At 56.7% G+C, this 57,671-nt stretch carries 50 protein-coding genes and 1 pseudogene (2 of these 51 cut by a window edge); 22 read left to right on the top strand and 29 right to left on the bottom strand.

Features of this window, described 5'->3' with window-relative positions:
* Window positions 1-209 carry the 3' end of a phosphoserine phosphatase SerB gene (gene serB / locus AAFM46_RS07800; RefSeq protein WP_343320270.1) on the top strand. The gene continues 721 nt to the left of window position 1, outside the view, so only the last 209 of its 930 coding nucleotides appear in the window; its start codon lies beyond the left edge, outside the window; the stop codon is at window positions 207-209.
* A gap of 203 nt (window positions 210-412) precedes the next feature.
* Here the strand turns inward: serB and AAFM46_RS07795 are convergent, their stop codons facing one another.
* Both AAFM46_RS07795 and AAFM46_RS07790 read right to left on the bottom strand, forming a co-directional pair.
* Window positions 413-1,153, bottom strand: a complete 741-nt coding sequence (locus AAFM46_RS07795; RefSeq protein WP_283526867.1) for an SDR family oxidoreductase — start codon at window positions 1,151-1,153, stop codon at window positions 413-415.
* A 210-nt stretch (window positions 1,154-1,363) separates the two neighbouring features.
* Window positions 1,364-2,098, bottom strand: coding sequence for a beta-ketoacyl-ACP reductase (locus tag AAFM46_RS07790; RefSeq protein ID WP_343320269.1), 735 nt, complete (start codon window positions 2,096-2,098; stop codon window positions 1,364-1,366).
* Window positions 2,099-2,318: 220 nt separating this feature from the next.
* Here AAFM46_RS07790 and AAFM46_RS07785 point away from each other — a divergent pair, with 220 nt between their 5' ends.
* From AAFM46_RS07785 to AAFM46_RS07770, 4 genes are all read left to right on the top strand, one after another.
* The gene (locus tag AAFM46_RS07785) at window positions 2,319-2,795 is read left to right on the top strand and encodes a DUF3099 domain-containing protein (RefSeq protein WP_343320267.1); all 477 of its coding nucleotides are present in this window, start codon (window positions 2,319-2,321) and stop codon (window positions 2,793-2,795) included.
* Complete coding sequence (locus tag AAFM46_RS07780; RefSeq protein WP_343320266.1) at window positions 2,792-3,046, top strand: hypothetical protein; 255 nt, start codon at window positions 2,792-2,794, stop codon at window positions 3,044-3,046. The genes AAFM46_RS07785 and AAFM46_RS07780 overlap by 4 nt, the downstream gene beginning before the upstream one ends.
* Before the next feature lie 3 nt (window positions 3,047-3,049).
* Window positions 3,050-3,943, top strand: coding sequence for an SURF1 family protein (locus AAFM46_RS07775; protein WP_343320264.1), 894 nt, complete (start codon window positions 3,050-3,052; stop codon window positions 3,941-3,943).
* A 63-nt stretch (window positions 3,944-4,006) separates the two neighbouring features.
* Window positions 4,007-4,519, top strand: a complete 513-nt coding sequence (locus tag AAFM46_RS07770; protein WP_343320263.1) for a YbaK/EbsC family protein — start codon at window positions 4,007-4,009, stop codon at window positions 4,517-4,519.
* A gap of 37 nt (window positions 4,520-4,556) precedes the next feature.
* Here AAFM46_RS07770 and AAFM46_RS07765 read toward each other — a convergent pair whose 3' ends face one another.
* The gene (locus tag AAFM46_RS07765) at window positions 4,557-6,155 is read right to left on the bottom strand and encodes an ABC-F family ATP-binding cassette domain-containing protein (RefSeq protein WP_343320262.1); all 1,599 of its coding nucleotides are present in this window, start codon (window positions 6,153-6,155) and stop codon (window positions 4,557-4,559) included.
* Window positions 6,156-6,305: 150 nt separating this feature from the next.
* On the opposite strand from AAFM46_RS07765, the gene AAFM46_RS07760 reads away from it, so the two are divergent.
* The 3 genes from AAFM46_RS07760 to AAFM46_RS07750 are packed head-to-tail and all read left to right on the top strand — an operon-like array spanning window position 6,306 to window position 8,316.
* Window positions 6,306-6,956 (top strand): biotin transporter BioY, encoded by a 651-nt coding sequence (locus AAFM46_RS07760; RefSeq protein WP_283526850.1) that lies wholly within the window; start codon window positions 6,306-6,308, stop codon window positions 6,954-6,956.
* 47 nt (window positions 6,957-7,003) lie between these two features.
* On the top strand, window positions 7,004-7,672 hold the full coding sequence (locus AAFM46_RS07755; protein WP_343320411.1) for an ABC transporter ATP-binding protein: 669 nt from the start codon (window positions 7,004-7,006) through the stop codon (window positions 7,670-7,672).
* Window positions 7,672-8,316, top strand: a complete 645-nt coding sequence (locus tag AAFM46_RS07750) for an energy-coupling factor transporter transmembrane protein EcfT (protein WP_343320260.1) — start codon at window positions 7,672-7,674, stop codon at window positions 8,314-8,316. The genes AAFM46_RS07755 and AAFM46_RS07750 overlap by 1 nt, the downstream gene beginning before the upstream one ends.
* Before the next feature lie 154 nt (window positions 8,317-8,470).
* Here AAFM46_RS07750 and AAFM46_RS07745 read toward each other — a convergent pair whose 3' ends face one another.
* Both AAFM46_RS07745 and AAFM46_RS07740 read right to left on the bottom strand, forming a co-directional pair.
* A complete protein-coding gene (locus AAFM46_RS07745) occupies window positions 8,471-9,709 on the bottom strand; it encodes a thiolase family protein (RefSeq protein ID WP_283526846.1) in 1,239 nt (412 codons plus the stop codon).
* A complete protein-coding gene (locus AAFM46_RS07740) occupies window positions 9,690-11,417 on the bottom strand; it encodes an AMP-binding protein (protein WP_343320258.1) in 1,728 nt (575 codons plus the stop codon). The genes AAFM46_RS07745 and AAFM46_RS07740 overlap by 20 nt, the downstream gene beginning before the upstream one ends.
* 136 nt (window positions 11,418-11,553) lie before the next feature.
* Here AAFM46_RS07740 and AAFM46_RS07735 point away from each other — a divergent pair, with 136 nt between their 5' ends.
* Complete coding sequence (locus AAFM46_RS07735) at window positions 11,554-12,489, top strand: neutral zinc metallopeptidase (protein WP_343320257.1); 936 nt, start codon at window positions 11,554-11,556, stop codon at window positions 12,487-12,489.
* Window positions 12,490-12,581: 92 nt separating this feature from the next.
* On the opposite strand, the gene AAFM46_RS07730 is transcribed toward AAFM46_RS07735, so the two are convergent.
* The 6 genes from AAFM46_RS07730 to AAFM46_RS07705 are packed head-to-tail and all read right to left on the bottom strand — an operon-like array spanning window position 12,582 to window position 17,815.
* A complete protein-coding gene (locus AAFM46_RS07730) occupies window positions 12,582-12,932 on the bottom strand; it encodes a metal-sulfur cluster assembly factor (RefSeq protein ID WP_283526840.1) in 351 nt (116 codons plus the stop codon).
* A gap of 35 nt (window positions 12,933-12,967) precedes the next feature.
* Window positions 12,968-13,735, bottom strand: a complete 768-nt coding sequence (gene sufC, locus AAFM46_RS07725) for a Fe-S cluster assembly ATPase SufC (protein ID WP_343320255.1) — start codon at window positions 13,733-13,735, stop codon at window positions 12,968-12,970.
* A 41-nt stretch (window positions 13,736-13,776) separates the two neighbouring features.
* Window positions 13,777-14,133, bottom strand: a complete 357-nt coding sequence (locus AAFM46_RS07720) for a non-heme iron oxygenase ferredoxin subunit (RefSeq protein ID WP_343320254.1) — start codon at window positions 14,131-14,133, stop codon at window positions 13,777-13,779.
* On the bottom strand, window positions 14,130-15,446 hold the full coding sequence (gene sufD / locus AAFM46_RS07715) for a Fe-S cluster assembly protein SufD (protein ID WP_283526834.1): 1,317 nt from the start codon (window positions 15,444-15,446) through the stop codon (window positions 14,130-14,132). The genes AAFM46_RS07720 and sufD overlap by 4 nt, the downstream gene beginning before the upstream one ends.
* Window positions 15,447-16,922, bottom strand: coding sequence for a Fe-S cluster assembly protein SufB (sufB, locus tag AAFM46_RS07710; protein WP_283526832.1), 1,476 nt, complete (start codon window positions 16,920-16,922; stop codon window positions 15,447-15,449).
* Entirely contained in the window at window positions 16,922-17,815 is an 894-nt protein-coding gene (locus AAFM46_RS07705) for a helix-turn-helix domain-containing protein (RefSeq protein WP_343320252.1), read from the bottom strand. The genes sufB and AAFM46_RS07705 overlap by 1 nt, the downstream gene beginning before the upstream one ends.
* A 146-nt stretch (window positions 17,816-17,961) precedes the next feature.
* Here AAFM46_RS07705 and AAFM46_RS07700 point away from each other — a divergent pair.
* The 4 genes and pseudogenes from AAFM46_RS07700 to AAFM46_RS07685 all read left to right on the top strand — a co-directional run.
* Window positions 17,962-18,900: pseudogene (locus AAFM46_RS07700) on the top strand (ABC transporter ATP-binding protein); the annotation flags it as partial.
* 167 nt (window positions 18,901-19,067) lie between these two features.
* Window positions 19,068-19,838, top strand: coding sequence for an ABC transporter permease (locus AAFM46_RS07695; RefSeq protein ID WP_283526828.1), 771 nt, complete (start codon window positions 19,068-19,070; stop codon window positions 19,836-19,838).
* A 14-nt stretch (window positions 19,839-19,852) separates the two neighbouring features.
* Entirely contained in the window at window positions 19,853-20,830 is a 978-nt protein-coding gene (locus AAFM46_RS07690; RefSeq protein ID WP_343320251.1) for a COX15/CtaA family protein, read from the top strand.
* A 450-nt stretch (window positions 20,831-21,280) separates the two neighbouring features.
* Window positions 21,281-22,327 (top strand): IS110 family transposase, encoded by a 1,047-nt coding sequence (locus AAFM46_RS07685; protein WP_343320249.1) that lies wholly within the window; start codon window positions 21,281-21,283, stop codon window positions 22,325-22,327.
* Between the two features lie 252 nt (window positions 22,328-22,579).
* Here AAFM46_RS07685 and AAFM46_RS07680 read toward each other — a convergent pair whose 3' ends face one another.
* The gene (locus tag AAFM46_RS07680) at window positions 22,580-23,539 is read right to left on the bottom strand and encodes a heme o synthase (protein WP_343320248.1); all 960 of its coding nucleotides are present in this window, start codon (window positions 23,537-23,539) and stop codon (window positions 22,580-22,582) included.
* Between the two features lie 413 nt (window positions 23,540-23,952).
* On the opposite strand from AAFM46_RS07680, the gene tkt reads away from it, so the two are divergent.
* The 6 genes from tkt (at window position 23,953) to pgl (ending at window position 32,394) form a co-directional block, all read left to right on the top strand.
* The gene (gene tkt / locus AAFM46_RS07675; RefSeq protein ID WP_343320246.1) at window positions 23,953-26,079 is read left to right on the top strand and encodes a transketolase; all 2,127 of its coding nucleotides are present in this window, start codon (window positions 23,953-23,955) and stop codon (window positions 26,077-26,079) included.
* Window positions 26,080-26,328: 249 nt separating this feature from the next.
* On the top strand, window positions 26,329-27,450 hold the full coding sequence (tal, locus tag AAFM46_RS07670) for a transaldolase (protein ID WP_283526819.1): 1,122 nt from the start codon (window positions 26,329-26,331) through the stop codon (window positions 27,448-27,450).
* Between the two features lie 4 nt (window positions 27,451-27,454).
* Window positions 27,455-29,092 carry a glucose-6-phosphate isomerase gene (locus tag AAFM46_RS07665; protein ID WP_343320244.1) on the top strand — a complete coding sequence of 546 codons (1,638 nt, stop codon included), beginning with the start codon at window positions 27,455-27,457 and terminating at the stop codon, window positions 29,090-29,092.
* Between the two features lie 16 nt (window positions 29,093-29,108).
* Complete coding sequence (gene zwf / locus AAFM46_RS07660; protein WP_283526814.1) at window positions 29,109-30,653, top strand: glucose-6-phosphate dehydrogenase; 1,545 nt, start codon at window positions 29,109-29,111, stop codon at window positions 30,651-30,653.
* A complete protein-coding gene (locus AAFM46_RS07655; RefSeq protein WP_343320242.1) occupies window positions 30,650-31,591 on the top strand; it encodes a glucose-6-phosphate dehydrogenase assembly protein OpcA in 942 nt (313 codons plus the stop codon). Before zwf ends, AAFM46_RS07655 begins: the two co-directional genes overlap by 4 nt.
* A complete protein-coding gene (gene pgl / locus AAFM46_RS07650) occupies window positions 31,588-32,394 on the top strand; it encodes a 6-phosphogluconolactonase (protein WP_283526810.1) in 807 nt (268 codons plus the stop codon). Before AAFM46_RS07655 ends, pgl begins: the two co-directional genes overlap by 4 nt.
* A gap of 93 nt (window positions 32,395-32,487) precedes the next feature.
* On the opposite strand, the gene secG is transcribed toward pgl, so the two are convergent.
* The 16 genes from secG to AAFM46_RS07570 form a co-directional block, all read right to left on the bottom strand.
* Window positions 32,488-32,742: a preprotein translocase subunit SecG gene (gene secG, locus AAFM46_RS07645; RefSeq protein ID WP_283528544.1), complete on the bottom strand. Its 255-nt coding sequence runs from the start codon at window positions 32,740-32,742 to the stop codon at window positions 32,488-32,490.
* A gap of 139 nt (window positions 32,743-32,881) precedes the next feature.
* Window positions 32,882-33,697, bottom strand: coding sequence for a triose-phosphate isomerase (gene tpiA / locus AAFM46_RS07640; protein ID WP_343320240.1), 816 nt, complete (start codon window positions 33,695-33,697; stop codon window positions 32,882-32,884).
* A gap of 134 nt (window positions 33,698-33,831) precedes the next feature.
* Window positions 33,832-35,070, bottom strand: a complete 1,239-nt coding sequence (locus AAFM46_RS07635) for a phosphoglycerate kinase (RefSeq protein WP_283526806.1) — start codon at window positions 35,068-35,070, stop codon at window positions 33,832-33,834.
* A 17-nt stretch (window positions 35,071-35,087) separates the two neighbouring features.
* The gene (gene gap, locus AAFM46_RS07630) at window positions 35,088-36,095 is read right to left on the bottom strand and encodes a type I glyceraldehyde-3-phosphate dehydrogenase (RefSeq protein ID WP_283526803.1); all 1,008 of its coding nucleotides are present in this window, start codon (window positions 36,093-36,095) and stop codon (window positions 35,088-35,090) included.
* A gap of 243 nt (window positions 36,096-36,338) precedes the next feature.
* The gene (locus tag AAFM46_RS07625; RefSeq protein WP_283526801.1) at window positions 36,339-36,962 is read right to left on the bottom strand and encodes a superoxide dismutase; all 624 of its coding nucleotides are present in this window, start codon (window positions 36,960-36,962) and stop codon (window positions 36,339-36,341) included.
* A 108-nt stretch (window positions 36,963-37,070) separates the two neighbouring features.
* Window positions 37,071-38,051 carry a DNA-binding protein WhiA gene (whiA, locus tag AAFM46_RS07620; protein ID WP_283526799.1) on the bottom strand — a complete coding sequence of 327 codons (981 nt, stop codon included), beginning with the start codon at window positions 38,049-38,051 and terminating at the stop codon, window positions 37,071-37,073.
* Between the two features lie 25 nt (window positions 38,052-38,076).
* Window positions 38,077-39,060 (bottom strand): uridine diphosphate-N-acetylglucosamine-binding protein YvcK, encoded by a 984-nt coding sequence (gene yvcK / locus AAFM46_RS07615; protein ID WP_343320409.1) that lies wholly within the window; start codon window positions 39,058-39,060, stop codon window positions 38,077-38,079.
* A 14-nt stretch (window positions 39,061-39,074) separates the two neighbouring features.
* Window positions 39,075-39,998, bottom strand: a complete 924-nt coding sequence (rapZ, locus tag AAFM46_RS07610; protein WP_283526797.1) for an RNase adapter RapZ — start codon at window positions 39,996-39,998, stop codon at window positions 39,075-39,077.
* A gap of 231 nt (window positions 39,999-40,229) precedes the next feature.
* Window positions 40,230-42,290 (bottom strand): excinuclease ABC subunit UvrC, encoded by a 2,061-nt coding sequence (uvrC, locus tag AAFM46_RS07605; RefSeq protein ID WP_343320238.1) that lies wholly within the window; start codon window positions 42,288-42,290, stop codon window positions 40,230-40,232.
* A gap of 64 nt (window positions 42,291-42,354) precedes the next feature.
* The gene (locus tag AAFM46_RS07600; protein WP_343320236.1) at window positions 42,355-43,023 is read right to left on the bottom strand and encodes a lysophospholipid acyltransferase family protein; all 669 of its coding nucleotides are present in this window, start codon (window positions 43,021-43,023) and stop codon (window positions 42,355-42,357) included.
* Window positions 43,010-43,750, bottom strand: a complete 741-nt coding sequence (locus tag AAFM46_RS07595) for an HAD hydrolase-like protein (RefSeq protein ID WP_283526791.1) — start codon at window positions 43,748-43,750, stop codon at window positions 43,010-43,012. The genes AAFM46_RS07600 and AAFM46_RS07595 overlap by 14 nt, the downstream gene beginning before the upstream one ends.
* Before the next feature lie 155 nt (window positions 43,751-43,905).
* Window positions 43,906-46,794 (bottom strand): excinuclease ABC subunit UvrA, encoded by a 2,889-nt coding sequence (gene uvrA / locus AAFM46_RS07590; RefSeq protein ID WP_343320234.1) that lies wholly within the window; start codon window positions 46,792-46,794, stop codon window positions 43,906-43,908.
* A gap of 184 nt (window positions 46,795-46,978) precedes the next feature.
* Complete coding sequence (locus AAFM46_RS07585; protein WP_283526786.1) at window positions 46,979-47,362, bottom strand: GntR family transcriptional regulator; 384 nt, start codon at window positions 47,360-47,362, stop codon at window positions 46,979-46,981.
* Window positions 47,359-49,293: an ABC transporter ATP-binding protein gene (locus AAFM46_RS07580; protein WP_283526784.1), complete on the bottom strand. Its 1,935-nt coding sequence runs from the start codon at window positions 49,291-49,293 to the stop codon at window positions 47,359-47,361. The genes AAFM46_RS07585 and AAFM46_RS07580 overlap by 4 nt, the downstream gene beginning before the upstream one ends.
* A complete protein-coding gene (locus AAFM46_RS07575; RefSeq protein WP_343320233.1) occupies window positions 49,290-51,098 on the bottom strand; it encodes an ABC transporter ATP-binding protein in 1,809 nt (602 codons plus the stop codon). The genes AAFM46_RS07580 and AAFM46_RS07575 overlap by 4 nt, the downstream gene beginning before the upstream one ends.
* Before the next feature lie 212 nt (window positions 51,099-51,310).
* Window positions 51,311-52,054 (bottom strand): PIG-L deacetylase family protein, encoded by a 744-nt coding sequence (locus tag AAFM46_RS07570; protein ID WP_343320231.1) that lies wholly within the window; start codon window positions 52,052-52,054, stop codon window positions 51,311-51,313.
* A 310-nt stretch (window positions 52,055-52,364) separates the two neighbouring features.
* Here AAFM46_RS07570 and AAFM46_RS07565 point away from each other — a divergent pair, with 310 nt between their 5' ends.
* From AAFM46_RS07565 to AAFM46_RS07555, 3 genes are read left to right on the top strand one after another with little or no spacing between them, the layout of a single operon-like run.
* Window positions 52,365-54,902 (top strand): DUF3516 domain-containing protein, encoded by a 2,538-nt coding sequence (locus AAFM46_RS07565; RefSeq protein WP_343320230.1) that lies wholly within the window; start codon window positions 52,365-52,367, stop codon window positions 54,900-54,902.
* Between the two features lie 21 nt (window positions 54,903-54,923).
* Entirely contained in the window at window positions 54,924-55,430 is a 507-nt protein-coding gene (locus tag AAFM46_RS07560; RefSeq protein WP_283526776.1) for a GNAT family N-acetyltransferase, read from the top strand.
* Window positions 55,427-56,728, top strand: coding sequence for an alpha/beta fold hydrolase (locus AAFM46_RS07555; RefSeq protein WP_343320228.1), 1,302 nt, complete (start codon window positions 55,427-55,429; stop codon window positions 56,726-56,728). The genes AAFM46_RS07560 and AAFM46_RS07555 overlap by 4 nt, the downstream gene beginning before the upstream one ends.
* Window positions 56,729-56,750: 22 nt before the next feature.
* Here AAFM46_RS07555 and uvrB read toward each other — a convergent pair whose 3' ends face one another.
* Window positions 56,751-57,671: the end of an excinuclease ABC subunit UvrB gene (gene uvrB, locus AAFM46_RS07550; RefSeq protein ID WP_343320227.1), read on the bottom strand. 1,161 nt of this gene lie beyond the right edge of the window; 921 of the gene's 2,082 nt are visible here — the last part of the coding sequence; the start codon falls outside the window, past its right edge; the stop codon is at window positions 56,751-56,753.

The raw sequence follows: 57,671 nt of genomic DNA, 5'->3' as shown, positions 1-57,671 counted from the left end.
AGTTGCAGAGCTGGAGCCAGGAAGTTGGCATCGGTGCTGAAGCCACCATGGCCATTGGTGACGGTGCCAATGACCTCGACATGATGGCTGCTGCTGCACTGGGAGTGGCATTCAACGCAAAACCGGCAGTTCGCGAAGCCGCCGACGCTCAGATCAACCTGCCAAATCTTGATATTGCCCTGGCCCTAGCTAACATCTGGACGCCCTAGCAGCCGCCCAGTAGGCCCGCTGAACTGCTGGTCTCGGGCTGAACTGCTGGTCTTGGGCGAATAAGCCGATTGTAAAAGGATGCGCACTAGGTACAAACACGATCGAGCCCGCTCCGGTCCGCACATACGGATTGGAACGGGCTCGATCAATGTGTGTTTACGCCAAGGTGCAGCCGCCAGGGTGCAGCAGCGGTCTACCTGGCCTATTTGAAGGTGCTGGCTCCGCCCACGTATTCGGTGTGACCGTTGGGAACGTCTGCGGTTGCCATGTTGGCAATTTCAGCAGCAAATTCGGATACGGAGTAGAGGCGGCCGGCTTCGGCGCGGCGAGCCTCAATGGCGCCTGGATTTGCACGGTCAAGGAGCGTTGCGGTGACTGTTCCCTCGATCATGTCAGCTGAGACCACCACCAAGGAGATGTGCTCCGCTTCCAGATTCGGGATCAAGGCGCGCAAGGCATCCTCACCGGCACGTTTGCTCTTAGCTACAGGCTCGTACTCCGGCATGGTGGGCACAGTTTCAATAAAGTGCGCCTGGTGGCTTGTGACAAACACCACGCGCGAGCCAGCGGGCAGCAGCGGCATGGCCGCATTGAGTAGGTTGACCTGTGCGTCACGGTTCAACAGCAGCGCGTAGTTCTCGGCCATGCCGCTTTCCATGCCGCCAGAGGCGTTCAGAACCAAGAGATCCAGTGAACCGAAGTTCTCCAGGGCAGCACTGACAAGGCTCTGGACACCCTCCTGAGTTGTGAGGTCGGCACCAACAGCAACTGCGCGGCCGCCGGCCTCAATGATCTGCGCCACAACCTTGTTGGCGCGCGGGGCCTTCTGGCGGTAGTTAACCACTACCGCGGCACCCTCAGCGGCGAGGTACTTCGCTACATCGGCGCCAACTCCACGTGAGGATCCGGTGACAATAGCGGTCTTTCCGTCAAGCTTTCCCATAAAACATCCTTAATTTGAACTGATCAATCTGTGCCGGGCGGTTGGGGTTGCCTTGGGCTTTATATCGAATCTTATCCGTGCTCAAGCAGCCGCCACGTCATAGCTGCCACCGCAGGCCTAGTCAAAACGCCTAGGAAGCGCTTGAAAGCCCCACCAGGCACTGGATGAGGGATCGCTAGCACAAGTCGGGCTGCCCGAGCCATCTGCGTGCTAGTGGCCCATTCCCAAACCGCCGTCAACAGGAATGACGGCGCCAGAGATATAGGCAGCTTCATCGCTTGCCACCCAGCGAACAACGTTGGCAACCTCCTGCGCGGAGGCGAAACGAGCCGCCGGAATGGTGGACAGGTACTGCTTCTGTGTTTCTTCTGGCAACGCCGCTGTCATGTCGGTGCTGATGAATCCCGGAGCCACAACATTGGCTGTAATCCCGCGGGAACCCAGCTCGCGGGTCAGCGAGCGGGCTATACCAACCAGTCCTGCCTTTGACGCGGCGTAGTTGATCTGCCCGGGTGAACCATAGAGACCCACAACGGAAGAGATCAGCACCACACGCCCCTTCCGTAGGCGGATCATTCCCCTGGAGGCGCGTTTGATAACCCGGAAGGCGCCTGTCAAGTTCGTGTCAACCACTGAGGTGAAGTCATCCTCGCTCATGCGCAACAACAAGGTGTCCTTGGTGATGCCGGCATTGGCAATCAAAACCTCTACGGGGCCGTGCGCCGCCTCGACCTCGGTAAAAGCTGCGTCAACGGAGGCTGTGTCCGTGACGTCAGCCTTGACACCGAGTATTCCGTCGGGCAGCTCTGAAACGCTCCTGTAGGTCACTGCAACTTTGTCGCCGTTGGCCAGGAAGGCTTGAGCAATGGCAAGTCCTATGCCACGGTTCCCGCCGGTGACCAAAACACTACGAGCCTGGCGTTCGTCGCCTGCCGGTGTACTCATGTATTCCTCCAAAGAAAACAAAGATCAAAATGACGGATTGGAGCAGCAAATTGCTTTGGTTATCGAGAAGACTCCTGGACAATCCCCCAAGGTACCCGACGACTACTCTTGAAAGTTAGCTGCAGTTAATGAATCCTACGGTGAAAGGGCTGCGCCCACACACTTGGCTTTTGGTTGTGCCCCCTCTCGGTGAGAGAATAAGGGTGTCCCTGGGAGTGTGATGAAAGACCAATCAGCCATGCCGAAGCCCGGTACGGAACGGCGCAGCAAGTACCGTCACGGTGCGCCCGTTTCTAGCGTCCAAGCCATTACCAATGCGGCCATTGCGCATAGCGAAGACATGCACAGCCGTATGGTGAAATACGCTGTCACGATGGGCATTCGGATGGTCTGCCTTGCGGCAATCTTTGTTTTCGACGGATGGTTCAAGCTCATACCCGTCATCGGTGCCGTGGTTCTGCCGTGGGTTGCTGTGGTGATCGCTAATGGTGGGGCAGACATTGTTCACCAAGAGAGAGTTGAACTGCTTGAAAATGCCCCAACCTATGGCATCGAGGGTGGGCAGAACAGTACTGAGGATGACGAAAGTGGTGTTTCCGATGTACTCGCCGGTGAGATTGTCCCGGATGAGATGGATAGCCCAAACATGAAAGACCCAAACATGGATGGCCCAGAAGCAGGAGAGCAAGCATCATGAACATCTTCGATATGTTGCCCGGGGATGGAAAACCGGTGACGGAGCAACCCCAGACTCCCATCTGCTCACGGAGAGGCTGTCGTGAGAATGCCACTACCGCGCTGCTCTGGAACAATCCCAAGATTCACACAGCTGAGCGACGCAAGATCTGGTTGGCTTGCTCCGATCACGCAGCGTGGTTGGAAGACTACCTGCAAAGCCGTTCCTTATGGAAGGAAACTCAGCCCTTGAGCCCTAAGGACTCTGTCTAGTTCATGAAGACCTATAAATTTCTGTTCTCCAGCAGGTGGATGGGCTATTTTGCCATGGCACTTGTGTTTGCCATCGCCTGCGTGGCCTTGGGAAACTGGCAAATCAACCGCCGCAATGCCGTGGTTGAGAACATCAGTAAAATCCAGGAGAACTACGCTGGCACGATTTATGACTATGCGGACGTAGCTTCAAATTTTGACACTCTTGATCCTGCAAAAGAATGGACCCAGGTTCGTTTGAAAGGCACCTATCAGGTGGCGGATGAACGCATTGTGCGTAATCGTCCTCTCAACGGCGCTGCTGGTTATGAAGTGCTTGTCCCGTTGATCTTGGAAAACGGTGACACGGTCATTATCGACCGTGGGTGGCTGCCTATTGGCAACAAGGAAGCAGGGCATCCAGATGCCATCCCGCAGCCGGAGCCCGGTGTTGTCAGCGTCGTTGCAAGACTGAAGCCGCCTGAGCCCAAGCTTGACCGTGGAGCACCCCCGGGTCAGCTGGCCACCATTGAGCTCAATGACTACGCCGCGGAACTGAATTACCCCATCAAAAAAGGTGCTTACGGACAATTGGCCAGTGAAACACCAGCGGCCGCCATCCGCCCCGTAGCGTTCCCCTCCCCTTCTATCGATGAAGGCTCACATCTCAGTTACGCACTCCAGTGGATCGCTTTTGGGATCCTGGCATTCGTCGGATTTGGCTATGCTGCCAGAACACAACGCCGCAATGATGACTTTGACGCACAAGAGGCACAGGCGTCAGGCGTACCGGTGGAAGAGGTCTACGGCAGAGGATCGGCATTCCATCCCCGCCAGCATCCCAAGCGTCGCCGTCCGGGAGCCAAACCCACCGCCGAGGAAGCAGAGGATGCACTTTTGGATGCGCAGGGTTTTTAGTCAGACTCACCAGCCCGTCAAACTTGCTTGGCCGCTGTGTTTTTTCTCATCTAATCTAAACGGATGAAAGAGTTGAACACTTCACTGCCCTATCCTTCTGAAGATGCTGGTGAAGACCCGGTTGTTGAAAACGTACGGGCAGCTTTGCTTAGAGCAGGGCTGGCGGACACAGTGATAGTTGTGCCGGAATCGGTTGCCACGGCTGCCACCGCAGCTGCTGTGCTTGGCTGCACGGTTGGTGCCATTGCGAACAGCCTGATTTTCGAATGTGACGGCGCTCCCCTGCTGATCCTTGCCAGCGGGGCGGCAAAAGTAGACGTGAAACTCGTTGCCCGGGTACACGGCCTAGGAAAAATCAGGCGAGCGAGTCCGGAATTTGTTCTCCAGCACACCGGGCAGCCGGTGGGAGGTGTCGCTCCACTGGGGCACCCCCGACCCATTCACACATTTCTTGACTGCGATCTGGCCCAGTTTCCGGTGCTGTGGGCGGGCGCTGGCAGCCATCAAGCGATGCTCTCCATGAGTTATAGCCAACTCTTGGCCACCACTGGTGCAAAAGAAACTGCCGTCCGCTAAAGGTAGCGAACGGCAGTTCTTGCAGAAATTCTTAGTGCTAAGCCAGTGTTATCAGGTCTAGGTAGTCCTGGCTCCAGAGGTCCTCGTCACCGTCAGGTAACAGGACCACGCGTTCAGGATCCAGTGCTGCCACTGCGCCTTCATCGTGGCTAACAAGGACAACAGCGCCCGTGTAGTTCTTCAGTGCTCCCAAGATCTCTGCGCGGCTGGCCGGGTCAAGGTTGTTAGTGGGCTCATCAAGCAGCAACACGTTGGCACTTGAGGCAACGATAGTAGCCAACGCCAAACGGGTTTTTTCACCGCCGGAGAGTACTCCGGCAGGCTTGTTCACATCATCACCGGAGAAAAGGAAGGACCCGAGGATGCCGCGAACTTCGGCGTCGTTCATATCACCAGCTGAGGAACGCATGTTTTCCAAGACGGTGCGGGTTACATCAAGAGTGTCATGCTCCTGGGCGTAGTAGCCCACTTTCAGTCCATGGCCGGCAATCACTTCACCCGTGTCTGGTTTGGAAACACCTGCAAGCATGCGTAACAAAGTTGTTTTACCAGCACCGTTTAGACCCAGAATCACGACTTTGGAGCCGCGGTCAATAGCGAGGCTGACATCGGTGAAGATTTCCAGCGAGCCGTAGGACTTACTAAGGCCCTCAGCGGTCAGAGGGGTCTTTCCACAAGGAGCAGGATCGGGGAAGCGCAACGCTGCAACCTTGTCCTGGGCGCGAACTTCTTCGAGCCCGGCCAGCAACCTTTCGGCGCGCTTGGCCATGTTCTGCGCGGCCACAGCCTTGGTGGCCTTGGCACGCATCTTGTTTGCCTGGTCCATGAGGACTCCGGCCTTCTTCTCAGCGTTGGCCCGCTCCCGGCGTCGTGCCCGTTCATCAGTTTCGCGCTGAGCCAAGTATTTCTTCCAACCCAAGTTGTACTGGTCAATCGTGGCCCGGTTGGCATCCAGGTGGTAAACCTTATTGACAGTGGCTTCAAGGAGTTCGGTGTCGTGACTAATCACAATCAGACCGCCATTGTGGCTTTTGAGGAAGTCGCGCAGCCAAGCGATGGAATCGGCGTCCAAGTGGTTTGTCGGCTCGTCCAAGAGCATTGTTTTGGCCCCGGAAAAGAGAATCCGAGCCAACTCCACCCGCCGTCGCTGACCACCTGAAAGGGTTTTTAGGGGCTGGTTCAGGATGCGCTCAGGCAGTGCCAAGTTGGAGGAGATGGCGGCTGCTTCCGCCTCGGCGGCGTAACCACCGTTAGCAAGGAACTCCACCTCAAGCCTGTCGTAGCGGCGCATTGCCTTGTCCCGAACAGAGTTGTCCTCACTGGCCATGTCGCTTTCAGCCTTGCGCAACTTGGTGATGACCTTATCAAGGTCACGGGCCGAGAGGATACGGTCCTTGGCAAGCTGCTCCATGTCAGGGGTGCGGGGATCCTGCGGTAGGTAGCCGATCTCGCCGGTACGGGTGACCTTGCCACCTGCAGGGAGTCCTTCCCCGGCCAATACACGGGTTAGGGTGGTTTTGCCGGCGCCATTACGGCCCACCAAACCAATTTTGTCACCGGAGTCGATGCGGAAGGATACTTCGTCCATGAGCAGGCGCGCTCCAGCACGTAACTCAAGGTCTTGGACCGATATCAACGTAGTAACCTTTCACGTAAGTGGGTAAGTGCCGCGAAACGTATTTCTCCGGTTCCGGATGAGAGCAGCGTTGAACAACCTACCTAGTCTAACGAGGATCTGAGTTCGTCCAACTCTTACCTTGGCAAAACTTTACCGAAAGCAGCAATAATGAGTTTTTCACGACCTGTGGATGAGACATTGAGTACATCAACTCCACTCTCCGATGCGCCCAACAATAAGGATGGGCTACGCTCCCGGAGAGTCCGATGGGGCGCTATGGACCTCTCGCTGATCGCTGTTTTTGCCGCTCTCTTGGCAGCGTCCATTGCAGTACCGGGCATCAATGTTGGCCCAGCGGGCGTAGCCATCACCTTGCAGACGCTGGTGGTAGTGCTGTGCGGTCTTGTTCTTGGTTTTGCCCGAGGGACTGCAGCCGTAGGGCTGTACGTGCTGTTGGGGCTGATCGGGCTTCCAATTTTTAGCGGTTTCCGGGCAGGCCCGGCAGTGTTGGCGAGCCCATCGGCTGGTTACATCATTGGCTTCATTTTCGGTGCCGCAACTGTGGGCCTTCTGGCCACGTGGGCAGTGCGCAGCCGCTGGCGAGCCGCTGCGCTTTTTGCTGCAGCCATGGCGGGTACAGTAGTTATTCACCTCAGTGGAATTGTGGGATTTGTCATCAAAGGCATGAGCCTGCCAACGGCCATGCTCGCGGATGTTGTTTTTTTGCCGGGCGACATTCTCAAGAATGTTCTAGCCGTGATCATTGCGTTGAGCCTGCACCGGGCGTTCCCGGATCTTTTGCTCCGTCGAAGCAAGTGAACCCTTCTGCTCAAAACACCATTGTCCTGACACAGGCCGGTGTCAGCATCCCCCCGATTGATCCTCGACGCCAGGACGCCAAAAGAATTCTGGCGCCTCTGACCTTGCGGCTGACGGAGTCTCGAATTGCTGTCATTGGCGCAAACGGATCCGGTAAATCGACCTTATTGCGGATGCTGAACGGGCTTGTGCGCCCATCGACCGGCACGGTCGTTGTCAATGGCCGCAATACCATCACTGAGTCATCGGCGGTGCGACGCAGCGTGGGCTTTGTCTTTACGGATCCCATGTCCCAGTTAGTCATGCCAACACCTCAAGAAGACGTAGAGCTGTCTTTGCGCCGGCAGAAACTGGGTAAGCGGGAGCGCAAGGACAAGGCCCTGGCCATCCTTGCGGACTACGGTCTTGAACATTTGGCGGAAAGCAGCATCTATGAACTTTCAGGTGGTGAACGTCAACTGACGGCCCTTGCCACAGTGTTGGCCGTTGTTCCCGAGATATTGGTGCTGGATGAGCCATCAACCCTGCTTGATTTGCGCAACACGAGAATGCTCATGCAACGTCTTGAAACACTTCCTCAGCAGTTGATCATGTCTACTCACGACCTCACGTTGGCCGCAACCTTCCACCGTGTTCTGGTGATTGACCACGGTGATTTAGTGTTCGACGGCGATCCGCAAGAGGCGATCGCCCGGTACCGGGAGTTGGCGCTCTAGTGCGCGGACAGGCCTTTCTAGTAGCCGGATATGTCCCGGGAACCTCGGTGATTCACCGCTTGTCGCTGGGCATTAAAGCTCTCCTGCTTTTTAGTATCGCCGTTCTGTGTTTAGCCTCCCCGTTAGTTTCAACGCGCGTTGGCGTTCTCACAACCACCCTGACCTTGGTTGTGGTTGTGGTGGGGCACTTTTTGGCCGGTCTGAGCTGGCAGCGCATGTGGCGAGCAGTGCGAATGATGCTAATCTTTTTGGTGCTGATCATGGGGTACCAGTGGTGGCAACACGGCCCATGGGTCGCATGGAGCGTCATTGCCGCGATCCTCGCTACAGTGCTGGCTTCAAACATTTTGACGGCCTCAACACCCGTTGACGAGCTCCTGGATGGTTTGGCTGCGCTTGTGATGCCGTTAAAGCGGTTTGGTGCAGACCCCGAACGGTTCTCTCTCACAGTGGCGCTGATGCTTCGTAGCATCCCCTTTGTCATAGGGGCCTTTGCCGATGTCCGTGACGCAGCCCGCGCCCGAGGCCTTGAAAGAAACCTACTGGCCCGCTCACTGCCGGTGGTCATTGCCACAGTGGGCTATGCCCGCGCCACGGGTGATGCCTTGGCCGCCCGTGGTCTCGGTGAGCCTGAGAGTAGCTAACCCAACCAAGAGTCCGAGCCCCTGAAGAGTTTAGGTCCCTGGAAGACTCCAGAGACGATGGTGGGTAGAAAAGTGCTGAGGCTAACATGATCCCCGGCGGCACCGATGTGCAGCTGTCTATCTGGGGCTACTGAGCTTATAAGTTCTATTAGTTCTACGAGTCATGCATCTGAGTCCACTGGAATTGCGCTGTAATACCCATTCCACCTGCCATGCTGATCATGGCGAGGGCATCTGTGCCTAAATCGGCGCCGCGCCGGGCACGGGCTAGCAGCCTCGTCACAAGGACAGCCCCAGATGCCCCGTACGGATGCCCCAAGGCCAAGGCACCGCCGTCGTGGTTAAAGATGCCGGGATCTACTCCGAGAAGATCTGCAACGGCCAGAACTTGCGCGGCAAAAGCTTCATTGAACTCGACCAGGGCCGCAGCCAACCCGTTGCGGCTAAGGCCCGTGCGGGACATGAGCTTGCGGGTGGAATAAGCGGCTCCAGCTCCGAGCAAGGTAGGCTCATTGCCCAGCACGGCACTATCTATAAATTTCAATCCCCGTGCACTTTCTCCGGTGATTCTTTGCTGACTCGCAATTGCTCGTGCTCGCGTTAGAGACGTAACAAGCAGCAAAGCCGCACCATCACTGTACGGGCATGAATTCCCTGCAGTAACGGTTCCACCGGGTACAAAAGCGGCGGGAAAGCGGGCCATCAGGGATGGCGTAAGGTTCGGTCGTGGCCCCTGATCGGCGAGGAGTCCGGCGAAGGAGATAAGCTCATCTGCAAAGTGCCCTTTCTGCGCCGCCTTGATCGCCCGGTCATGGCTCTCTAAGGCGTAGGCGTCCTGGCGTTGGCGTGTAATGCCATAGTGCGCGGCTACATTCTCCGCCGCTTGACCGGCATCTGGATCACCAATGTCCTCGGGCGCAAACTGTGCCCGCGCAAAAAACTCAAGGCCGCCATCAGCCAGCCTGTGTGCCCGCGCAGGGGCGGTGCTGATACTCTCCACTCCCCCTGCCAGATAGAGGTCCCCCGCACCGGCCTGAACTAGTCTGGCGGCCAGCACCACGGCTTCCAAACCCGAACCACACTGCCTGTCTACAGTAAGTCCTGTGACAGTGTGCGGAAGTCCAGCCGTCAATGCGGCGAGCCGGGCAACGTTGCCACCTCCACCTACAGCATTACCCAGGATGACATCACTAATTTCCGACACTGGAATCCCGGATTGGGCAATCAGGTCTCTAATGACGACAGAGGCAAGTTCATGGGCCCGGTATTTCTTATAGGCACCCCCTGCTTTCGCTGTGGGAAGCCGTCTGCCCGCAATGATGACGGCTGTTGTGTCGGGATCGCTTGTTGTGGTTGGAGTTCCGGAGGTGGAGCTAGGTAATTCGCTGGGCACGGGTGTCCCCTTCGTTGATCCACTGGGAGAGGATGGCCCTGCTAATTTTGCCGCTATTAGTTAGCGGCAGTTCCAACATTTCAAAGTACCTGGTTGGGCGTTGCTGCGCTGTTAATGTTGATGCCACGTGGCGAAGTGCCGCCATGAAGGAAACCGCACCTGCCGTGGTGCTGCCTGTGGCGCTGTGATCTCCATCCAGGAGGCTTGCAGAGCTGTAAATTCCTGCAACAACGCGCTGACCCCTGACGGGATCGGCAATACCTGTGACAACAATTGTGAGCACACCGGCACAGTTATCAGCCATCGCCAGGACTTCCTCAACATGGTGCGGATAAACATTCGTGCCGGCCACGATGATCATGTCACTGGCTCGGCCGGCTACATGCAGGACACCTTGGGAATCAAGATGGCCTTGATCACGGACAGTGCACCACTGCCCGTCATCACCACTGCCCAATGGGGCAGAGAACAATGAAGCAGAGAACAATGGAGCTGGGGAAACTCTGTGCTTGTCAGCTCTGAGAGTACCGAAGGCCAGCCCATCGTCACCCCATGCGTAGCCACAGCAAACATAAGGACTTTTGACGAAAATATAGCCTGATTGCCCCGCTGGTAGGAGGTTGCCAACTTCATCCCGAATGCTGATCTCCACTCTAGGAAATGCTGTGCCAACTCCGGCAGGGGCGTCCTCTCCTACTTTCCTGTTCTGTCCTGCTTTCCTAACCACCGCACCTTTAGTGACATCTACGAGAGAAGAGTTACCTTGGAGCTCTGGTGCGGACGGCAAGTTCAAATCCTGGGGCCGTGCCAGGATCGAGTTTGTGGGCGCAAATTTTAGTGTGGAAGCGGCAACGAAACCCAGTTCTGCGGCACCATAATACTGCTGTATTTTTGCATTGGGTGCCCATTGATGAGCCAATGCCACAGTGGATGCAGACAGCACAGAACCTGCGCAAAGAATGGAGGAAATTCCGTCCCCGCTTTGTTTTGTTGCTAAACCGCGGGCCGCGAGCAGGTCAAGGATAGTTGGCACCAGCACAACGCGGTTAACTTTGTTGCGTGCTATTGCTAATAAAGCAGCATCGGCATTGAAGCTGGGCAGGATGACGAAAGTGGATCCTGCATAGATGGACTCGCCCAGAGCATAGAGATTCATGCTGGCAGCCAGCGGCCCGGGTGCTAGTGTCACCGTCTCAGTTCCCAGCCCGAAGTACTCCGTGCTATTTGCGAAGGAGGTTTCCCACGAGTCGGCGTTGCGAACAAACGCTTTGGGCAGACCGCTGGTCCCGGAAGAAAGACCGAGTAAGAACGGCGGCGATACGTCATTGTTCCGTTCTTCTAGCCAGGCCTCTGCTGCACCTTTCAAGTCTTGGCGCAGGGCAAGCGGCCAGCCGTTTTCCAGTACCATTGCCGTCAGGGAGTGGAAGACAGCACCACAAAATTGGACCACCAGGTCTGCCCCGGAAGCAGCGTCAACGACCACTAGCTGGCCAGCAGTTGAACTATCTGCGCTCACGGAAGTCCCCGGGACCAGTCCGTGGACAGTGTCCGGGATCAAGTTCATTGCCGGGTTAGTAGCTGGGTCCTTGTGAACAGTTTGCGCAGCTTGGAGCAGCTGGGCAAAACTATAACGTTGTTCGCCTGCAACCAGCGCGCAATCGCCGCCACGACTACTAGCCCAGTCCTTGAGTTTCTCGATGAAAGGCATCCTCTTCATCGTAGAGGAGATTCGGGTTTCCATGTGGATGCAGTAGCTGTGGCTAGGCCCTGGATACCGGTGGCTGGCCTCTAGACAGTCGTGCCGGGCTAATTCAAAAATGTGCCACAGGCGCTACTCTATTCTCATGACTTTTAATGAAGGTGCTCGCCTTGACCCATCTCAGGCGGAGGATCGCCGTGGCCGTGGCGGAATGGGCCGTGGCGGAAAAATCGGGATTGGTTTAGGGGGCGGCATTGTGGTCCTCATTGGGGCACTCCTAGGGATTAATCCTGATCTGCTTGCCTCTGTGCTTGAGGGAACGGAGAATCAACCGGCGATTGAGCAATCCGGCAGCGCAGCGCTTGAAAGCTGTCAAACCGGAGAGGACGCCAACAACCTCCTCGACTGCCGAATTCTGGGCACAGCTAACTCGCTCAACGCATTCTGGCCGGCGTATCTTGCTCAACAGACTCAGAATATATCCGGCCAAAACCAATCCGAGGTGAAGTATCTCAGGCCCACAACAGTCATCTTTTCTGGAGGAGTAGATACAGCGTGCGGACAGGCGACTACTGCCGTTGGTCCGTTCTACTGCCCTGGAGACACTAAGGCTTATTTCGATCCAGATTTCTTTGTCCAACTTCAAACTCAGTTTGGTTCCTCTGGTGGCCCGCTAGCCCAGGAATATGTTGTGGCACACGAGTTCGGGCACCACATACAAAACCTTATGGGGACTCTTGACCGTGCCGGGCAAGGGGGCACTGGAGCCCAGTCCAACGCCGTGCGTACCGAACTACAAGCTGATTGTTATGCGGGGATTTGGATGCGGCATGCCTCATCAACACCAGCGCCGGGAACCAGTGAGCCGTTCATGAAGCCCCTAGTACAGGACGATCTCAACGATGCCTTGTCTGCGGCGTCTTCAGTGGGCGATGACAGGATCCAGCAGGCCGCTACCGGTGGCACGAATCCTGAATCGTGGAGCCACGGTTCCAGTGAACAGCGTCAAAAATGGCTCTACGCCGGGTACCAGAGCGGAGATCTAGCCACCTGTGACACCTTCTCTGTGCCCAAGGTATAGCCCAGAACGGGGATAGCAAAAAAACTCGCAGCAACCAATGAATTGCATGGAGAACGTGCAATTCATTGGTTGCTGCGAGTTGGTTTTGCTACTTAGATGTTGAAGCCTAAGGCCCGCATCTGATCCCGGCCGTCGTCCGTGATTTTCTCCGGACCCCACGGCGGCATCCACACCCAGTTGATCCGCCATTCATCCACAATGGGGTTCAGTGAGTTTTCAACCTGTTCTTCGATGACGTCCTGTAAGGGGCAGGCCGCTGTGGTGAGCGTCATGTCCAACAGCAAGGCGCCGTCGTCTCCATACCGCAGGCCGTACAGCAGTCCCAAGTCAACGATGTTAACCCCAAGCTCGGGGTCAATGACGTCCTTGAGTGCTTCTTCGACGTCTTCGAGGTCAGTTTGGCCAGCAACAATGGGTGCGCTTGTTTCGCTGATGTCAGTCATGATTCCTTCTTAGCGATGGTTGAGTTGTGCAGCGTTTAGGCCGGTGTTGACTCGGCAACCAAGAAACGGTCGTAGCCTTCATTTTCCAAGCGGTCTGCAAGTTCCGGGCCGCCCTGTTCTGCGATGGTGCCATCGACGAACACGTGAACAAACTGCGGCTTGATGTAACGCAGGATGCGTGTGTAGTGGGTGATGAGCACAGTGCCCAGTCCACCGGCGTCGATTGCACGGTTTACGCCCTCGGCAACAACTTTCAATGCGTCAACGTCAAGACCGGAGTCCGTCTCATCCAAAACTGCGAACTTGGGATGGAGCAGTTCAAGCTGGAGAATCTCATGACGCTTCTTCTCGCCACCGGAGAAACCTTCGTTGACGTTGCGCTCGGCGAACTCCGGCTCGATCCGCAGCTGCGCCATGGCAGCCTTGACGTCTTTGGTCCAGGTACGCAACTTGGGGGCTTCGCCGTCGATCGCGGTCTTTGCGGTACGCAAGAAGTTGGTCATGGTCACGCCGGGGATTTCTACCGGGTACTGCATGGCCAGGAACAAGCCGGCGCGGGCACGCTGATCGACAGTCATTGTCAGAACGTCTTCGCCGTCGAGAGTGATGGATCCACTGTCCACCGTGTAACGCGGGTGACCTGCAATAGTTGCCGCGAGCGTTGACTTACCGGAACCGTTGGGGCCCATGATGGCGTGGGTTTCGCCGGTGTTGATGGTTAAGCTGACACCCTTGAGGATCGACTTGGTGCCTTGCTCGGTGGTGATGCTAACGTGCAGATCCTTGATTTCCAGAGTAGACATACTCTATTTTCTCCTAAAAAGTGTGTTTGCGGGTCGCTACGCTACTGCGTGCTGACACCGTTAAGAATGTTGGTGACGTCCACATAGACGTCGCTGCCGTAAACGGCTAGGGCAAAGACGGGAACAGGTTCGAAGGCTGGCAATGTCAGCGGCTGACCTGATGAAAGATCAAAAGAGCTGCCATGTGCCCAGCATTCGATTGTGCCGTCCTCCACGTCGCCTTCGCTCAAGGAGATCTCTGCGTGTGAGCAGGTATCCCCAATTGCGTGGAGCTCACCGTAGGAGTCCCTCACAATGGCGATGGGGTAATCGTCAATCTCAACAAGCAAGGACGACTTCACCTGAACTTCGTCATCTTGGCAGACAACGACTCCGGCGGGCGTGGAGGAATCACTCATTGTGGTGTCGCCGCCAATTCGCGTTCCACGGACTCGCGCAAACGTTCTTCAAGGGCCGGAACCCGAATGCTCTGGATGACCTCGTTCAAGAAACCACGGACCACCAGACGGCGGGCAACGCTTTCCTCAATGCCGCGAGCCTGGAGATAGAACAACTGTTCGTCGTCGAAACGACCGGTTGCACTTGCGTGTCCAGCCCCTTCAATCAGACCAGTCTCAATTTCCAAGTTGGGCACGGAGTCGGCACGGGCACCCTGGGTAAGAATCAGGTTACGGTTCAGCTCGTAGGTGTCAGTGCCCTCGGCTTCCGCACGAATGAGAACATCGCCAATCCAGACAGCATGTGCACCGTCGCCCTGCAAGGCACCCTTGTACGTGACACGAGACTTGCAGTGCTTCGTGGAGTGATCCACAAAGAGGCGCTGCTCAAGGTGCTGACCAGCATCTGCAAAGTAGAGCCCATTCATTTCAACGTCACCTCCAGTACCTGTGAAGCGAGCGGCAGGTGTGGTGCGCAGCAAATCGCCACCGAGGTTGATGACTACGTGCTTGACCTTTGCATCGCGGCCAACCTTGATGTGCTGGGCGCTGGCGTGCACAGCGTCGTCGTTCCAGTCTTGGATGCTGACAACCGTGAGGTTTGCACCATCTTCAACAAGGACCTCGACGTTTTCACTGAGAACAGCTGTTCCACGGTGGTCAAGGACAACAACGCCTGTTGCAAATTTCTTCGCCACAACCACTATGTGGGCTGCCGCTGGTGAGTCTCCCTGACCCGTCAGGGTCAAAGTGGTGAGATTATCTGCGGTGCCTGCGAATTCTGCAGGCAGAGTAACAACAGTGGCTTCCTTGAAGTTCTCCCAGGCGGCCGCGGATACGCGATCCTCGGGAATGCCGGCGCAACCGATGCGTGAATCATCGCGCCCAACAGTCTCAACTGTGACTTCGTCGGGGCCGGAGACTACTACCAGAGGGCCTGGGCCGCTAAGCTCTTGGCCCTTGATACCCACGCGGTCAAGGCCACGCAGGCGCTTGAGCGGTGTGAAGCGCCAGTCTTCTTCGCGGCCAGTGATAGCAGGGAAGTCGGCGAGCTTGTATGAGGTCTTGCGGCCTGCACGTGAGCTGTCGGGAATCCCTACCCCACCACCATGGCTGTCGCCGCCGTGGCTGTGTGCTTTGGCAGCACTGCCACCAAGGGGACCGGACTCGGGATTGATCTCGGAAAGGCTTTCGCCCTCCTCGGTCATGCCCTTAATGAAGTCCTGCGACCATACTTTTGACTCTGTTTCGTGTTCTTGCTTGAGCTCGGTCATTTAGCCGACGGCCCCTTCCATCTGCAGTTCAATCAGGCGGTTCAATTCGAGGGCGTATTCCATGGGCAGTTCCTTGGCAATCGGCTCGATGAAGCCACGAACGATCATGGCCATGGCCTCGTCTTCTGGCATACCGCGGGACTGCAGGTAGAACAGCTGCTCCTCACTGACCTTCGAGACTGTTGCCTCGTGCCCCATGGAGACATCGTCTTCACGAACGTCAACGTAGGGGTAAGTATCTGAGCGAGAAATGGTGTCAACTAACAATGCGTCGCAACGAACAGTGTTGGCCGAGTGGTTTGCACCTTCACGGATTTGCACCAAACCACGGTACGCAGAGCGTCCGCCACCTCGGGCAACAGATTTGGAGATGATCGAAGACTGCGTGTTTGGCGCAATGTGGACCATCTTGGATCCGGTGTCCTGATGCTGGCCCGGGCCCGCAAATGCAACCGAGAGGGTCTCACCCTTGGCATGCTCGCCGACCAAATAAACGGCCGGGTACTTCATGGTGACCTTCGAGCCGATATTGCCGTCAACCCACTCCATGGTGGCGCCCTCATGTGCAATGGCGCGCTTTGTCACCAAGTTATACACGTTGTTGGACCAGTTCTGGATGGTGGTGTACCGAACGCGAGCGTTCTTCTTAACCACGATCTCCACGACAGCGGAGTGCAGTGAGTCGGTTGTGTAGACCGGTGCCGTGCAACCCTCAATGTAGTGAACGTAGCTTCCCTCATCAGCGATGATGAGCGTGCGCTCAAACTGGCCCATGTTCTCGGTATTGATGCGGAAGTAGGCCTGAAGAGGTATTTCCACCTGAACGCCCGGGGGAACATACACGAATGAACCGCCAGACCATACTGCTGTATTCAGCGAAGCAAACTTGTTATCACCGATCGGAATCATGGTGGCGAAGTACTCCTGGAAGAGTTCAGGGTAATCACGCAATCCTGTATCGGTGTCAGTGAAGATAACACCCTGCTCTTCCAAATCCTCGCGGATCTGGTGGTAGACAACTTCGGACTCATATTGGGCCGTCACGCCACCGATCAGACGGTTGCGTTCAGCTTCGGGGATGCCCAACTTTTCGTAGGTGTTGCGGATATCTTCCGGCAGCTCCTCCCACGTAGTCGCCTGCTTTTCCGTGGAGCGCACGAAGTACTTGATGTTATCGAAGTCAATGCCGGAGAGGTCAGCACCCCATGTCGGCATGGGCTTACGGTCGAAGTACTTTAGCCCCTTCAACCGCATGTCCAGCATCCACTGTGGCTCGCCCTTTTTGGCCGAGATGTCGCGGACTACTTCCTCGCTGATGCCACGGCGGGCATTGTCGCTGGACTCGTTTTTATCCGACCAGCCGAAGGCGTAGTTTCCCAAGCCTTCCAGTTCCGGGTTTGCCTCGAGGATGTGGGTAATTGTGGTGTCTTCGACAGCAGTCTTCGCGCCTACATCCTGCGCTAATTGATCCGTCATCACGGCCTTTCTTGCTGATGGTTGGAAATTTGGTTCGACGGGCGTTGTTTGCCCGCCGTAACAGTAGTTGCCGGTGCACTTCTCGATTGGACAATGCTTGAACGCATTATCCGGCGTGGTGCAGGGGTGGTTTGGGTTGTGCCCTGGGGCATTGCACCCTGGGGTGCTGTGGAACTGGGCGCCGTGGCCAACTTGCGCACCACGGCTCTGCCAGTGGGAACGTGAGTTGTGCAGACGTGTCCTCCACTAGCCATGGTGGAGAGCCTTCGCACGTCTACGCCGATGAGCCTAGCAAAAACATCGGTCTCAGCATCGCAGAAGTCGGGAAAAGAAGTAGCAAGTTCTTGAATGGGGCAGTGGCCTTGGCACAGCTGCTCGGCAGCCATGGCAGTGCCGGCATTGAGTGAATTGGATGTGGCTACAAACCGGTCGTTGTTCAAGGCAGTAGCGAGCGCCTTGGACCTGGCGGCTACATCTGTTCCGGCAGCGTCAACGATAGGCTGGTATTTTGCTTCCATTTTTGCGAAGCGGCGCCGGGCGAACTCAACAACGCCTATCTCGCCATGTGTGCCAGCAATCTCTTGCAGCGCAAGCTTGGCGATTTCCAAGTAGTCATCACCAATTTCGGTTTGACCACGCCTCGAAACAACATAGCGTCGAGCGGGCCTGCCAGCGCCACTCTTAGCATTGCTGATGAGTTTTACTTCGATGAGTCCCTCACGAGTCAAGGAGTCCAGATGTCTGCGGACCGCAGCCGGGGTCAATCCCAGCAAAGCGCCCAGTTGCGCGGCGCTCACAGGTCCTTGTTCAAGGACGGCAGTTAAGACGCGGTCTCGGGTACGTTCGTCAGGTTCAACGACGGGACTAGTCCCAGGTTCAACGTGCTGACTCATTAACACCTCCACACACTCGCACTAACCTAAATTATTAGACAACACAAGTATGCCGTAATTGACTATGTGGCGCCACTAAGGTGAGCCTACCCACGCGCAGCTCCCGTGGCGGGCAAGTGCTCAAGTCCGTCGCGTACAATAGCCGCGTGAGAAAAACAGATTCCCCCGCTCTGGAAATATCCGGACTCATCAAGGACGTGGGACCCTTACCGGCGCTGGATGGTCGGATGAAACGTATTGTTTCCAACGTTAGCCTCAGAGCCCACTTCGGTTCAGTCACTGCACTTTTGGGGGCTAACGGGGCCGGTAAAACTACAACTATTGAATGCGCGCAGGGCGTGCAGTCCCGCACTGGCGGCAGCATATCTCTACTAGGCCAAGATCCGGAAAATGCCGACGCGCACCTCCGGGCTCGGGTTGGCGTGATGTTGCAGGATGGTGGATTGCCACCCTCTGCCCGGCCCATTTCGCTTCTCCGCCATGTAGCCAGCCTCTACGCGAACCCCCTCAGTGTTGATGCCTTGGTTGACAGACTCGGTATCGCCGAGTTTTCGGACACCAATATTCGGCGTCTTTCTGGTGGACAAAAGCAGCGTGTTGCCTTGGCTGCAAGCCTGTTAGGGAACCCCGAGGTTCTCTTTCTGGATGAGCCCAGCGCTGGCCTTGACCCGCAGTCACGGCTCATGGTTTTTGAACTGATTCGGGAACTGCGAGATGGCGGCAAAGCCATTGTTCTGACCACACATCTGCTAGACGACGCGCAGCGACTGGCAGATTACGTTTACATTGTGGATAAAGGTGCATCGGTGGCCCAGGGAACTGTGCCGGAACTGTTGGAGCAATCTACTGCCGCGCTGAAGCGCCGGGTCATGACTTTCGAGGCAGCTCCTGACTTGGAGCTATCCCCCTTGATGCGCGTCGGCCTTTCCTGCACCGAGACGCGTCCGGGCAGCTACGCTCTCTCCGGCAAGCTAGAACCAGCCGACGTAGGACGATTCGGGCTTTGGTGCGCTGAAAACGCTATAATGCCAACTTCGATTCATCTGGCATCCCAATCTCTGGAGGATGTTTTCTTGGCCATATCTCGGGGAGAGACAGAGGGCCTGGGCGAGATTCCAGCACCCGCAGATCAGTCAGAGCCGTTGAGCCGATCAGGGCAGGATCCGAGCAGAGAGAACCACAAGCTCGGCACCACTTCGGGCACGTATATGGGTGGATCCATGGCTACGAACACGGGAAGCAGGGAGATTTCATGAGTTCCCTCTTTCACAATGCGCCTGTTGGCCGACCTGCCTCATTGGCGAAGCGGATTTCCAGCCAGGGAAAGTACGAGGCTGGCACTATGCTCCGCAATGGGGAGCAGCTTGTGCTCATGGTTGTTATGCCATTGCTGGGGCTGTTTGCACTGGTTGTCACTCCCCTGCTTGACGGTATGGGCCATTCCCGGGTCGCCATTGCGACGCCAGGAATTCTTGCGCTATGTGCGCTTTCAACAGCCTTCACCGGCCAGGGTATTGCGACAGGCTTCGACCGTAGATATGGCGTATTGCGATTCCTCTCAACTACACCGTTGGGTAAGGGCGGGCTGATCGCGGGCAAGGTCATTGCTGTGCTGGTGGCCTTGGGCCTGCAGATAGTGCTGATCTCAACTGTTGCGGCGTTCATTGGCTGGCGTCCGCCGTTGGTCGGAGTTCTATTGGGCATCCCCTTGTTGATATTGGGAGCGGGTGCCTTCACCGCTCTGGGTCTGCTCATTGCAGGTACCGTACGTCCAGAAGCCACCCTCGCCATCACCAACTTGGGCTGGATACTGTTCGCAGCGGTGGGCGGGATAGTGTTACCCGCCGGAAAGTTCTCCAATACCCTTGACGGCTTTGTTCAGTGGCTACCATCTGGTGCGCTGGGAAACCTCATGAGGGCAGCACTGATTGAGAGCCGCTTGGATATCTGGGGGCTCATAGTTTTGATGGCATGGGCTGTGGTTGCAACCATCGCAGCGGTCAAGTGGTTCAAATGGAATTGAAAGGGGACACGCAAGTGACTCAGAGCAGCACAGCATCGCATAAGACGTTGCGGAATTTTACCGACAAGTTGCCCACCACGATCACACCCGCTATCCAGCGGCTATCCGTGGGCTCACTCATCGGTCAAGGCGTCCTGATTGTTTCAGGCGGTGTCGTACGTGTCACAGGATCGGGACTGGGATGTCCTACATGGCCCAAGTGCACGGCTGAATCACTGACCAATACCCCTGAAATGGGGATCCACGGCATCATCGAATTCGTCAACCGCACATTAACATTTGCACTCGCTGCGGTGGCGCTGGCCCTGCTGGTCATGCTTTGGAATATGCGCAAGGAGCGCAAGGACTTGTTTTGGTTGGCCTTCGGGCTGCTGGCGGTCATTCCAGCGCAAGCGGTCATTGGAGGTGTTACGGTCCTTACGGGACTCAACCCGTATGTGGTGAGCCTGCACTTCCTTGTCTCCGCCGCGCTCGTGGTAGTTTCGATGCTTCTTGTGAATAGGACATACGGGCGGACGGGAGCCACCTCGCCACGCGAGGTATCGCGACCACGCACGATTGTTCGCCATCTCAGCGTGGTTGCCGGCGTAGCAGGTTATCTTGCCGTAGTCCTAGGGACACTAGTTACTGGTTCAGGGCCTCATTCTGGCGACTCCACTTCGCCACGTATGGAGCTTAACGGCTACGTAGTGACTCGAATCCACGTAGTTCCTGTGTATGTCTTGGTTGCCGCGGCGCTAGTACTACTCATTCTGATATGGCGCAATGGCAGAGGTGACATGATGCGCAACTCAGCGATCCTCCTCTTTGCGTCAGTGCTTTTTCAGGGCGCCATCGGCTACTGGCAGTACTTCACGGGAATACCGGTCCTGCTGGTTATTGTGCATATGGTTGGTGCCTCTCTGATGCTAGCGGTGGGTACTAACATCATGGACGTTGCCTTGCGACGCGGTCACGACTCCGTCTCCGTCTCCGTCAGCCAGGATCGCTGAGCTGTTAAAAGCTGCCTGTTATCAACCGGGCGAGGCGGGCGCTACGCCGGACTTCCTCCGTTGCCGATGGAATGCGCAAGTTGAAGTTGGAGATCATAACGCGCCTTATGCAGCTTGACCCCCCGTTGAGTGTCTGGCCATGTCATTTCGGGTGTCATGATCTCCAACCTCTCTAATAGTTCTTGGCAGGCCTGGCGCCCGCTGGCAGGATTGATGCAGGGCCGCTTGGCGTGACTCATCCAATCTCTGGCCTGATACTTGTATCAGTGCCTTCGCGTTGACTTGTCCGCCACAGCGGTCCGACATCGACCTAGTCTCTTGCCATGGCTTAATAAAAGGCTGGCCGAACCAGTGGTTCGTGCCTCATTAGAGAGTTGCCTGACAAGTTGCGATTCCAGGTCGATGCCGCCCACAACGGTCATCACCACTATGGAACAGAGGATCACCGTCATGACTATCGTTGCAGAAAAATACGCTTACGTCATCGGTATAGACACCCACGCACGAACCCACACCTACGCCATTACTAATACCCGCACAGGCTCATGTGAGTCCTGGGCAGCTTTCCCAGTAACTCCAGCTGGAATACGGCGGGCGATTGCCTGGATCCGCCGTAATACCACCGCAGAGATACTCATAGCAGTGGAAGGCACCCGCTCTTACGGGGCCTCGATCACGACCGCCTTGAACGCCGAGAACATCCCAGTGATCGAGGTAAAACCACCGAAGAAACAAGCCCGGGCAGGAATTGGAAAAATAGATCAGATCGATGCCACAGAAGCAGCACGATCTGTACTAGGTACCGACGTCACCAAGCTCCTACACCCACGAGCTGAAGGAACCCGCGCCGCGATCAGCGTGCTGCTAGCCAGCCGGCATCGCCTCGATCGCCAACGCACCAGAAACCGTAACGCCCTCAATGCGCTGATCCGCGAGATCAACCTAGGACTCGATACCAGAAAAGCCCTCACGAACCACCACATCACCGATATCAGTTCCTGGCGCCACCGCAACACCGATACCACTGAACAACGCATCGCACGAGAAGAAGCAGTGCTACTAGCGACAGCCATCAAGCACGCCGATCAGCAACTCAAACACAACAAAGAACAACTCGCTGAACTCAGCGAGGAACTCGCCCCCGGACTGCAAAACCAGCCAGGGATCGGCCCCGTAACAACCGGGGCCATCCTGATCGCTTACTCCCACCACGGCAGAATCCGCAGCGAAGCAGCCTTCGCGGCACTAGCCGGTGCCGCACCCCTGCAAGCCTCCTCAGGCAACACCATCCGCCACCGCCTCAACCGCCACGGCGACCGGCAACTAAACAACGCACTAGATGTCATCGCTAAAACCCGTATGCGATGCGACGCCCAAACCCAAAAATACGTACAACGCCGCACCACAGAAGGCCTCAGCTACAAAGAAATCAAACGCATCCTCAAACGCTACATCGCCCGCAACCTCTTCAAGCAACTACAAACCCTCACCACTTGACTCCACACATAAAAGGGTCAAGCCAAGAGTGCGGTGGGGCATAACGGTGGACTGCAAGAGCTCAGCGCAGCGGATGCACGCTTGCTCAAACCCGCGCGGGAGCAAAGAAAAGCGACCGGTGAGCTCCAAGGAGAAGTCGCCGGCCGCCGTCGAACAGTTGCGCCCTCAACAGTTGCACCCTAAACAGCAGCGCCCTAGAGAGTTAGCGCTCTAGGGCATCAGGGTGCTGAAACAATAGTGGAGCAGAACCTTTTAGCCCATGAGAGCAGTGCCCACAAAGGGATCAACTGCCAGGGACAGGAACACCAGCGTCAGATACGTGATGGAAACGTGGAAGACCTGCATAGCGTTCTTCTTGGTCACGAGGTCCTTCTTGGCATTGTTGTACAGCTTGTGAGCCTCGAACAGGAACCAGGCACCAGCGGCAGCTGTTACTACGGTGTAGACAATACCGGCGCCGCCAAGCGGAATCATGAGTAGAGAGCAAACCACCATGGCCCAGGTGTAGAGGACAACCTGCACCGATACGGTGCGGGATCCTGCAATTGCGCCGAGCATGGGTACGTTGGCGGCGTTGTAATCGTCGCTGTAGCGCATTGACAGCGGCCAGTAGTGCGGCGGCGTCCACAAAAAGATGATCATGAATAAAATCACGGCGGGCCATTGCACAGTGTTCGTAACAGCGGCCCAGGCAATCAGCACAGGCATACAGCCAGCAGCGCCGCCCCACACAATGTTCTGTGACGTGCGTCGTTTGAGTATGAGTGAGTACACCACTACGTACAGGAAGATCGCGCCAATGCCGAGCATGCCTGTCAATGGGTTGATGCTCCACAGCAAAACCACGGCTAGAACAGTAAGGATCCAGGAGAAGATGAGTGCTTCACGCGGTGTGATCACGCCGGTCACTAACGGGCGCTTGGATGTGCGATTCATGACTTTGTCGATGTCGCGGTCAATGTAGCAGTTGAACGCACCCGAGGCGCCAGCGGCAAGCGCGCCACCCACCATTGTGGCGACCATCAGCCACAGGCTGGGGACCCCGGTCTTTCCAGCAAAACCATGAGCATAAAACATGGTGGGCAATGTGGTGACGAGAAGGAGCTCCACAACCCGCGGTTTTGTCAGGGCCAAATAGCCCTTTGCTTTTTCCGAAAAGCCGATGGAAACTTTTGGCGAAGTCTCAGCAGCCGGGGTATGAGTTGCACTCACTTGTTTAAGTCACCATGTTTTCGTTGTTGATTCGGCGCAGGGTGTTCATTCCGCGCTGCCAGCCATGCCGTGGTGGGTTGGCTGTCACAGGATTGACAGGGCCCGGGCAAAGCTCTTAACAGCATACCTGTTTGTGCCGCCGCAGCGCTAAAAACCCTTAAGTCAAGGTGTGGCGTTTGGGTTCTCAACATATGAAAACTAATCACGCTTGTGGCACTAACTCGTGTAACTTTAGAAGTGCCTGACCTTGCGGGAGCATGAAGATGCTTTAACCCGTGGGACCATGCTAAATATTACTGCAGTATCACCTCGGGGCAGGGCCTGAGGAAGAGCCGTTAACGCTAGTTTTTATGTGTCGCGCTTGATTGCCCTGCACTTGCAGAACATATGCCCATAACGAGAGGGACCCGTCAGTGTCACATCTGGAATTACCAACGTTCACCTGGACCGCCAACGATCAGCGCGCAGTGGATACCGCCCGTATATTGGCCGCAGACGCCGTTGAAAAGGTGGGCAACGGTCACCCCGGAACGGCCATGTCATTGGCTCCCGCCGCATACTTGTTGTTCCAGAAAGTCATGCGCTTGGACCCCACGAACCCTGACTGGATGGGCCGTGACCGCTTCATCCTCTCCCCCGGACACACCTCGCTAACACTGTACGTGCAACTGTTCCTTTCCGGATATGGCTTGGAGTTAAAGGACCTTGAAGCGCTGCGCACATGGGGTTCACTGACCCCTGGGCACCCGGAATACAAACACACGGCAGGGGTTGAAATCACCACTGGTCCCTTGGGCCAGGGCCTTGCCTCAGCTGTTGGTTTCGCATACTCACAGCGCCGTATGCGTGGCCTGATGGACCCCGACGCCGAGGCCGGTACTAGCCCGTTCGACCACACTGTCTGGGTTATCGCCTCCGACGGGGACCTCCAGGAAGGTGTCACTAGCGAAGCTTCCAGCTTGGCCGGACATCAGGAGCTGGGCAACTTGGTGGTTATCTACGATTCCAACCACATCTCCATTGAAGATGACACCAATGTTGCCTTCTCCGAGGATGTCCTGAAGCGCTATGAAGCATACGGCTGGCATGTGCAACGGGTTGACTGGACCAAAACCGGTAAGTACGTAGAAGATGTTGCCGAGTTGCATGGTGCCCTCGATGCCGCCAAGTCCCAGACAAGCAAGCCGTCCATCATTTCCTTGCGCACCATCATTGGCTACCCGTCACCGAAGAAGCAAAACACTGGAGCGATCCACGGTTCGGCATTGGGTGGCGACGAGGTTGTTGCGCTCAAGGAAGTCCTTGGCTTCGATCCGGAAAAGCACTTTGAAGTTGAGCCGGAAGTTCTTGAACATGCTCGCCAAGTTCTTGATCGCGGTGCGGCAGCCCACGCCGAATGGAACACCGGGTTTGCGGCTTGGAAGTTGGCCAACCCGGAGAATGCGGCACTTCTTGAGCGGATTGAAAAGAAAGAACTGCCTGCTGGTTGGGAGGAGAACCTGCCGGTCTTTGACAGCGGCAAGGATGTTTCAACCCGGGCAGCCTCCGGTAAGGTCCTGAACGCTATTGGAGCGGTTCTGCCAGAGCTCTGGGGTGGCTCCTGCGACCTGGCCGGATCAAATAACACCACGATTGAGGGCTCGGGCTCATTCATTCCCGCCTCAAGGCAGACAGACACCTGGTCCGGCGGTCCGTACGGGCGTGTACTGCACTTTGGTATCCGTGAACACGCTGCGGCCGCGATTGTCAATGGAATTCATTTGGGGGGCCCCACGCGCGCCTACTCAGGGACGTTCTTGATTTTCAGCGACTACCAGCGCCCAGCGATTCGACTCTCCGCTTTGATGGGTGTGCCGTCTATTTTCGTGTGGACGCACGACTCCATCGGACTGGGTGAGGACGGACCCACCCACCAGCCCGTTGAGCAACTTGCCACTTTGCGCGCCATACCCGGTCTGGACGTAGTCCGCCCCGGGGATCCCAACGAGGTCTCGATCGCGTGGAAGAAGATTCTGGAAACAAAGGACAATCCGGCCGGGATTGTCCTGACGCGCCAGAACATTCCCACCTACGCCCGCGGGACCGGAGCAGCCACGGCTACTGAGTTTGCCTCAGCGGACCTGGTTTCTCGTGGTGGTTACGTTTTGGCGGAGGCAGTGGCCGACGGCGAGATAGTCACCCCTGCGGTGATTTTGATCGCCACGGGATCCGAAGTCCAGCTTGCGGTTGAAGCCCGCGAAGCTCTCGCCACCGAAGGAATTGCTGCACGCGTGGTTTCAATGCCATGTGTTGAGTGGTTCAACAACCAGCCCTCTGAATACCGCGAGGAGGTCCTGCCCGCAGGTGTCAAGGCGCGCGTCTCCGTTGAAGCCGGTTTGGCTTTGGGCTGGCGTGAATTTGTTGGCGATGCAGGACGTTCCATCTCGCTGGAACACTTTGGCGCATCTGCTGACTACAAGGTCCTTTTCAAGGAATTTGGTATTACCACCGAGGCTGTCACGGCCGCTGCCAAGGATTCTGTGGCTGCAGCCAGGGCATAACAGCCCAAGTCCCCGGGGCAGCGCCCTGCGCTGCTGCCCCGGGAATCCTCATACTTTTCTCCCGCTACTCTCGCTACGTGCCAAACACACCGGGCGTGGTGGCAGCAGCGGGAATAGATCACCTCACCTGCAGTGCTGAAATAAGCAGTACTTAAATTAGCGCTATCTAAATAAGCACTATCTGAATAAGCAGTGCTAATCAAGGCATTCTTCAGAGCTGCAGGGCCGCAATCCCAAGGAAGTAGCAAAATGACTAATACAACACCCACCGCCGCACTTTCCGCCGCAGGTGTCTCCATCTGGCTTGACGATCTTTCCCGCCTTCGCCTCAACAGTGGCAGTCTGGCTAAGCTCATCGAAGAAAAAAACGTTGTTGGCGTCACCACTAACCCCAGTATTTTCGAAGCAGCCATCACCAAGAGCGATGACTACAAGTCCGAGCTGAAGAAATTTTCTGCCGCCGGCATTACTGCCGAAGACGCTGTCTTTGAAATAACCACCTCGGATGTTGCCGACGGCTGCGATCTCTTCGCGCCAGTTGCCGCCGCCACCAAGGGAGTTGACGGCCGTGTCTCCATTGAAGTTGATCCCCGCAAAGCGTGGGACACGGACGGAACCATCGCTGAAGCTAAGCGCCTGTACGCGAAGGTGAACAAGAAGAACGTCTATATCAAGATTCCGGCCACGCTTGAAGGTCTTGAGGCCATCACGGCTACCCTGGCCGAGGGTATCAGCGTCAATGTCACCTTGATCTTCTCGCTTGAGCGTTACCGCGCCGTAGTCAACGCTTTCATTAGCGGACTTGAGCAGGCTAAGGCCAACGGGCACAACCTGGCTGATATCCACTCAGTTGCGTCCTTCTTCGTTTCACGCGTGGACTCAGAAATTGACAGCAGACTTGATGCCATCGGTACCGATGAGGCCGCAGCCTTGAAGGGCAAAGCCGGCTTGGCCAACGCCCGTCTGGCATACCAAATCTTTGAAGAGGTGTTCACCTCGGAGCGTTGGGCATTGCTCGCCGATGCCGGAGCGCTCCCCCAGCGTCCCTTGTGGGCCTCCACAGGTGTAAAAAACCCCGACTACCCGGACACGCTGTACGTCACTGAACTGGTTGCTGCGAACGTTGTCAACACCATGCCGGAAAAAACCCTGGATGCTACCTACGACCACGGTGTAGTCAGCGGTGACACCATCACCGGAACGTATGGAGAAGCCAACGCACTGCTGAACAAGCTTGATGGGTTGGGCATCTCCTACGCAGAGGTTGTGAACCTGCTGGAGACTGAGGGACTAGAGAAGTTTGTTGCAAGTTGGAAAGACCTACTTCACCACGTCCAGGATGCACTCGATGCAGCAGGCGCGGAAGGCTGAGACCATGACATCACTGGCATTTGCGGCCACAGGAGCCGCACAAGCTGCCGGAGCCGCTCACCTGATGACGCTTGTGGCAGATCAGGTCGCATCACGGATTTTCGAAAAGGATGCGACGTTGTGGGGGCCCGAGGCTGAAGCCGAATCAGCCATCCGCCTTGGTTGGGTAGAGGCAGCAGAAATTTCTCGACCCTTAGTGACCGAGATCATTGCCCTACGCGATGAGCTGCACGCCGAGGGCATCAACCACATTGTTTTGTGCGGCATGGGAGGCTCGTCCTTGGCGCCCGAGGTCATCACAGCGACAGCTGGTGTTGAATTGAGCGTTCTTGACAGTACAAACCCAGAACAGGTCAGGACAGCTGTTAGTGACCGTCTGGAAACCACAGCTATTGTTGTGTCTTCGAAGTCCGGCTCCACCTTGGAAACGGACTCACAACGGCGGATCTTTGAGCAGCAGTTCAACGAGGCAGGCATTGACGCCAAGTCACGGATCATTATCGTGACAGACCCCGGCTCACCCCTCGATGAATCTGCGCGGAAAGCCGGCTACCGCAAGGTCTTCAACGCAGACCCCCATGTAGGCGGCCGATACTCGGCACTGACAGCGTTCGGACTGGTTCCCTCGGGCTTGGCAGGCGTGGATATTGCTGCGCTGCTTGACTCGGCGGAGGAAGCAGCCGAAATGCTGCGCGATGACGACGTTGACAACGTGGGGCTGCGCCTCGGGGCCGCACTGGGGGGTACCTCGCCGCTACGTAACAAAATAGTCATTGTTGATGAAAATTCGGCCCTGGTTGGATTCCCCGACTGGGCTGAGCAGCTCATCGCCGAGTCCACAGGTAAACTCGGCACCGGTGTGTTGCCGGTAGTAGCAGAGGTGAAATCCCCTGAGGTCACCTCTGGCGCCGCTGATGTACTCGTTGTGCGTCTGGTATCCGGAGATGCGGATGTAGAGCTTCGCGAGAATGAAGTGAGCATCGCCGGCGATCTTGGTGCACAGATGATGGTGTGGGAGTTTGCCACGGTAGTGGCCGGCCGTCTGCTGGATATCAACCCTTATGATCAGCCTGATGTTGAGGCAGCCAAGACTGCTGCTCGCGGCCTACTGGATTCAACACCGGAAACAACACCGGCTCTGTTCACCGATGGTGCCATTGAGGTGCGCACGGCTAACAGCGACGCCGGCTGGCTTAGTGGGGCAACATCACTGGCAGAAGCACTTACTGCTTTGGTAGGCACACTGTCCACTGACGGATACCTCAGCGTGCAGGTCTACCTTGACAGGCTCTCGCATGCACCGTTGGCACAAGTCCGTAACGAGCTGGCAGAGCTTACCTCCCGTCCCGTCACCTTTGGCTGGGGGCCGAGATTCCTGCACTCCACCGGACAGTTCCACAAGGGTGGCCCGGCAATAGGGGTGTTCCTTCAAGTTACTGGAACTGCAGAGCCGGACCTGGCTATCCCGGAGCGGCCGTTCAGCTTTGGGGAGCTCATCAGCGCCCAGGCTGCTGGCGACGCCGCTGTGCTTGCCGATCATGGACGCCCCGTACTGCGCCTGCATTTCACGGACACAGCTGCTGGCGTTACTCAACTCAAGGCCGTGGTGGCTACGCTTGCTGGCCGCCACTCCAACGGATAAGGCTGCCGCTCAACAGATGCCGACTTCTGACACAACACAAAATGAAAACCCGCTTCGGGACAGCCGCGATCGGCGGCTGTCCCGGGTAGCGGGCCCATCTTCGCTGGTTCTCTTCGGCGTGACGGGAGATTTGTCACGCAAAAAACTCATGCCCGCAGTGTATGACCTCGCAAACCGCGGGTTACTGCCACCGAGTTTTGCTCTTGTTGGCTTCGCCCGACGAGCATGGAGTGCAGAGGATTTTGCCGCCGAAGTCAAAGAATCGGTTCAAGCAAACTGCCGCACGCCCTTTGATGAAGTGGTTTGGAATCAGCTCAGCGAAGGAATCCGCTTTGTCGAGGGGGAATTTGATGACGACGATGCTTTTGAGCGGTTGAAGACCACCCTGGCTGAACTTGACGAAAAGCGAGGGACGCGCGGCAATCACGCATTTTATCTCTCGATTCCTCCCAAGGCCTTTGAACTTGTGTGCCGTCAGCTCTCAGAGCATGGTTTGGCACAATCAGGGGAGGGAAACTGGCGCCGGGTTGTTATTGAGAAGCCCTTTGGTCACAACTTAGAGTCAGCCAGGGCTCTGAATGACATTGTGGAGTCAGTTTTTCCACCAGACTCCGTATTCAGGATTGACCACTACCTGGGCAAGGAAACCGTTCAAAACATTTTGGCGCTGCGCTTTGCCAACCAGTTCTTTGAGCCGCTATGGAATTCCAACTACGTTGATCACGTGCAGATCACCATGGCCGAGGATATCGGCACAGGTGGACGAGCAGGTTACTACGATGGCGTTGGCGCGGCACGCGACGTCATTCAAAACCACCTCTTACAACTTTTGGCGCTAACAGCCATGGAAGAGCCCATTTCCTTCAACGCCGAGCATTTGCGGGCTGAAAAGGAAAAGGTGCTGGCTGCGGTGAAGTTGCCCCAGGATCTATCTAAGCACTCAGCTCGCGGCCAATTCTCAGGCGGTTGGCAGGGCGGGGAGGAAGTGCTTGGTTACTTGGATGAGGAAGGAATTCCTGCCGATTCAACCACTGAGACATTTGCCGCAATTCGTCTTGATATTCATACTCGCCGTTGGGCGGGGGTGCCTTTCTACTTGCGTACGGGTAAACGCCTGGGTAGGCGTGTGACCGAAATTGCGGTTGTTTTCAAGCGCGCACCCAACCTCCTCTTTACAGATCACGAAGAGGATGACTTCGGACAGAACGCAGTCGTTATCCGGGTCCAGCCTGATGAGGGTGTCACTATTCGCTTCGGCTCGAAAGTTCCTGGGACTCAAATGGAAGTTCGTGATGTCACCATGGATTTCGGTTATGGACACGCATTTACCGAGTCAAGTCCGGAAGCGTATGAACGGTTGATTCTGGATGTACTGCTGGGTGAACCCCCACTGTTTCCGCGACACCAGGAAGTGGAGCTGTCCTGGAAGATCCTTGACCCGTTCGAGGAGTATTGGGCAGCCGAAGGTATGCAACCTGAAAGTTATGAACCCGGCAGCTGGGGCCCTTCTTCAGCTGAAGAGTTGTTAAAGCAAGACGGAAGGACGTGGCGACGACCATGATTGTTGAACTGCCTAACACCACCACTTCCCAAATCACCAAAAAGATAGTTAAGATGCGCGAGCAGGGTGGCGTTGTCACGCTGGGACGTGTTCTAACCCTTGTTGTGATCACCCGAAATGGTTCCGAAGAAGAAGCAATCACAGCAGCCAACCTGGCTAGCCGGGAACACCCCTGCAGAATTATTGTGTTGGCTTCAGGTTCAGACACGGAGGAAACCCGCTTAGACGGCGAGATTCGTGTTGGCGGTGACGCTGGGGCCTCCGAGGTGATAGTGCTGCGAGGGTTCGGAGAGCTGGCTGCAGAGAGCGAATCAGTCATATCTGCGCTTCTGCTCCCCGATGCCCCGATCGTAGCCTGGTGGCCCAATGAGGCCCCCGAGTCACCCAGCACCTCTCCTATTGGACGGATAGCTCATCGCCGGATCACCGACTCGCGTAATGCACACGATCCCAAGGAAGCACTTATCCGCATTGGCAGCACGTACGCCGCTGGTGACACGGATCTGGCATGGACGCGTTTGACCAACTGGCGTATCCAGCTGGCCGCGGCTTTGGAAGAGTACGACGGCGATGACCCCATCACCGCTCTTAGAGTTGAGGGAGCGAGCGACTCCCCCAGTACTTTGCTGCTGGCAGCATGGCTGCATCGGGCGCTGAACGTGCCCATTGCGGTTGCGCAGGGCCCACGGGGCACGGGTATCCGCACGGTCGTCATGGAGCGAGAAAAGGGCACTGTTACGCTGACTCGCCCCGGCGCCATGGAGGCAACCCTGACTCAGCCGGATCAGCCTGAGCAGCAAATTTCTTTGCCACGACGTTCCCTGCAGGATTGTTTGGCTGAAGAACTGCGCCGACTTGATCCGGATGAAGTATTTGGTGAAGTAGTCACCGAAGGTTTGAAAAAACTGTTGGCAGAAGAAGAGGTTGTTCAGTCATGAGTCCCAATGTCCGCATCACTCCGCACCCGTCCTTTGACGTACTAGCCGCCACAACAGCTGCTCGGCTGATAACCCGTTTGCTGGATGTTCAAAGTGAGCGCGGAGAGGCCACGGTTGTGTTGACCGGGGGCAGCGTTGGCATCGCAACCCTGGCTGAGGTTGCGAAATCCCCGGCTCATTTGGCGGTGGATTGGAATAAAGTTAACTTTTGGTTCGGTGATGACAGGTTCGTGGACACAGACTCACCTGATCGCAACTATGTGCAAGCTGCGGAGGCTTTGCTCAACCACATTGCCGTTGATCCGCAACGCGTTCACGTGATGGCGGCCTCAGACACAGTCGCCAGTCTTGAGGACGCCGTTGCGAACTACGCTCGCGAACTAGCGCACGCGGGCCGTACGGAATGGGAGAACGACGACGAGACGTCCGGCACAGAAGCACCGCCGGTTCCACGCTTTGATGTGCTCCTGCTGGGACTTGGCCCGGACGCCCATATCGCGTCGCTCTTCCCCGAGATGGCTGGCATCCGGACAACCGGCGTGCCTGTGGTGGGGGTATTGAACTCACCTAAGCCGCCGCCGTCGCGCGTTTCACTGACACTGGAAACCATCAATTCTGCACAAGAAATCTGGATTGTTGCTGCAGGGGCTGACAAGGCTGCGGCAGTGGGCCTGGGACTTGCAGGTGCCAGTGCGGTCCAAGTGCCGGCCTCCGGCGCGCGGGGCATCAATAAGACAATGTGGCTCCTTGACGAGGCTGCAGCCGCAAAAGTTCCTACAGAGCTCTTGCGTCGGGAACGATAACCACTTTTTACCGAGGTAGAGCCCCACTAAAGAAGTGGCCCACCAAGCGAAAGCTTGACGGGCCACTTCTTTATTCTGGAAACAACGTACTGCTTAGACGCCGATGTTGCCGTATGACATGATCAGGCCCAAGCCGATGATGACAGCACCCCAGACAATGCCTAGAACCACTGTGAATCGGTTCAGGTTCCGTTCTGCCACACCGGATGAGCCAAGGTTGGAGCTCATGCCGCCACCAAACATGTCGGAAAGACCGCCACCACGGCCCTTATGCAGCAAGATCAACAAGGTCAGCAGCAAGCTGGTGACACCCAGAAGGATCTGCAGGGCGATTTGAAGTGTTTCCACGAGTGGCCTTTCAGCATGGTAAATAAGTGTTTGCGTTCGAGACATTGCCGCAGCGTTCAGTTGCAGGCAGGTCCGCAGTCAAGTCTAGTCGGCCACGGCGGTACATGACCAATGGACACGGCCAGAGACTTCAATGAAGCTACTTGGTGACCAGGTGGTTTTCGAAACGTGCGATGCTGGCGAATTCGCCCGCGTCCAAGCTAGCGCCACCGACAAGAACACCATCTACGTCGCGTTCGGCCATGATGGCCCCAACGTTGCTTGACTTTACCGAACCACCGTAGAGCAAACGGGTTTTTGCTGCTGTCTCGGTATCAAAGAGTTCAGCCAGCTCAGCCCGAATTGCCGCACACATCTCTTGAGCGTCTTCTGGACCGGCAACTTCGCCCGTTCCAATGGCCCAGACGGGTTCGTAGGCAATGACGAGAGTGGCTGCCTGCTCGGGCGTTAACCCTGCAACGCCACCACGCACCTGTGCGAGGGTGTGCTCAACATGGGTTCCAGCCTTGCGGATTTCCACGCCTTCACCTGCACACAGCACAGGTGTCACTTCGTTGCGGTATGCAGCTTTGACCTTGGCGTTGAGCAGCTCATCGCTCTCACCATGAATGCTGCGGCGTTCGCTGTGTCCCACTAAGACGAAAGCACAGCCGAGTTTGTTCAGGAACGCACCAGAGATATCGCCTGTGTAGGCACCTGAATCTTGATCGGAAAGATCCTGGCCACCATAGACCAGCTTGAGCTTGTCGCCCTGGACGAGTGTTTGCACACCACGCAGATCAGTGAAGGGTGGGAAGACAGCAACTTCCACCCGGCCGAAGTCGTGGCGGGCATCGGAGAGTGTCCATGCGAGTTTCTGCAGCAAGGTGATGCCCTGGACATGGTCCATGTTCATCTTCCAGTTTCCTGCAATCAGCGGTGTCCGGTCAAAACTGCCGTTGGTCGATGTTGTCATCGTTCTCTCTTTTCTTGCATCACGTGAGGCAATGCTGTTACAAATCAAAGCTGAATATCTTTCTGCGGAGAATCCGGCACAGGAAACCCGGCATAAAGGTGGCGGCAGGATTTCCCTGCCGCCACCTTGGGCACTTAACGGTCTAGCGCGCTCAAGCCAGGCAGTTCCTTGCCTTCAAGGTACTCAAGACTTGCACCTCCACCGGTTGAAATATGACCAAATGCCTCATCGGCAAAGCCCAGCGATCTGACCGCCGAAGCTGAGTCACCGCCACCAACTACAGTGAAGCCACCGTTGCTGCTGTTTGCGCTGAGGGCTCCGGCAACAGTCCGGGTACCTTCGGCAAAAGCGGCGAACTCAAAGACACCCATCGGGCCGTTCCAGAACACTGTTTTTGCTCCTGCTATCGCTTCGGCAAAAGCCGCACCGGAAAGCGGACCAATATCAAGGCCGAGGCCCGTTGCACCAAAACTACTATCTTCCATGACGTCTGCGGCAACAACCTCATGGGCTGCATCGCCAGAAAAACTCGCTGCTACAACAACGTCTGTGGGAAGCACAAAACGGGTACCAGCAGCCTCGGCACGAGCCAAGTAATCCTGTACAACAGGGATCTGATCGCTTTCAAGCAACGATGCGCCTACTTTGTAGCCTTGGGCGGCCAGAAAGGTGAACAACATGCCACCACCGACCAGGATGGAATCCGCCTTACCGATCAAATTATCAATGACGGCTAGTTTGTCCGAGACCTTAGACCCACCCAGAACTACAACATAGGGGCGTTCGGATTCGGTGGTGAGCTTGCGCAACACCTCCAATTCCGTGCGCACCAGGTCACCCTGGTAGGACGGCAACGCTTTGGCAATGTCATAGACGCTTGCATGTTTACGGTGCACAGCGCCAAAAGCATCATCCACGTAGGCGCCGTTCGTACCGGTCAAGGCAGCGAGCTCTGCGGCGAAAGCCGCCCGGTCGGCGTCGTCTTTGGATGTTTCGCGCGCATCAAAGCGCACGTTCTCCAACACCACCACTGAACCGTCCACCAAAGACGCCGCAGCTGCTTTCGCGGCTGGTCCGGTCGTGTCAGCGGCGAGGGTTGCATGCAGCCCGGGTGCCAACTCTGCCAGCCGTGCAACCGCCGGAGCCAGGGAGTACTTGGCTTCAGGGGCTCCCTTGGGACGCCCCAGGTGGGCGGCCACGAGGACACGGGCACCGGCGTCGGCCAGTGCAGTAATGACGGGCAGGGATGCTTTGATGCGTCCATCATCACTGACGTTAGAGCCGTCGAGCGGCACGTTCAGGTCACTTCTGACAAGAACGTACCGCCCGCGGACACCTTCATCGATGAGCTCGCTGAGGGTGTGAAGTGTCATTATTTAGTCCTTAGTCCTTAGAGCTTCGAAGCTACGAGCTCGGTCAAGTCGACCAAACGGTTGGAGTAGCCCCACTCGTTGTCGTACCAGGAAACAACCTTGACCTGGTTGCCAATAACCTTGGTGAGGCCCGAATCGAAGATGGACGACGCCGGGTCCCCGACAATGTCAGAGGAAACGATCGGGTCTTCGGTGTAGGTCAGGTAACCAGCCAACTTGCCCTCGGCAGCTGCAGCCTTGTAAGCGGCGTTGACTTCTTCAACAGTGACCTCACGGCTCACTGTGGCGGTCAAATCTGTGGCGGAACCCGTCGGGACCGGAACGCGGATGGCGAAGCCGTCCAGCTTGCCCTTGAGCTCTGGCAGGACAAGACCAATAGCCTTAGCAGCACCGGTTGAGGTGGGGATCATGTTGATCGCTGCAGCACGGGCACGGCGGAGGTCCTTGTGCGGGCCATCTTGCAGGTTCTGATCGGCGGTGTAGGCATGGATGGTGGTCATCAGACCGCGTTCCAGACCGAAGTTATCGTTCAATACCTTAGCTAGCGGGCCCAAGCAGTTCGTGGTGCAGGATGCGTTGGAGATGATGTGGTGCGTCGCCGGGTCATATAGGTCGTCGTTGACGCCCAAAACCACTGTGATGTCCTCATCCGAGGCGGGAGCGGAGATTAGAACCTTCTTGGCGCCGGCATCAATGTGCTTCTGAGCGTCGGCAGCCTTAGTGAAGAAACCTGTGGATTCGATGACAATGTCAACACCCAACTTGCCCCAGGGCAGGTTTGCGGGATCGCGCTCTGCCAAGACAGTGATGGTCTTGCCGTCAACCACAAGGTGGCCATCTACAACTTCAACTGAAACGGACAGCCGTCCGTTCACGGAGTCATACTTGAGCAGGTGTGCCAGTGCCTCAGGGCTGGTGAGGTCGTTGACAGCCACAATCTCAATGTCAGCACCCTGAGCCAAAGCTGCGCGGAAGTAGTTGCGGCCAATGCGGCCGAACCCGTTAATACCAATACGAGTAGTCACTTAGTTCTCTCCTTTGTGTTCTGACGAACACACGTAGTCAGGTTGAAGGTCACCTTCAACCATTGTTTCCCGCACGACGTTGGGCAGAGATTCTTGCATGGGCGCAGTTCGAGAAGAAAGCGCCGTGATCTATATTACGTTCCAAGGGGCCCGCCCCGGAAATTCCACGGGGCGGGCGTCCATATGCTGGTCAAACAAGTACTCTTGCGAGAACTCTCTTATTTGATCTGCTGGAGCTGCTGGTTAAGGCAGGATCAGCGAGGTAGCGTTTGCCTGGGCCGCGGCGAAGCGCTTGGCGACGTCAGCCCAGTTGACGATGTTCCAAAAAGCCTTGACGTAGTCAGCCTTTACGTTGACGTAGTCAAGGTAGAAAGCGTGCTCCCACATGTCGAGCATGAGCAACGGCGTGGTTGCTACAGGAATGTTGCCCTGCTGATCGAACATCTGCTCAATGATGATATTGCCGCCGAGGCCTTCAAAGGAAAGTAACGCCCAGCCGGAGCCCTGGATACCCATGGCTGCTGCCGTGAAATGTGCACGGAAAGCGTCAAAGGAACCAAAAGCATCGTCAATGGCTGCAGCCAATTCACCTTCTGGCTTGTCGCCGCCTTCGGGGGAAAGGTTGTTCCAGAAGATTGAGTGGTTTGTGTGCCCACCCAAGTTGAATGCCAAGTCCTTGGAGTACTTGGCAACGTTAGCGAAGTTGTTGCTTTCGCGTGCTTCGGCGAGCTGCTCCAGTGCGGTGTTTGCACCAGCAACATAGGCCGCGTGGTGCTTGCCGTGGTGCAATTCCATGATGCGGGCGGAAATATTGGGCTCCAGAGCAGCATAGTCATAGCTGAGTTCTGGAAGTGTGTACTTGGTCACGGTTCCTCCATTGCGATTCTTCTGTGTTGTTGCCGGCAGTGGATATCCGGCAAGGAAAAGCCACCGTTTCTGGCGGTTCTTCTTCTCTATACTTCCATACTAGGCACTTTAGCCATCGAGCATGTCGAAAGTGATACTCGACTCAGTCCCAGGTATGCCCATATCTTTGGCTTTCTTATCTGCCATGGCCAGCAGCCGGCGGATGCGCCCGGCGATAGCGTCCTTGGTGAGGGGTGGATCGGCCAACCGCCCGAGCTCATCCAGACTGGCCTGCTTATGCGCAACGCGTAACGCGCCCGCATATTTGAGGTGGTCTGGCACGTCCTCGCCAAGGATCTCAAGGGCACGCTCCACCCTTGCACCGGCGGCGACAGCCGCCTGTGCCGAACGACGCAGATTTGCGTCATCAAAATTTGCCAGTCGGTTTGCTGTTGCGCGCACTTCCTTGCGCATGCGGCGTTCTTCCCACACAAGGAAAGTGTCGTGGGCTCCCATGCGCACAAGCAGTGCGGCAATGGTGTCACCATCACGGATGACAACTCTGTCAACGCCGCGTACATCACGAGCTTTGGCGGCGATATCCAGACGCCGGGCCGCTCCCACCAGGGCTAGTGCCGCTTCGGGGCCCGGGCAGGTGACCTCCAAAGCTGAGGAACGGCCCGGTTCGGTCAATGAGCCGTGAGCTAAGAAAGCGCCACGCCATACTGCCTCGGCGTCCGCCGTCGAACCGTTGACAACGGCCGAAGGCAGTCCGCGGACAGGACGTCCACGGCCATCTAAGAGTCCACTCTGGCGGGCCAGTGCTTCACCATCGCGAACCACGCGCACAACGTACCGGCTGCCGCGTCGTAAGCCGCCCCCGGAAACAACAACGATCTCACTTTGGTGTCCGTACATTTCAGCGATTGCCGCCCGCAGACGCCTAGCTGTTGCTGCTGCATCGACCTCAGCTTCAATCACAATGCGGCCGGAAATGATGTGCAGCCCTCCGGCAAAACGGAGCAGCGCCGATACCTCAGCCTTACGCACCGAGGACTTCTTGACATCAAGTCTGGACAATTCCTCTTTTACGGCTGCTGTCAGCGCCATGTTTCAGCCTTCACTCTCACGTACGTTAGTGGTCCCCAAAAATATCCCGGTATGCCGCTGCCAGCCGCAGCGGGTCATGGACGGGGGGCCCGCCGGAAGTTCCAACCATACCGAACACCACCTCTGCACCAATCATTGCGGCCGCTTTTGTGAATTCACCAACATCGGCAATCGACTGCGGATCGGCCAACACGACGTCCACTGTGAATTCTGGAGCATAACGGGAAATTACATGTAAGTGATCTGCGGCATTCATGCCAGTCGCCTCCAGATCGTTCACATCTAGGTTCATAGTAAGCAGCCGTTTAGCTTTTGCCGTGCACAGTGCTTCTCGCATTTGTGGCAGGAGCAGGTGAGGCAGCACCGAGGTGTACCACGAGCCTGGTCCAAGGACTACCCAGTCCGCGTTGTGGATGGCTGCAACCGCCTCAGCGCACGCCGGCGCATTTTCAGGAACCAGCCGCACATTTTCAAGTTCCCCAGCCTTGGCCAGCAACGACTGGCCCCTGATCAGCAGACCCGGGGTGCCGTTATTTTTGACATTGCCTTCAATTGTCAGTGGGATGCTCGCCATCGGCAGCACTTCCCCGCGCGCACCGAGCAAAGCCCCGGCCCAGCGCAAACCAGCTACCGTATCGCCGAGAAGCTCCCACAGCGTGACAATGAGGAGATTACCCAGCGCATGATTGTCCAACGAACCTGTGACACCTTCGCGGGAGGTGAAGCGATGTTGCATGACGTCGCGCCAGGTCCTGCCCCAATCGGTGTCATCACACAGTGCTGAGAGGGCCATGCGCAGGTCCCCGGGCGGTAAGACACCCAACTCCTCGCGCAGACGGCCGGATGAGCCGCCGTCGTCCGCAACCGTGACAACGGCTGTGACATTGCCTGTGAGCAGGCGCAGGGCCGAGAGCGAAGCGGCGAGACCGTGCCCTCCACCCAGGGCGACAACGCGGAGCTCCGCCTCAGGGCTGGTTAGTTTAGAGGCCGTCGGAACGATCGGCAGAATTCCGGTATACACGACTACTCCCGGCCCAAGTCCCGGTGCCGAATGCTGGTGGTGACCCGCGGTAACTGACTCAATCGTTTGGCCAGTTCAATGGCGACTGCAACAGAACGGTGCTTGCCGCCGGTGCAGCCAACAGCAATAGTTGCATAATGCTTGTTTTCCCGACGGTAACCGTCCAAAACCGGTTCCAGGGCATGGACATAGCGGTCAACGAAGTCGGCCGCGCCGTTGTCGTTAAGCACAAAGTTACTGACGGCTTCGTCCTGTCCCGTCAATGGTCTGAGCAGGGGAATCCAGTGCGGGTTGGGAATAAAACGAACGTCTGCCACGTAGTTTGCATCCACTGGCAACCCGTACTTGAAGCCAAAACTCATGATCGTCAGGCTGAGCACTACGGGACCGGATTCTGAGAAGAGTTCGGTTACGGCGGTGCCGAGCTGGTGGACGTTCATGGTTGAAGTGTCAAGGACCATCTCGGCTTGGCTCTTCATTTCAGCCAGCAGCAAGCGTTCGGCGGCGATGCCGTCAAGGATACGCCCGTCCTGTTGCAGCGGGTGCGGACGTCTCCCCTGCTCGAAACGGCGAACAAGAGTGTCATCACTTGCGTCAAGGAAAAGTACCCGGTAGGCCACCCCCGCGGCGGAGAGAGCATTGAGAGACTCACGGATATCGGCAAACAGTGCCTTGCCCCTGACATCAACCACTACAGCCAGCTTGGGCAGTGCAGCCGGCATGCGTGAAACCAGCTCAGCGAGAGTACCGAGCATCTGTGGTGGGAGGTTCTCAATGACATACCAGCCATGGTCTTCCAAGGCGTTAGCGGCCGTGCTGCGGCCCGCCCCAGACATACCGGTGACCACCAGCAGTTCGGCTTCGACCGGCTTGATAGGGGTCAACGCGTCGTTGCTTGAGTTGGTGGGTTCTTGCTGTTCTGTCATTGCGTTTCCCTGTCAGTTGCTGGCTTGGACTCGGGGGCGTCCTTGGCCCCCACCACGTCTACGGTCTAAGCCTAGCGGCCGTGGGGCCCCGAACGCGCGAAGCGGGTTGTGGGGTGGTGCTGGGCGCTAGCGGCCGTGGGGCCCCGAACGCGCGAAGCGGGTTGTGGGGAGGGTGCTGGGCGCTAGCGGCCGTGGGGCCCCGAACGCGCGAAGCGGGTTGTGGGGAGGGAACTAGTCAAGAATCTCGCCCGTGGTCATATTGATGGCCGGGGCGGTCTCCGAAATGGGCGGGTCCTCGCCGTCTGGGGTCTGGGCCGGACCATGCAGACTCTCGTAAATAGCCTGGGCCAAAACCGGACCCACACCTTTGGCCTGCTCTAGCTCTGCCACTGTCGCGGCCCGAACCTTCTTGAGAGAACCAAAATGAGCCAGAAGGGTCTTTTGTTTTGCGGCTCCCAGACCAGGGACAGTGTCAAGAACCGAGGCAATCATCGCTTTGCCTCTTTTGGCCCGATGGAAAGTAATAGCAAAACGGTGGGCTTCATCACGGATGCGTTGGAGCAGATACAGCCCTTCCGAGGATCGTGGAAGGATCACCGGGAAGTCACTTTCGGGCACCCATACCTCTTCCAACCGTTTCGCCAGGCCGACTACTGCTAAGTCGTCAATGCCAAGATCCGCTAGGGCCCGCGCGGCAGCGTTAACTTGGGGTACACCGCCGTCGACCACTACCAAGTTGGGCGGGTAGGCGAACTTAGATTTCGGCAGTTCGGTAGGCTCAGCATCAACATCAGTGCCAACAACGTCAGTACCAACACCATTACCCGCAGTGATCAAGGCGGGCCGAGCAACAATTTCACCGCTTAAGCTCACGGCTTGCGCCCGGGCCTCTTTCTCGTTCAAGTAATTCCGGAAGCGTCTAGTGATGACGTCGTACATGGACGCGGTGTCATCTATGGCAGCATCACCGGTGATGGCGAATTTGCGGTATTCGCTTTTCTTCGCCAGCCCATCCTCCACGACAACCATGGAAGCAACCACGTTGGTTCCTTGCACATGCGAAATGTCGTAGCACTCAATGCGCAGTAGCGGCATGGGCAGATCAAGAGCTTCCTGGAGTTCTTGCAGGGCCAATGACCGGGTAGTCAGGTCACCTGCGCGGCGGGACTTATGCAGGATCATGGATTGGCGCGCATTAGCTTGAACTGTATCCATCAGCGCCGCTTTCTCACCGCGTTGGGGCACCTTGATGGAAACACTGCCTTGGCGCAATCCCGCAAGCCACTGGGAGAGATATTCGTGGTTTGCAGGGAGTTCAGGTACCAGGATTTGCCGGGGAATCGCGTCTGATTGCGACTCTTCGCCACCATATACCTGCTGCATAAGGTGCTCCCACAATTCGGCGTCAGAGGCGTCCTCCACCTTCTCCACAACCCAGCCGCGCTGGCCCCGGATCCTGCCGCCACGGACGTGAAACACCTGCACGGCTGCTTCAAGATCATCCTGCTCCACGGCGAAAATGTCAGCGTTGGTGTCTTCTGTCAGTACCACGGCGTTACGCTCGAATACTTTCCGCAAAGCGATGATGTCATCCCGCACCCGGGCCGCCTGCTCATAATCAAGTTCAGCGACTGCGGCGCTCATTCTCTTTTCAAGCGTGACAATAAATCGTTTGGCCTCACCGCCCATGAAGTCGCAAAAATCCTGGGCCAGGTCCTTATGCTCCTCAATACTGATGCGCCCCACACATGGCGCCGCACATTTGTCTATGTAGCCCAGCAGACACGGCCGGCCGCTGCGCTCTGCACGGCGCAGCACACCCACACTGCAACTGCGAACAGGGAATACCCGTAGTAGCGTGTCCATGGTCTCGCGGATGGCCCCGGCGGTGTACGGGCCAAAGTACTTGGTACCTTTGCGGCGTTCCCCGCGCATGACCTGGACCCGGGGGAACTTCTCGCTCATGGACACGGCAAGGTAGGGGTAACTTTTATCGTCCCTGAATGCAAGGTTGTAGCGGGGCGTGAATTCTTTGATCCACGTGTATTCAAGCTGGAGCGCTTCAAGCTCACTGCCAACAATCGTCCATTGCACGCTTGCCGCGTGATGGACCATCGCATACGTTTTGGGCAGGAGCGAGGCAGGATTGGCAAAATAGGAGTTCAGCCGAGATCGGAGATTCTTTGCCTTGCCAACATAGATAATGCGCCCATGTTCATCACGGAACCTGTAAACGCCGGGGTCCGTGGGAATTTCGCCCGGCTTCGGCCGGTAGCTTGCTGGATCTGCCACAGTTCCATTCTATGGTGATGCGCAACTGCACGGCACAAATGGCTGTGCCCGCTGCGACTGGGAGCTACTCGGTGCTGGGGCTTTGGTTGTATTTGGTGCTACGTTTTTGCCCTGTTAGTTCAGCAATGGCATCCATGATGGTGTCTGTGGCGTGCCGTCTGGCAGGCAGGGAGTGGCTCGGACCGGTCTTCTCGAAGTACAGCGGCTTCCCAAAGCGGAGGGTAAACGTTGCTGGGGTGACGGTTTTCTTGCCAGCAGGCTGCAGCTTCTCCGTACCGATAATGCCAACGGGAACAACCGGTGCTCCCGTTGTGAGTGCCAACCAGCCAACCCCGGTGCGGCCACGGTAAAGCACACCATCACGGGAACGCGTGCCTTCAGGGTAGATCCCTACCGCTTCGTCGCGGCCAAGGATCTCCAGAAGGGTCTTCAACGCTTGAACGCTGGCGGCCTGTTCTCCACGTTCAACGGGGATAGAGTGCACGGACTCGAAGAACGTTTTCATTAGTTTGCCCTTGATGCCTTTGCCCGTGAAGTATTCGGCTTTGGCGAAGAAGGAGACGGGGCGTGGAGTCAATGCCTGCACAATGACAGAGTCGAAAAATGACAGGTGGTTAGGTGCCACGATGAAGGGCCCCTCTGTGGGGACGTTTTCTATTCCTTCCACAGTTGGACGGCAAAACGCGCCAATAGTACCGCGAGTCAGCACGCGGGTCACGTCATAGAACGCCATGGTTGTCCTCCCCACGTACCGGAGCTCCGGCGAGTACCAGCGCCAGTTCTTTAGCTGAATGGACGACGGCGGCTGCACCAGCCGCTGCCAGCTCACCTTCAGCGGCGAATCCCCACGCCACTCCGATGCAGGTAAGCGCATTGCTTCGCGCCCCCAGAACATCTTGGTGCCTGTCCCCCACCATGATGGCGGTTTCTGAGGTAACGGCCAGCTTCCGCACGGCGGCGGCAATAATCTCGGCCTTGCCAGCGCGGTACTCGGGGTCGCCAGGACTCAGCGTTTCGTCGGCGTGTGAGCCACAGATAGCGTGGAAAAAATCGGCAACCCCGTGGTGAGCCAAAAGAACTTTCGCCAGGGGCTCGGGCTTCTGCGTAGCAACTGCCAATAAAACGCCGTCGGACTTTAGCTGCGCCAGCAGCTCCTTGATCCCGGGATAAAGGACAGACATTGCCATACCCCGCTCCCGGTACCACTGCCTGTACTCCGCTATAACGCCATCAACTCGGTTCGGCGGAACACCGATGATACTGACAAGTCCATCGGCGAGTTTTGGCCCTACCATCCCGCTGAGCGTTTCCTCATCAGGTACTGGCAGGTCCATGACCTCTAAGGCATGTTTAATGCCCCCGGTGATGCCGCCAGCGGGGTCAACGAGAGTCCCGTCCAGATCGAAGAGGACTGCGGTTCGGGGACCGTCATGGTTTATGGCTGGAAGAGCGGTAGTCACGTCCATAGTTTCTCACGACAAGGGTCTAGTCTTCCCCATCCATACCACCATCTGCATATATCAGAGTGCCGTCAGGGGAAATCTTCTTGCCGCGAGTTGCCACATATGGTCACGCATACTCCGCTGTGGACACCATATATGGCAACTCGAGATGACTAAGGGGCTAGTACTTCGCGCAGGAAGTCAGCCGTGTAACTTTCAGTGCTTTTGGCAACCTTTTCGGGGGTGCCTGTGGCGATAACACGCCCACCTCCCGTGCCACCGTCCGGTCCAAGGTCAACAACCCAGTCGGCACTCTTAATGACATCCAGGTTATGTTCAATGACGATGACTGTATTGCCCTTGTCAACCAGTCCTTGGAGAACCAGCAGCAGCTTACGAATATCCTCAAAGTGCAGGCCGGTGGTGGGCTCATCCAGCACATAGATACTGCGCCCATTGGAACGCTTCTGGAGTTCCGCAGCAAGTTTCACGCGCTGCGCTTCGCCACCGGAAAGCGTCGTTGATGCCTGACCCAACCTGACGTAGCCTAGTCCGACATCGACCAGGGTGCGCAGGTGACGGGCAATAGGGGTGAACGCAGCGAAGAATTCAGCGCCCTCCTCGATGGGCATGTCCAACACGTCAGCGATGGATTTGCCCTTGTAGTGCACCTCAAGAGTCTCGCGGTTATAGCGAGCACCGTTGCAGACCTCGCAGGGTACGTAGACGTCTGGCAGGAAATTCATCTCAATCTTCAGTGTGCCGTCGCCGGAGCAAGCTTCGCAACGCCCACCCTTGACGTTGAAGGAGAAGCGTCCGGGCTGGTACCCCCGCATTTTGGACTCGTTGGTCTCAGCGAAGAGCTTCCGGATATTGTCAAAAACACCTGTGTATGTGGCGGGGTTCGAGCGCGGGGTGCGGCCAATGGGGCTCTGGTCCACGTGCACCACCTTGTCGAGATGCTCAAGGCCGTCAACGCGCAGATGACGCCCCGCAACCTGCTTGGCACCGTTGAGCTTGTTTGCCAAGACTTTGTAAAGAATCTCATTGACAAGGGTCGACTTACCCGAACCACTGACGCCTGTCACAGCTGTCAGTACACCGAGAGGGAATTTCACATCAATGTTAAGCAAGTTGTTTTCCCGTGCACCCACCACAGCCAACTCGCGTTTTTTGTCATATTTTCGACGCTTAGCGGGCAGAGCTATGCTTTTGCGTCCGGAGAGGTAATCACCTGTCAAGGATCGGGTATTAGCCAGCAGTCCTTCTAGAGAGCCCGAGTGGACTACTTCGCCACCGTGTTCACCCGCACCTGGACCAATGTCGACAATCCAGTCGGCTTCCTTGATGGTGTCTTCATCATGTTCCACCACAATGAGTGTGTTGCCCAGATCCCGCAATCGTGTCAGGGTACCAATGAGCCGGCGGTTGTCACGCTGATGCAGTCCGATGGATGGTTCGTCCAGGACGTACAGCACACCGACAAGTCCGGAGCCAATCTGAGTGGCAAGACGGATACGCTGAGCCTCTCCACCTGACAGTGTTGCTGAGGCACGCTCAAGGTTGAGGTACTCCAGACCAACGTCCAGAAGGAACTTCAGGCGGGCCTGAATTTCCTTTAGCACCTGGCTGGCAATCGTTGCCTCTCGCTCACTTAATTCCAAGGTTGAGAGGAACTCAAAGCAGTCACGCATTGACATGGCACACACTTGCGCAATGGACTTGCCGTTGATCAGCACCGACAGTGATGCAGGGTTCAAGCGTGCTCCGCCACAGGCAGGGCAGGGAATCTGGCGCATGTACTCTTCGTAGCGATCCCGAGCGGAGTCTGATTCCGTTTCAACATGCTTTCGCTGGATGTACTGGACAGCTCCTTCGAAGCCTGTGCTGTATTTACGTTCACGACCAAAGCGGTTTTTGTACTGGACCACAACTTTATGATCTTTGCCGTACAAAATTGCCGTGCGGGAATCGGTGTCCAACTTGTTCCACGGCGTATCCATGGCGAAGTCCAACTCCGCGGAGAGTCCTTCAAGTAACCTGTTCCAGTATTCAGTGGTCGCCGTACCCAATGACCACGGTGCAATGGCGCCTTCACGCAACGACAAGAACGGATTCGGAACAACGAGTTCTTCGTCAACTTCAAGTCTTGTGCCAATGCCGCTGCACGCGGTGCAGGCACCGAAGGGATTGTTGAAGGAGAATGATCGGGGCTCGATTTCATCGATGGCCAGCGGGTGCTCATTGGGGCAGGCGAGGTTCTCCGAGAAAGAACGGATGCGTCCGGAGTCGGTCTCGTCCAAGTCCACTAAATCCGCTAGGACACGGCCATCGGCCAGCCCGAGGGCGGTTTCTACGGAGTCAGTCAAGCGCTGTTGAATGCCGTCCTTGACCACCAGACGGTCAACCACCACCTCGATGGTGTGCTTGTACGTCTTCTTAAGCTTGGGTGGATCGCTGAGCTGGATTTGCTCACCATCGACCCTTGCACGGGAGTAGCCCTTGGCCGTGAGCTCCTTGAACAGGTCAACGAACTCGCCTTTGCGGTCCCGCACCACGGGAGCCAATACCTGAAATCGGGTGCCCTCAGGCATTTCAAGCAGCTGATCAACAATTTGCTGCGGTGTCTGCTTGGCGATGGGCTCCCCGCATACGGGGCAGTGGGGGGTTCCCACCCGAGCCCACAACAAGCGCATGTAATCGTAGATCTCGGTGATAGTTCCCACAGTTGAGCGAGGGTTCTTGGAAGTCGATTTCTGGTCGATAGATACCGCCGGGGAGAGTCCCTCAATGAAATCAACATCGGGTTTATCCACCTGGCCCAGGAACTGCCGCGCATAGGCTGACAACGATTCAACGTAGCGGCGCTGGCCCTCGGCGAAGATGGTGTCGAATGCCAAGGAAGATTTGCCGGAGCCCGACAAGCCTGTGAACACAATCATTGCATCACGGGGCAAGTCTAGATCGACGTTGCGCAGATTATGTTCGCGGGCGCCCTTTACAACAAGACGCGACAAGTCTGGGCGTGGCACATCAAATTCGGGTGATACGTACTGAGCCATTGTTTCCTTCACATCACTTTTTGCTACGTCGACGCCGAGTCAGCAGAACCTGCCCCTTAGTTGACTACGACGTAGCAATTGAGCGCAGCTGGTAAGCCGCGCGCTGCGTTCATTGGTAAGTATAATCGAAAGTTCGTTCGAATATGCGTCCGCATTGCCTTCAAACGATTCCGGGTGTCCGCTGTCAGCTGTTGTCCAACGCTGCGCTGACTATCCGTAGGGCTTGAGCTTGGGGCACGCCTAAATCCCGCACGACGGCGGCGAAGGAGTCTGCGGCTGCAGCCACTTGAGCGGCAATCTTGTCTCCACCGGAAGCTATGGCGGTGCCGCTGCGTCCGGCGGTCACAACAATCCCCGCCTGCTCAAGTTCACGATACGCCCGGGCCACCGTATTTGCCGCTACGCCAAGATCGTTAGCCAACGCCCGCACGGGGGGTAGTTTACTTCCCACGCTTAACTCTCCGGAGGAGGCAAGATCCAGTATTCTCAGCCGGACCTGTTCAAAGGGTGGCACGCTGGACTCCGTATCAAGGTGCCAGCGGCGCATAAGAATTTCCATGGAGCTCATACCTGATTCACCTCTTCCACCAACGGATCGCCGAACTGGCTCATATAGAGATCGTAGTAGAAACCCTTGCTGGCCAACAGTTCTTCGTGGTTGCCTTGCTCAACGATTTCCCCGTGGTCCATGACAAGAATCATGTCTGCATCCCGGATTGTAGAGAGCCTGTGCGCTATAACGAAGCTTGTGCGGTTTGCTCGCAGCCTGTTCATGGCCTGGCGGATCATAACTTCTGTGCGTGTGTCCACGGAGCTTGTAGCCTCATCGAGGATCAATATTCCGGGATTAGAGATCCACGCCCTTGCTATTGTCATCAGCTGGCGCTGCCCCTGGCTGAGCCCACCGCCGTCGTCAGTTAACACCGTGTCATAACCATCGGGAAGGGACCGCACAAAGTGATCAACGTGGGTGGCCTCTGCCGCCTCAATAATCTGTGCCTCGGAAGCATCCAGCTTGCCGTAAGCAAGGTTGTCCCGGATAGTGCCAATAAAGAGCCACGCGTCTTGGAGCACCATCCCGAATTGGCTGCGTAAGTCATCGCGCGTTAGCTCGGCTGTGTTGACGCCATCAACTGTGATGGTGCCGGAATCAATCTCATAGAAACGCATGAGCAGGTTCACCAACGTTGTCTTGCCGGCGCCTGTTGGTCCGACAATTGCCACCGTCTCCCCCGGTTCGGCAATAAAAGTAAGATCCTTAATCAGCGGCTCATCAGCCTTGTAGCCAAAGTTCACATGCTCGAAAACGACCCGCCCCGCAGTAGTTCCCAGGACGGCCGATGGGACATGGTCGGGACGCTGCTCCCGTGCATCCAGCAGTTCAAAGACCCGCTCGGCCGACGCCACCCCGGATTGGAGCAGATTGATCATGCTGGCCAGCTGTGCCATGGGTTGGCTGAACTGCCGCGAGTACTGGATGAACGCCTGCACACTTCCAATGGTGATGACACCTTGAGCCACCTGAATGCCGCCAAGGACCGCGATCACTACGTAGTTCAGGTTGGCGACAAAGTTGGTGCTTGGCATGATTATTCCCGAAATGAACTGCGCTTTGGCGCTTGATTCATACAGGTAATCGTTGGAGACTCTGAACTTTTCAATGGCGGCCTCCTGTTGGCCAAACGCCTTCACAATCTCATGGCCAGTGAACATTTCCTCAACATGACCGTTCAAGTCCCCGGTACTCTTCCACTGGGCAGCAAATTGGACCTGTGATTTCCGGGCAATAAGGAAAGTGATCACAGCAACTATGGGCAGTGTCAGCAAGGAGATCACTGCCAGCAGTGGGGAGATGGAGAACATCATGCCCAACACACCAAGGACAGTAAGCACAGCGATGAGGATCTGTGTCAGCGTCTGATTCAGGGTCTGGCCGAAGTTGTCGATGTCGTTCGTCACGCGGGAAAGGACATCGCCGCGGGATTCTTCTTGAAAGTGCGACATGGGCAATCTGTCGAGTTTTTCCTCAATTCCTTTACGCAAACGGTACATGGCACGTTGGACAATGCCTGTTGTCATGTATCCCTGTGACCAGTTGAAGAAGAAGGCTGCAACATACAAGGCAAGAACCATGAGCAAGATGGTGCCCAACGCACTTAGATCTAGGCCCTGCCCGGGCACCACATTCATGGCCGCCAACATGTCAGCTAGTTGGCCCTTGCCGCTGGCTCGCAGTGCTGCCATGGCCTGGTCTTTTGTGGTCCCTGCCGGGAACTGTTGGAGCATCTTGCCCACAACTCCGTCAAAAATGATGTCCGTGGCGTTGCCCAATATTTTTGGTGCCAGCACCGATAGGCTCACCGAAATGGCGGCCATAAGAAGGACAAATGCTATGCGCACTTTATCCGGAGCCATGAGCAGCAAAATCCGCTTAATACTGGGTCCAAAGTTCAGTGCCTTTTTCTGCGGAGGCCCACCGCGTCCCCTCATCATGCTCATGCCGGGCTCTCCTGCTCTTCTGTGGCACGATCCGCTGTGGCCTGATCCCCTGTGGCCTGATCCCCTGCGGCACGCGGTTCGTGACCTGTGCTGAGTTGGGAGGTGACAATCTCTTGGTAGGTGGGGCACGAAATGAGCAGTTGCTCGTGCGTGCCTTGCCCCACAAGGCGTCCTTCATCCAGCACTAGGATATTGTCAGCGTCTTGGATTGTGCCCACCCGTTGAGCTACCACCAGCACAGCGGCCTGGCGAGTGATTGGTTTCAGTGCCGCCCGCAGCTTTGCGTCGGTGGCATAGTCAAGGGCGGAAAAACTGTCGTCAAATAAATACACAGAGGGCGCTGCCATGATCGCGCGAGCAATGCAAAGTCGCTGACGCTGACCACCAGAAACGTTGGATCCCCCTTGACCTATGGGGGCGTCCAGTCCCCCCGGCATTGCGCGAACAAATCCGGCTGCCTGTGCGGTGGCCAATGCCGCCCACAATTGCTCATCTGTGGCGTCGGGATTGCCCATCCGCAGGTTGCTGGCAACTGTCCCCGTAAACAGGTATGCCTTCTGGGGTACCAGGCCGATGGATCCGCGCAGCCCAGCCAGAGTAACTTCCCTGATGTTGTACCCGCCCAACTCGATCTCACCATGGGTGGTATCCAGCAGCCTGGGGATCAGGTTCACAAGTGTTGATTTGCCGCTTCCAGTTGACCCGATGATCGCCGTGGTGGTTCCCGGAGCTGCACTAAAGGTGACTCCGGAAAGAACGGGGTCTTTAGCTCCGGGATAACGGAAAGCAGCGTCGCGGACGTGCAGTACGGCGTCGAGCTTGGCCACACTGATGGCGTTGGGTGCGTCAATCACGCTTGAGTCAGTGTCCAGGACTTCACAAATGCGTTCGGCGCTGACGGCAGCGCGGGGGATCATCATGAACATAAACATGGCCATCATTACGGCCATGAGTATTTGCATAATGTAGCTAAGGAACGCTGTCAGCGCACCAATTTGCATCTCACCGGAGTCAATACGCTGCCCACCAAACCACAGCACACCAACGCTAGTGACATTGACAACGAAAAAGATGATGGGAAACATCAATGCCATGAGCCGTCCTGCGCGCAATTGCGAGGCAGTCAGAGCCCCATTAGCCGCGGCAAAACGTGCAGCTTCATAGTCTCTGCGGCCAAAGGCCCGGATGACACTGATGCCCGTGATCTGCTCGCGCAGTACACCATTGATGTCATCGAGCTGTCGTTGGACCCTTCGGAACGTGGGGACAAGAACCCGCACAAGCAACCCTATGGCGACGATCAGCACCGGCAGGATAACAAGCAGCAGAGCCGAGAGGGGGACGTCCTGCGCCATGGCTAGGATCACACCACCAATGCTCATAATGGGCGCTGTCACCATCAAGGTGAACGACATCAATGTGAGCATCTGGACCTGCTGGACATCGTTGGTGGTGCGGGTGATCAATGAGGGCGCGCCAATGGTGCCAACCTCTTGGGAGGAGAACGTCTCCACCTTGTTGAAGAGGTCACGGCGGATCTGCCGTCCTACTCCCATAGCAAGCCGTGCGCTGAGAAAAGTAGCTGTGATTGCACAAACAATTTGGCCAGCGGTGATCAGCAGCATCCACTGGCCCAAACTCCAGATGACATCAATATTGCCTTTGACCACCCCGTCATCAATGATGTCGGCGTTCAGCGTAGGCAGATACAACGTACCCAGCGTTGAGAGGAACTGCAGCAGCACAATGGCAATTAACGGCCCCTTGTGCGGGGCCAGATTGCGGGCAATCAGTTTCAGCAGCACGCATCCTCCTGTGGCTTAGTGCAAATTATCAATTGGCACTCTGCTCATAACTTACTCCTAGCCCCTGACATTGTCTGCGGCTACCATTGTCTGCGGCCACGCTCAGCCGCCCTGTAGGTACGCCCTCCCTGTCGGTATTCTTTCCTCTCACAACTGGGGGGCGTTACTGTCGCCGGAATCGAGGCGTGGAAGCGGGAATCTCCCAGGAGCCCCTAGCCGTACAGCTCAAAGTCCACCGTGCCGCCCTCCGTAACCCTCTCCACCTGTTTCCGGGCTTGATCCACCACGGGATCCGCGCTTAGAGCAACTAAATATTCCTTGTGTTCCGCCAGGGAAGCTACGGCCATCTCGATGCTCTCGGCCGAGACTGTTTGGGCGTGTGTGGGCTGCGGGGAGCTAAGCGCCACCCAACGAGTTTTATGACGGGCAAACCCCTCCTCTAATAACTCGGGGAAGATCCATTCATTGTCAGCATCAGCAACTGCGTCCAGAACGGCCCGCCCAACAGCCCGGTGGTCGGCCGTATTCCAGCGACCAGGGCCCCATTCGTCGCGGTGGTTTAGTGTCAGCACCACGTCAGGACGCACCCGACGGATCTGCCGAGCCAAATCGCGTCTTAGCGCCAGGCCCTCGAGAATTCTCCCGTCGGGATGGTCAAGGATGACCAGATCACTCACGCCAATGACGGCGCACGCATTCTCTTGTTCACGAGTGCGCAGGGGTCCAGATTTTTCCGGTGCTAGTCCAGCGATCCCTGCTTCGCCTCGTGTGGCAAGCACATAACTAACCTCCTTGCCGGCGGCGAGCCACTGAGCCACTGCTGCTGCCATCCCGTATTCAGGGTCGTCGGGATGGGCAACGATGATCAATGCCCGCTGCCAGTCCTGGGGAAACTCCAGAAGTGCTGTCATTAGTTTCTCTCCCACCATAGAAATGTTGCGATACGGAATCACCATACCGAATTCCCTCGCCGTATACGCCTCTGGGGGAGAACGGAATGCTCCTGCTCAAAATCTACCCGCTTATCCGGCTCCAGGGGGCCTCGAGCAGGCATTTGGCCTACGCCTCGAACTGGGAGAAGTACCGGATTCTCATGTTTATGCCGATCACTCCAGAATGCCTGACCGCCAGCCCGGCAGAGAGCAATTGCCATGTTGCGGAACCTCATGCAGCGCGTGGCAGACCCGCGCAGTGTGAGGGTGGCGCTTGGAGTGTCACCCACAGCGTTCTCCTGCCGCAGTCCCGAGCGCCTAAGCTGGGAAGACCATGAATCTTCTTGAACAGCTAGCCACCCTGAATCCGCAGACTGCCACCGATGACGACGTTTTGGACGCGTTTTTGGAGTGGACCCTTGAGCGGGGGCTGGAACTGTATCCGGCCCAAGAAGAAGCCGCGCTGGAACTTGTCAGTGGAAACAACGTGATCTTGTCTACACCCACGGGTTCGGGCAAATCATTGGTGGCCATTGCGGCACATTTCAATGCCATGGCCCGTGGCGCAGCGAGCTACTATACGGCTCCTATTAAGGCGCTTGTTTCGGAGAAGTTTTTTGCGCTGTGTGAGATCTTCGGTCCCGAGAATGTTGGCATGATCACAGGCGATTCTTCCGTAAACCAGGATGCACCCATTATTTGCTGCACGGCCGAAATTTTGGCGAACATTGCCCTCCGTGAAGGTGAAAACGCGGATGCCGGTGTGGTTATCATGGATGAATTTCATTACTACTCGGACCCCCAACGAGGTTGGGCTTGGCAGCTTCCACTGTTGGAACTGCCGCAGTCCCAGTTCCTGCTTATGAGCGCCACATTGGGCGATGTCAGCCGGTTCGAGCGTGAACTGACGGAATTGACGAACCGGGTCACCACAACGGTTTCCTCGGCCGAGCGGCCCATCCCACTGCACTACTACTACGTGCAAACAGGCGTGCACGAATCCCTCGAAGAGTTGCTCGCCACCAAGCAGGTCCCTGTTTATGTGGTGCACTTTAGCCAAGCCGAAGCGATCGACCGTGCCCAGAACCTGATGAGCATCAATGTATGCACCCGTGAGGAAAAGGACAAAATTGGTGAGCTCATTGCGGGGTTCCGTTTCTCCGCGGGCTTTGGCAAAACCTTGAACCGTCTGGTTCGGCACGGCATTGGTGTACACCACGCCGGTATGCTCCCGAAGTACCGCCGCCTGGTGGAACAGCTGGCCCAGGCTGGACTGTTAAAGGTTATTTGTGGCACTGACACACTCGGTGTGGGCATCAACGTGCCCATCCGCACCGTGTTGTTGACAGCGTTGAGTAAGTACGACGGCGTTAAAACTCGGGTTTTGCAGGTGCGTGAATTCCAACAAATTGCAGGGCGTGCAGGGCGTGCAGGTTATGACACGGCAGGCACTGTCATTGTGCAGGCCCCCGATCATGTGATTGAAAACGCGAAATCAATGGCCAAGGCCGTGGCGAAGTTTGGTGACGACCAAAAGAAACTCCGCCAGGTGGTCAAGAAGAAGCCCATTTCCGGGTTTGTCAGTTGGGGGGAGCCAACATTCAAGCGGCTGGCGGAGTCAGTACCTGAGCCCCTAACATCAAGTTTCACCGTCACTCACGCGATGTTGTTGAACCTGCTGGAGCGCCCGGGTGATCCTTTTCAGGCGGCCAAGACACTGCTGACAAGAAACCATGAATCGCCCTCGAAGCAGCGAGTGTTGATGCGCAAGGCAATCGGCATGTACAGGGAGCTTCTGGGTGCTGGCGTGGTTGAACGCATCCCTGAGAATGAGTTGGAAGCTGACGGTCGTACAGTGCGGCTCACAGTTCATCTGCAAATGAACTTTGCACTGAATCAACCACTCTCCCCTTTTGCACTTGCAGCTCTTGACTTACTTGATGCTGAGTCGCCCAGTTACGCCCTCGACGTCATCTCAGTGATTGAGTCGACGTTGGAGAAACCACGCCAAATCCTCTCTGCCCAGCTCAAGCGTGAACGCACCGAGAAAGTTGCGGCCATGAAGAGTGAGGGCATTGAGTATGACGAGCGCATGGCTATCCTCGACGAGGTGACGTATCCCATGCCGCTGGCGGAAATGCTTTTCGAAGCCTTCGAGGTCTACGGCAAAGCTGCCCCGTGGATGGGCGACTTTGAGCTCAGCCCGAAATCGATCATCCGCGATATGTATGAACGGGCCATGAACTTTGGTGAGTACGTTCAGTACTATTCCCTGGCCCGCTCTGAGGGCATTGTGCTGCGTTACCTCACCGACGCGTACAAGGCCCTGCGTCAGACAGTGCCGCAGGACGCGCTGCGTGAGGACCTTGAGGACATTATCTCGTGGCTCGGTGAACTTGTCCGCCAGGTGGACTCCAGCCTCTTGGATGAGTGGGAGAAAATGACAAGTGGTGACACTGCGGATGCGGTTGAACAAACTTCCCTGCCACCGGCTCCGCCCAGGCTCACCGATAACGCCCGTGCGTTTAAGGTCATGGTGCGCAATGAAATGTTCCGCCGGGTTGAGCTTGCCGCCGATGATGACTTTGATGCTTTGGGAAAGCTCGACGGCGACAACGGCTGGGATGCCGATCGTTGGGCTGATGCGTTGGATAACTACTGGGACGAGCATGAGTATCTTGAGTGCGGTCCTGCGGCACGTGGGCCAGCGCTGCTGCATATCAACCCTTCCTCCGACAGCTGGAGTGTCCGTCAGACGATCGTGGACCCGGAAGGAAATCACGATTGGCATATGCACGCCACAGTGGACCTTGAGGCCTCAAACGAGGCCGGCGCCGCCGTAGTAATATTGCAGGAATTCAGCCGAATGTAAGCGGCGCGATAAGCTTCAGGCATGAGTTTTCCCCGCACTGCCGTGCCCGCTGATGTCCCCGCCATACTTGGCATGATTCACGATCTGGCTGTTTACGAAAAGGAACCGGATGCGGTGGTCAACACCACCGAGATGCTCCACGCGAACCTTTTTGGTGACAACCCGCAGATTTACGCTCACGTGGTTGACTCCCCCGTCGCGGGCGAGCCGATTGTGGGTTTTGCGCTCTGGTTCCTGAACTATTCCACTTGGGAAGGCACCCATGGGATCCACCTTGAAGATCTGTACGTGCGCCCCGACGCTCGCGGCGGTGGATATGGGAAGGCATTGCTGCGCAGATTGGCTCAGATTGCCGTGGAGCGTGGCTATGCCCGAGTGGAATGGAGCGTTCTTGACTGGAATGAACCATCCATCAAGTTCTACCATTCCCTCGGTGCAGCCCCGATGGATGGCTGGCATGTTTTCCGGCTGGACGGTGCCGCATTGGACGGTTTCGGTGCACCCCTAAACAGCGAGGCCCGCTCATGACGCTGGCAAAGTCTGCCGTGCACCGTTCTTTGGCCCCGTTCGAGGTCCGAGGTCTGCGTGCGCAGGACCATTACTTCACTGTTCCCTTGGATCATACCCATCCAGGCGGCCCCTCAATTGAAGTCTTCGCCAGGGAACTAAGCGATCCCAAACACATAGATTTACCGTGGTTGTTGTTCCTTCAGGGAGGTCCCGGAGGGAAGGGTAACCGCCCCGCAGGCATGGCAGGATGGCTCAAAGAAGCCGTCAAGAGTTTCCGTGTTCTGATGCTAGACCAGCGTGGAACCGGCCTGTCCACACCAGCCAACCGGCAGACGCTGCCGCTGGTGGGTGACACGGCCGCGCAAGCAAATTATCTCTCACACTTCCGTGCCACTGACATCGTGGCTGATGCCGAATTGATCAGGCACGCACTTGCTTCTGGACCCTGGAGTATTTTTGGTCAGAGCTTTGGCGGTTTCTGCGCCCTCAGTTACCTCTCTTTTGCCCCCGAGGGTGTCAAGGAGGCACTCGTCACCGGTGGCCTGGGGCCCCTTTCGGGTCCGGCAGATCAGGTATACCAGGCCACTTTTAAACGCCTGCGCAGCCGGAATGCGGAATACTTCGCCAAATATCCACGGGACAGGGATACTCTCACGCGCATCATGCACCACGTTGAACAGGTGCCGGAGCAGCTTCCCACGGGTGAGCGTCTCACCCCCGAACGGTTACAGATGCTGGGTAACTTTCTTGGCGGCAACACCCGCTTCGACGCACTCCACTTCCTTCTTGAGGACGCCTTCATTGACACGGCCGACGGCGCTCGGCTCTCCGACTCGTTCTTGTCCAGCGTGGGAGCGTACGTCAGCCGGAGCGGGAATCCGCTTTATGCGCTCATGCACGAGTCAATTTATGTTCAGGGTGAGGCAACGAATTGGGCCGCTGACCGCGTGCTAGCAAATAACCCGGACTTCCACCCCTACGCCGCCGTTCCGTTGCTCACAGGCGAGGCCATTTATCCTTGGTACTTCGAACAGGACCCAGCCCTGGTGCCTCTCAAAGAACTGGCCGATGTGCTGGCCGCACGGACGGCGGGTTGGGGACCACTTTATGATCGTGAACAGTTGGGCCGGAACACCGTTCCGGCTGCCGCAGCCGTGTACACGGACGATATTTTTGTTGACAGGGACATCTCCCTGGCCACCGCGGCAGCCGTAAACGGCCTACAGGTGTGGGAAACCGCTGACTTTCACCACGACGGCATAGCTGACGATGGCGAGGGTATCTTCGCCCGACTGCTGGCCATGGTGCGCGCCTAAGCACCTGTGGTCTGTGTTCTCCTCAGGCGTGACCTGCCTCGCGCATCTGGCGCAGCTCCTTCTTCAGATCCCCTACTTCATCGCGCAAACGTGCTGCTAATTCAAAGTGCAAATCAGCTGCGGCTCCGTGCATTTGTGCCGTGAGCTCCTCAATCAAGCTAATAAGTTCAGCTGCAGGACGTGCAGCTAGACCGTCGTTTCGGATAGGCTTTTTCTTGCTAGAGCCTTCTCGCTTGCTCCGGGCCTCTTCAAGCAGTGCAGCGGTGTCGGCGTCTTCTCGTGCCAGCTGGTCGGTGATGTCGGCGATCTTCTTACGCAGCGGCTGCGGGTCTATCCCGTGTGCCAAGTTGTAATTGACCTGAATCTCACGACGCCGGTTTGTTTCGTCAATGGCAAATTCCATTGACGCCGTGATCCTGTCCGCGTACATGTGCACCTCACCGGAGACGTTACGGGCGGCACGGCCGATGGTTTGGATCAGGGATGTTGAGGAGCGGAGGAACCCCTCCTTATCGGCGTCAAGGATACTAACAAGTGAGACCTCGGGTAAGTCCAAACCCTCGCGCAGCAGATTGATGCCGACCAGGACGTCAAAAACACCCATGCGCAGCTCGCGCAGCAGCTCAACTCGTCGCAGCGTGTCAACGTCCGAGTGAAGGTACTGAACCTTAATACCGTTACCCAGCAAATAATCGGTCAGGTCTTCAGACATCCGCTTCGTCAAAGTCGTGACAAGGACACGCTCATTTTTCGCGGTCCGTTTACGGATTTCACCCAGCAAGTCATTGATCTGATCTTGGGATGGTTTCACAACAATCTGCGGGTCGATCAAACCGGTTGGCCGAATGATCTGTTGGACGTAGCCATCGGACATGCCCAGCTCGTATTTACCTGGCGTCGCCGAGAGGTAGACCGTCTGGCCAACTCGTTCTAAGAATTCATC

The sequence above is a fragment of the Arthrobacter sp. TMP15 genome, assembly GCF_039529835.1.
Taxonomy (GTDB): Bacteria; Actinomycetota; Actinomycetes; order Actinomycetales; family Micrococcaceae; genus Specibacter.
Note: the sequence above shows the minus strand (reverse complement) of the source record. Positions and strands in the feature narration are given on the sequence as shown.

Coding starts and splice junctions, on each gene's coding strand:
- AAFM46_RS07565 (WP_343320230.1), top strand. CDS start 52,365: ATGAATCTTCTTGAACAGCTAGCCACCCTGAATCCGCAGACTGCCACC.
- AAFM46_RS07665 (WP_343320244.1), top strand. CDS start 27,455: ATGACATCACTGGCATTTGCGGCCACAGGAGCCGCACAAGCTGCCGGA.
- AAFM46_RS07580 (WP_283526784.1), bottom strand. CDS start 49,293: ATGAGCATGATGAGGGGACGCGGTGGGCCTCCGCAGAAAAAGGCACTG.
- AAFM46_RS07770 (WP_343320263.1), top strand. CDS start 4,007: ATGAAAGAGTTGAACACTTCACTGCCCTATCCTTCTGAAGATGCTGGT.
- AAFM46_RS07655 (WP_343320242.1), top strand. CDS start 30,650: ATGATTGTTGAACTGCCTAACACCACCACTTCCCAAATCACCAAAAAG.
- AAFM46_RS07785 (WP_343320267.1), top strand. CDS start 2,319: ATGAAAGACCAATCAGCCATGCCGAAGCCCGGTACGGAACGGCGCAGC.
- AAFM46_RS07790 (WP_343320269.1), bottom strand. CDS start 2,098: ATGAGTACACCGGCAGGCGACGAACGCCAGGCTCGTAGTGTTTTGGTC.
- whiA (WP_283526799.1), bottom strand. CDS start 38,051: ATGGCGCTGACAGCAGCCGTAAAAGAGGAATTGTCCAGACTTGATGTC.
- tal (WP_283526819.1), top strand. CDS start 26,329: ATGACTAATACAACACCCACCGCCGCACTTTCCGCCGCAGGTGTCTCC.
- AAFM46_RS07635 (WP_283526806.1), bottom strand. CDS start 35,070: ATGACACTTCACACCCTCAGCGAGCTCATCGATGAAGGTGTCCGCGGG.
- AAFM46_RS07695 (WP_283526828.1), top strand. CDS start 19,068: ATGAGTTCCCTCTTTCACAATGCGCCTGTTGGCCGACCTGCCTCATTG.
- AAFM46_RS07730 (WP_283526840.1), bottom strand. CDS start 12,932: ATGACTGACATCAGCGAAACAAGCGCACCCATTGTTGCTGGCCAAACT.
- AAFM46_RS07760 (WP_283526850.1), top strand. CDS start 6,306: ATGAGTTTTTCACGACCTGTGGATGAGACATTGAGTACATCAACTCCA.
- AAFM46_RS07570 (WP_343320231.1), bottom strand. CDS start 52,054: ATGGTGATTCCGTATCGCAACATTTCTATGGTGGGAGAGAAACTAATG.
- AAFM46_RS07600 (WP_343320236.1), bottom strand. CDS start 43,023: ATGGCGTTCTATGACGTGACCCGCGTGCTGACTCGCGGTACTATTGGC.
- uvrA (WP_343320234.1), bottom strand. CDS start 46,794: ATGGCTCAGTACGTATCACCCGAATTTGATGTGCCACGCCCAGACTTG.
- AAFM46_RS07775 (WP_343320264.1), top strand. CDS start 3,050: ATGAAGACCTATAAATTTCTGTTCTCCAGCAGGTGGATGGGCTATTTT.
- AAFM46_RS07720 (WP_343320254.1), bottom strand. CDS start 14,133: ATGAGTGATTCCTCCACGCCCGCCGGAGTCGTTGTCTGCCAAGATGAC.
- AAFM46_RS07585 (WP_283526786.1), bottom strand. CDS start 47,362: ATGAGCTCCATGGAAATTCTTATGCGCCGCTGGCACCTTGATACGGAG.
- AAFM46_RS07740 (WP_343320258.1), bottom strand. CDS start 11,417: ATGCCTTTCATCGAGAAACTCAAGGACTGGGCTAGTAGTCGTGGCGGC.
- sufD (WP_283526834.1), bottom strand. CDS start 15,446: ATGACCGAGCTCAAGCAAGAACACGAAACAGAGTCAAAAGTATGGTCG.
- AAFM46_RS07560 (WP_283526776.1), top strand. CDS start 54,924: ATGAGTTTTCCCCGCACTGCCGTGCCCGCTGATGTCCCCGCCATACTT.
- AAFM46_RS07555 (WP_343320228.1), top strand. CDS start 55,427: ATGACGCTGGCAAAGTCTGCCGTGCACCGTTCTTTGGCCCCGTTCGAG.
- sufB (WP_283526832.1), bottom strand. CDS start 16,922: ATGACGGATCAATTAGCGCAGGATGTAGGCGCGAAGACTGCTGTCGAA.
- AAFM46_RS07780 (WP_343320266.1), top strand. CDS start 2,792: ATGAACATCTTCGATATGTTGCCCGGGGATGGAAAACCGGTGACGGAG.
- AAFM46_RS07735 (WP_343320257.1), top strand. CDS start 11,554: ATGACTTTTAATGAAGGTGCTCGCCTTGACCCATCTCAGGCGGAGGAT.
- AAFM46_RS07705 (WP_343320252.1), bottom strand. CDS start 17,815: ATGAGTCAGCACGTTGAACCTGGGACTAGTCCCGTCGTTGAACCTGAC.
- sufC (WP_343320255.1), bottom strand. CDS start 13,735: ATGTCTACTCTGGAAATCAAGGATCTGCACGTTAGCATCACCACCGAG.
- tpiA (WP_343320240.1), bottom strand. CDS start 33,697: ATGACAACATCGACCAACGGCAGTTTTGACCGGACACCGCTGATTGCA.
- rapZ (WP_283526797.1), bottom strand. CDS start 39,998: ATGACAGAACAGCAAGAACCCACCAACTCAAGCAACGACGCGTTGACC.
- zwf (WP_283526814.1), top strand. CDS start 29,109: ATGCCGACTTCTGACACAACACAAAATGAAAACCCGCTTCGGGACAGC.
- pgl (WP_283526810.1), top strand. CDS start 31,588: ATGAGTCCCAATGTCCGCATCACTCCGCACCCGTCCTTTGACGTACTA.
- AAFM46_RS07795 (WP_283526867.1), bottom strand. CDS start 1,153: ATGGGAAAGCTTGACGGAAAGACCGCTATTGTCACCGGATCCTCACGT.
- AAFM46_RS07685 (WP_343320249.1), top strand. CDS start 21,281: ATGACTATCGTTGCAGAAAAATACGCTTACGTCATCGGTATAGACACC.